Below are 56,337 nucleotides of genomic sequence, written 5' to 3'. Positions count from 1 at the left end.
CTTGATTGTACTGAAAATGTGCATTTGGAATGCTTTTTAAGCCACCCTGAGCGTCGATGATCCGCATAAACTGACGATAGGCGCCACCCCGCTGGAGGATGGCGGTAGCAAGCTCAAGACCTGCCTCAAAGCCGCAATCGCTGGCCATATCCAACAAATGAGCCGACAGCACCAGTGCACGTTCCCGTAAATCCATGGGCGCGTCTTGCTGATTTTGCAGCACCGCCAGCAGGTCTTTGGCTTCAAGTGCAGGCCCGATACCTCTTCCTACAGGTTTAGTGCCGTCAGTGATGATACAACGCACATTAATACCGCAGGCTCTGCCCACATTCTGAAATAAGCTGACCAGCCTTTGGGCATCATCGAGATTGCGAACTTTTGCTGTCGGACCTACTGGAATATCGATAAGTACATCGGTAGAGCCGATGGCAATTTTTTTAGATAAAACGGAGGCAATCAACTGACCTTCTCCATCCAAATCCAAAGCCCGCTCAATGCGGATCAGCAGATCATCCGCAGGGCTGAGATTGACCGCGCCCCCCCAAGTAAGGCAAGCGCCGGTTTGCTTTACCACCCGCTGAATATCTTCAAGGGCAAGTCGCACTCTGGTCAGCACCTCCATGGTATCTGCGGTGCCGGCGGGTGAGGTAATTGAGCGTGAAGAGCTCTTTGGCATGATGTAGCCGGCGGCACTGACGATGGATACGACTAATGGTGTGGTACGGTTGCCCGGAAGTCCGCCGATACAATGTTTATCGAAAACGCGCTTATGCTCCGGCCATTCAAGATGTTTACCGGCTTTTACCATGGCTTTGGTCAGGCCAATGATTTCTGCCTCGTTAAGACGTGAGCCTGCACATACACTTAAAAAACTGGCAATTTCTATATCAGCGTAGCGGTGTTGGCTGATATCCAGAATGATTTCTTCCAGCTCCTGCTCAGACAGCGCATTTCCAAAAACCTTTTTTCGCACACAAGACAAGGAGTCCACCACATCAGGGTGGGTAATTTCCACTTCCTCCAAGGGGGCTGGCGACAGTCGTTCCATCGCTATTCTGGAGAGACCCACCTGACCTTCAGCCAGAACATGCTTCTCCACAATGTTCAAGGTTGCCACTAATTCTTTTTTGCCGATGGTCAGCTTTACCCGGGAAGCAGCACTGAAACCCTCTGATTTACATACGTGGCAATCATCACGCATGTAAACCACCGGCTCCTGGTGGGTGTTTATGCCCATGTCCACCACTTTAAGGCGATTGGCTATTCGTTGTTCCATCTCTGTGGGATTCCATTTATTTTTGTATTAAAAGCCTAACACAGGCTCTTGGAAGTCTGTTGACGCCGATCATAAGCTTGTACCATTTTGGACTGTTCATGGATAGTATTGGCACTTAACATCAAGGAGAGCCGGTGGAAACCAATAATCCCAATGCCGAGAAGCAGCGTCGTTACCGCGAAAGGCAAAAGCTCAAAGGCAAGAAAGAGATCCGTGGCTATGCCAATGCCAAGGCTATGCAGTGTTATCAGGAACTGGCTGAAAAAAGTGGCTGGACCGACAGTGAACTGTTGAGTAACGCGTTACGAATTACCTATGCAGCATATCGCTGCGGACAGATAAAACTGCTGAATGAGTGGCTGAAAGAGCATAACCGCTAAACACGGCTATGCTCTTCTTGTCACTAAAAACTATAGGCTATCCTGGCATAGATAAAGCGACCGTCAATGCCGTAGGAGGAGAAGCCGGAATAGGGGAATATCTGGTTAAAGGTGCTGTTACCAATATTGCTTACAGTATCCTGCGGATACTGGTCAAACAGGTTATTGGCCCCCACTGCTATGCTAAGCTGCTCAGTTAGCTGATAGCCGACATCTAAATCGGTGATCCATTTTGCGGCCAATACTTCATCGGTGTCTGCGGTGCTTCCCGGATCTACTACTTCACCATAACGCGTAGCTCTTAGGGTAACAGACAGATCCTCCAAGCTGTATATTGCAGCCAGATTATACTTATTCTTGGGTGTGCCTTGCTCAAAGCGTTTAATTTCTCTGTCGGCAAAAACCTGATAACTGTCACCTAGTGACTGCAACTCAGGTGGATTCTCCTTGAGCTTGGTGACCTCAGTATCATTAAAGTTAAGCGCCATACTCAGGCTTATCTCTCCAAAATCATCCAGGTCCGCATCATAGGTGGCGACGACATCTATTCCTTGTGTCTCTGTGTCAATAGCGTTGGTAAAATAACGGGCGCTTTGTACATTAAGTTCTCCAGCCGCTTGCAATATGGCAACTACTGCCGGACCTTGAAGGTTCTCTGATAATACAATCCGGTCTTCAATCTCAATATGATAGGCGTCCAAGGTCAGGTTAAAAGCGTCCAACTCATAAACAAAGCCAAATGTGCCGTTTACCGACTCCTCTGCCTCTAAAGTTGTTGCACCTAAAGTAATTGCAGCAGGATCGTCTACAGGGAAATGACCAACTTCCCTTGGAATACCATTTTCAAATACTGTGGCAATGGATTTATAGCTGGTTTGCGCCAAAGATGGGGCACGAAAGCCGGTGCTAATGGCGCCTCTTAGGGCAAAATTGTCCGTTACCGCATATCGTGCCGCCAGCTTTGAGGTAAAAGTAGAGCCAAAGTCACTATAGTCCTCGTAACGCCCGGCAAGTGCCATGTTAAATACCGGACTCAGATTGGTATCAAATTCCACAAAAAGAGCTACATTATGGCGGCTTCTGTCCACTACACTTTCTGGTGAAAATCCTGAAAGTACTTGCGCACCCCCCGGGCCAACCGGATTACCATTTGCATCAAGCATGGTAATGTAGGAGGCCTCTTCTCCTTGGGTGATTTCGTAGTTTTCATGTCGATATTCGGCACCAAGGAAAACGAATACCTCTTCTTCAAATCCCCAATCTACTGCTGTATCGGCAGTAAAATTGGCCACTGTTTGAGCGTAGATCAGGCTACCATTTTCAAAGTCAGTGGGGCTTGATGCTCCCAAGGATGTATTAAGGCTGTCATGCACGCTAAAGGCAAAATCATTTTTGCCACGCACCACACTAAGATCCCAGTTCCAGTCGCTTGTTTCGCCTTTAAGGCCAAGAGTTAGCGAGTGATCTTGGACATCAGAGCCGATTTTAGGCAAGAAACCATCTGGATAAATAGAGGGCACATTGCGGCTGTCGTTGGCGCGCCGGTAAAAACCACCGGATAGGCCTTCCCGTTCGGCGTAGCTGCCAAAGGAATAAATCTTCAAATCATTGGCTAGATCCCAGCCGAAGTTATAAAAGAGTGCCATATCCTCAATGTCCGCTTTGCCGAAACGGTGGTTATAGCGATCAAAAGTGAGCTCACGGTCATCTAAGTCACCGTTTGCATCTCTGGCATAGTTTTCTCTGGGATCAAATCCAGAACGGTTGGTGGGTTGTCGATTTCTAGATTCAAAGGACAAGTTCAGGAACGCACGGTCACCTACTGCCAAACCATAGTTACCAGCAATGGTTGAGATCGCGCCATCATTGACTCTTCGGTCATCTCCAGTGGTAAAAACCAAGTTACCATTTGCATCAATGTCAATGTTGGTCAACTGAGGAACGCCTGCCATTTGGGAATCGTACTTACCATAGGTAGCGCTGAGATTACCGCCTTCGCCATCTTTTAATATGATATTTATTACCCCGGCGATAGCATCAGAGCCATATTGCGCCGCAGCACCGTCCCTGAGTATTTCAATCGACTTAATGGCGGAAGTGGGTATGTTATTCAAATCTACTGCGGAGGAGCCGCGTCCTACAGAACCATTCAGGTTAAGCAATGCCGAACTATGACGACGCTTTCCATTGATAAGTACCAAAGTGTGATCTGGTGCCAGACCTCGCAATACTGCAGGGCGGGCATGGTCGGTTCCGTCGGTAATTGTGGCCTGAGGATAGTTGAAGCTTGGTACCAATGTGCTTAACACCTGGCTCATTTCTAACTGCCCCGTGCTGACCATATCTTCCACCCTAATGATATCAATGGGGACAGTGCTTTCTGAGACAGTACGGTCATTCCGTCGTGAGCCTGTAACAATGATGCGTTCTGTAGATGCCTTATCGGCGTTAGATGTTTGAGATGTACTATCTGTTTGAGCCTCTGCTTGCATAGCTATCGCAGCAGACAAAATGGATAGGGGGAAAAGGTATAGAGTGTGACTTTTCATGATATTCCCTTTTTTAAGGCTGTCAGCAAACTAAAGCTAGTCGACAAATGGCGTATAAGGGAAATCGGAAGTCACAAACAAATATATTATGTGTTTGAAAAAAGCAGAATGAACAGGCTGTTAAAGATTTTTGCGTGGTTATGCGTAACTAGTTGGCGGGTTGCCTTTCCTCTTTTACCGATTCCTTTGTGGCGAAGGCGACCAGAGATTCCGATGCCTGCAACATTCGCCGTTGGAAATGCAACCTGCTGCTGAGAGTCTTAAGCAGGGGATCCAGTTGTCCTGAGGGCCACCTTTGAGTGACCGCCGCATGGATTACCTTATTGCGGATATTGGCGTACTCATTTTGTATGGTTAGCCAGTTTTCATCGACGGCAGCTTGATCATCACCAAATTGCAACTCGCTAAGCTTTTGTACCAGTGCCAGCCAGTCATCAAAGCCTTCAACGGGAGTGGGCAGTGTCATATCAAATCCCTGGGCTTCACGGTAGGTTTCCAGGGCTGCCTGTAATCGATGTAAGGCATTGAGACCATGCTCCAACTTGGCGCTTTGTGCCTTGGTCAGTTGGTTTTGACTGGCTAAAGTTATAAAGCGTTGCAAAGCACTGAGCCCTTCTGCAATCGGATCAAGATTGACAGGCTCTTTGGTCATAGGTAACGCCAGCAGCTTGGCTTGGAAGTGCTTAAGTTGCTGCTCCAGGGCTCGCAGCGCCAGGTCAGGCACGACCGCCAAGTTGCTGTCCACCAGCGGTTGCCCTTTGCTTTTAAACCACCCCATCAGCCATCTGGACAATTTGGGCTCAAAAGGCAACATCAACAACACGCCCAAAATATTAAAACCGGTATGAAAGATGGCCAGGAAAAGGGCCATATCATCAGGTTTAAGGTTCAGGTCACGTAACCAAAACAACAACACCAACAGTAGCAGCACGGCCACAACGGCAGTCATCAAGTTGAAAATCACATGGGCCGCCGCCAGGCGTTTGCCGTTATTGGTGGCACCTATAGCTGCAATCAATGCGGTAGTGGTGGTCCCCACGTTAGCACCGATTACTGCAGAGGAAGCGAGTTCAATGGTGGTCATGCCACTTGCTGAAGCGGTGAGGATGATGGCAATACCGGCGCTGGAAGACTGCGTCAGCACGGTCATCAGAAACCCCAGTGCCAGGCCTAAAAATAATGGAGATGCACCTATGTCCGGCAATTCACCTGAAGCGGGCGTTAGCCCCGCAAATGCGCCCTGTAATGAGCTAATGCCCATGAATAACAGGCCGAATCCGGCCAGCGCCATGCCTAATGATTGGGCCCTTAAGTTTGGAGCAAAGACCTTAAGTAAGGCGCCTATGCCAATCAAGGGCAGGGTAAAGGCAGAAATATCAAACTTAAAGCCAACCAATAATACCAGCCAGGCGGTGAGTGTGGTGCCGACATTGCTGCCAAATATCACCCATACCGACTGCGAGAACGTCATCAGACGGGCGTTAATAAAACCAATAGTGGCCACCGTAACGGCGCTTGAAGATTGCACCAGGCCGGTCACCATGAGACCCGCTAAGAAACCGCGAAGCCTGGTGCTTATCCATTTCCCCAAAAGATGTTCAAGGGCCTGACCACCAGCAATTTTAAGCCCCTCGGTCATCAGCCACATGCCAATCAGAAAGAGGCCTAATGCACCAAGAAAACTCATGGCCAGTTGAGTACTCAGCATGTTAGAACACCAAAGAATCGTGTTTGCTGGGAATTTCGACCCTTATCTGATGATCTTTGTAGAGTTTATCGGCAAGCATTTCTTGGGCTTCGGGCTCACCGTGGACCAACACAATCCGGGGTGTGGGCTTAAAACGGCTGGCCCAGCGCACCAGTCCTGATTGCCCGGCATGGGCCGAAAACCCACCCAATGTTTCAATTCTGGATTTCACTACAAATGGCTCACCAAACAATTTGATTCGCTTGGCGCCGTCAACCAGGCTTCTGCCGATGGTGCCCCTTGCCTGAAAGCCAACGAAAATCAGGGTGTTTCTATTATTCCAAATCCGTTGCTTAAAGTGGTGACAAATGCGTCCGCCATTACACATACCGCTACCAGCAATGATCAGGGCACCTTTGGTGATTTTGTTGATGGCGATAGAATCTTCCGGGGTGACCGCCAAAAACAGGTTTGGCAGGAAAGCCTCTAAAGGGGCTTTATGGTTGATGTCCAGATTCAAGGTGTCTTTCTCATCCAGTAATTCAATCCATTTGTCATACACATGGGTCACTTCAATGGCCATGGGACTGTCCAGAAATACCTGCCAGTTATCCAGTTTGCCCTGTTGATGCAGGCATCCGATGTAGTAGAGCAGTTCCTGAGTGCGGCCCACGGCAAAGGACGGGATCATTACATTGCCGCCCCGTTGCCAGGTTTCATGCAGGATTTGCTCTAGTTCTTTGAGCGTATCCATTTCTGTGCGGTGTTCCCGATCTCCATAAGTGCTCTCCATCACCAGAAGATCCGCGTGGGAGAGTGCCTCGGGATCGTTCATCAATACAGCATCGCGCTTGCCCAAATCGCCGGAAAATACCAGGCGTTTCGGATGGTCGCGCTCTTTGATATCGATCTGGACAATAGCAGAGCCGAGAATATGGCCGGCATCATAAAAGGTCAGTGTCCCGGTGCTTCCCAAGGTCTGTTTTTCTTCATAATCCAGGCCGACGCACTGTGAAAGCACTTGTGTCACGTCATTCATGTCATATTCTGCACGCAGTAGCTTATCTCCCCGACGGCGGCGCTTTACATTTTCCCGTTCAAGATCGCGAAGATATAGATTGGTCGAGTCTTTGAGCATGATCCGAAGAAGATCGGCGGTTGCGTGGGTGCAATAAATGGGGCCGTCATAGCCTTGATTAATGAGCCGCGGCAGCATACCGCTATGGTCAAGATGGGCATGGGAAAGCACCACGGCATCAATCTTCTTGGGATTAAAATCAAATTTTTCACGCTGCATCCTGTCGACGGTATCACCACCTTGGTGCATGCCGCATTCCATCAATATTTTGCCCAGTCCTTCGCTTTCCAACAGATAACAGCTGCCGGTGACTTCCTGCGCTGCACCGAAAAAGGTCATTGTAGCCATCTTGTTGTCCTTTAAAGACTTTTTTGATTCTTTGTAAAGCATTCTACTGGCAATTTAAGCTGCGCTTTGAGGTATTTGCCAGTCCTTTGACGTGGATCACTGTTCGCAAGCGGGGCAAAGTGCAAATGAATTTGCTCTTTCAAAATCCTGCGCGCTGCTAATCTGAACGGTAGGGAGGTGGCAATATGAATGCCCTGTTATTAGATATCAACGGCGTATTATTTGAAGATGACAAACCGCTGCCCGGAGCTGTTGAGGCAGTGGCGAGGCTACAACAAAGCGGAATGGTTCTCAGGTTCATCACCAATACCTCTCAGATCAGCAGCGGCGTATTGTTGCGACGGTTACACACCATGGGCTTTGAGATCCACGAACAGCAGCTATACAGTGCAGTGGATACCATTTTGGACTATCTGCAACAAGGCAGTTTGCGCGCGTTTTGCCTGGTCCATCCTAACCTTGATGAGCTTCTTACTCCCTATCAGGCTGGTCCTGAAGAGAACGTCGACGCGGTGATAGTGACAGATGCGGCTGAACGCTTTGATTATGCATGTTTGGACAGGGCATTTACTCATCTTATGGAGGGGGCAGAGCTAGTTGCTATTGGTGATAACCGCTATTTTCGTCGGCAGGGAAGGCTGCATCTGGATGCTGGTCCCTTTATTCATGCCCTTGAATACGCCGCTAACTGTAAGGCAAAAATGATGGGAAAACCGTCACCGGCATTTTTCCAGTCAGTACTGCAAAGTGCGGGGGTAAAGGCGCATGAGGCCATGATGTTTGGTGATGATGTTAATGCCGATATCAACGGTGCCATCAACGCCGGGCTTAAAGCCTGCCTAGTAAAAACGGGGAAATACCAAAAAGGGGACGAACAAGATTTGAGCAAAGGAGCTCTGGTTGCAAATAATTTGAGTGGAGCATTAAGGCTACTGAATATCTGAACCACTTTGCCGATAATAGAGGCAGCGGTCTTTTGCTTTTTATAAACATGCTAAGTCTGTGAATGTACTACACTTTCCAATATGGAAGAGTGCATTTTCCCGGTGCCAGGTCAAAAGCATTGTTAGTCTGGCCTGAACACTTGTCCTTGGTTATGTCCTATCCACCCCTAACGCTGAGTATCTATGAAAGCGCTGATATTGGGTATTTCGAAAACGTTTCGTCAAATTCTCCAACAGGCCTTGACGGAGATGGACGTTAAAACCGTTGAAGCTACCAGTGAACAAGAAGCCTGGCAGAAATTAAGCACTGGCTGGTTTGATTTTTTGATATTGGAGTCCCAGTTACAGGATACGTCAGCCTTGGAATTTTGCAGGCGATTTCGGGCGAAATCCTCCTATCGGCTCACGCCAGTATTATTGATGCTCGGCGAAAACTCCAAGATCCTGATGCATCAGGCGTTAAATGCGGGCATTACCGAAGTCTTCCAAAAATCAAAAATGGAGCGGATCCAGGATACGTTGGGCCGCTTTGTCAGGCGTTTACATAAAAAAGGCAAGGGCAGGGTATTGCTGGTGGAAGACAGCGCGACCACCGCCGCAGTGCTGACAGAACTGCTCACCCGCCTGCACTTGAGAGTGGATACTTTCGATAATGCCGAGGCCGCATTGCTTGCCATTGCTGAACAACCTTACGATCTGATTGTGTGCGATATTGTGCTTGCCGGAAAAGTGACTGGTTTAGGACTGGTTGAGGCCGTCAGGACCATGGAAGGGGAACAGTGCCGCACACCAATATTAGGTCTGTCCTCACTTAATGATACCTCTAGTAAGATTGAAATGCTTAAATTAGGGGCCAATGACTATGTGCCCAAGCCGATTATTGAAGAGGAATTTCAAATCCGGGTGAGCAATTTGATCAGCAATAAGCAGCTCTTAGAACAATTACAACAGCAACGTCAAGAAATTTGGGAATTCAGCGTGCGTGATCCCCTCACAGGGCTGTATAATCGCCACTATCTGTCGGAAGTGGCTGAACAGTTGATCAGCAATATGCATAGACGGCATGAACCATTGAGCTTGTTAGTGGTAGATGTAGATCACTTTAAAAGTATCAATGATACCCTCGGCCATGACACCGGCGATCTGGTGCTGGTGGCGGTGGGGGGAATGCTCTCTGGCGCTATCCGTCAGGAAGATGTTGCTGCGAGATTTGGGGGAGAAGAGTTTGTGATCATTTTGGCAAATTGCGCTGGTCAATACGCCAAGATCAGAGCCAACGCCATATTGGATGAGTTACGGTCACTCAACCCGCAAGGGGTGAAAGTAACGGCCAGTATCGGTATTGCGACCGCTATTCCTCCAAAACGTTTCAGCTTCACCGAATTATTCAAAGCTGCTGACCAGGCTTTATACCAGGCAAAGCATGGCGGCAGGGATCAGGTAGTACTTTCCCATCATGTCTAAGTTCCTTATTAAGCAGTTTGCCGGCACCTTGGCTGCGGTCAGTTTTGTGCTGTCTAAGACGGTGATCGCCGGGCTCTATCAATTGCCCACGCCGGACACTGATATTGTCGGCGAGGTCTACAAAGTCGTTGTCCAGGATAGCGAAACGCTGGTGGATATTGCCCAGCGCAATGGCTTAGGGTTTAACGAGATCCTGGCCGCCAACCCAGGTGTTGACCCTTGGTTACCGCGCAAAGGTTCAGAGATCGTTATCCCTGCACGCTTTATTTTACCCCCGGGTGAGCGTAAAGGCGTGGTTATCAACAAAGCCGAATATCGTTTGTACTACTTCCCGGAAGGCAAGGCAGAAGTGGTGACGTTTCCCATCGGTATTGGTAAACAGGGTTGGGATACTCCTACTGGCGTCACCAGCATTACCGCTAAACGGGAAAACCCAACGTGGACTCCGCCGCAATCTGTGCGCGCCGATCGTCTCAGCCGTGGCCAAACACTACCTGCTGTTGTGCCTCCTGGCCCTGACAATCCGCTCGGAAAGTTTGCCCTTAACCTGGCGATGTCAGGGTATTTAATTCACGGCACCAATAAGAACTTTGGTGTAGGAACAAAAATTAGCGCAGGCTGCATAAGACTCTATCCAGAAGATATCGCTCAGATGTATAATATGCTGCCTGTTGGCACTCCGGTCAGGATCATCGATGCCCCAGCCAAAAGTGGTTGGTTAGGTGATGAGCTTCTGCTGGAGGTTCACAGTTTTAATGAGCAAGTGGGGCAGGGGGAGAGTAATCTGACTCCGATTGTCAGCGCTATTGTAGATGCCAAGAAAGACCGCGAGCTGGTTATCGACTGGGATAAAGCCCTTGCATTGGGTAAAACTAGTCACGGAATGCCGGTTACCATCGCCAGGCCTGCAATGCCTAATTTGCGAATAATTGGACCAACACGTTGATCAATAAGGCAGTTTTGCCTATTTTATTGTTGAACCTAACTAAGGAGAAAACCCAAATGAACTTTCGCAACTTGACTGCCGCACTAGCTGTAATGGGCGTTGTAACTCTGAGTGGCTGTGCTAGCAGCGACCTGCAGAAGCAAGTAGACCAACTGCGTAGCGACGTAAACGCGCTGCAATCTCAGGCTTCTGGTGCCATGTCTAATGCCCAGTCAGCCCAGAAAACTGCTGACATGGCCATGAGCGAAGCTAAGAAAGCTCAGCAAATGTCCATGGACACTGAAGAGAAAACTAAGCGTATGATGGACAAGTGCTGCGGTAAATAAGCCCGGCCTGACCATCTGTCAGATTCAAAGAGCCGCAAATGCGGCTCTTTTTTTTGCCAAAACAAAATGTTGATTCGTATCAATAGAGATTTTCCTTACAAAGGCTAAAGTCATTTTCGTGACGACAACCAACTAGGGAAAATCATGAATATCGATAAAAAAGAGCTTAACGATCTGATGGAGCAACTCAAGCAACATCGGGATGAGTTAAATGTAAAGCTGCACCTCGGCAAGGCCGAACTCAAAGACGAATGGAAAGAGGTCGAGGCCAGATATGAGACAATGCAGAGTAAATATAAGGCGTTAAAGAAAGACACCGCCGAATCCTCAAAAGAGATCGGTGCCGCTTTGTCGCTGGTGGCCGATGAAATCGGCGAAGCCTATCAACGTTTGAAAAAGCGTTTACAGGACTAGCCCTGTACTTTCCCGACCAAGCCCGGCCAATTGCCGGGCTTGCTGTTTTATAAGGTGGTTCTCACCCAGGGCCATGCAAATGCAGTACAATGCAGGCAATTGATACAAAAAGGAAAGTTCAAGTGGCCTTGCACTGGTTTCCGGGGCACATGCATAAAGCCCTGAAAGAAATTAAAGAATCTTTACATCAGGTAGATATCCTGATTGAAGTACTGGATGCACGTATTCCTTATTCCAGTGAGAATCCTGAGATCGCCAGGATCCGCGGTGATAAGCCTTGCCTGAAAATCCTTAATAAGTTCGATTTGGCAGACCCTGACATTACAGCCCAGTGGCAAGCCCATTTAGAAGCAGAGCGGGGCGTGACCACCATCACCACCACTAGCGGCGATCCGGCTAACACTAAAAAGATCATGGAACTTGTTCGCAGCCTGTTCCCGCAAAGAGAGGGTTCGGTAAAGACTATCAATGCTATGATCACCGGCATTCCAAATGTGGGTAAATCCACCCTTATCAATATCCTTGCCGAGCGTATTATTGCCAAAACCGGCAATGAGCCGGCGGTCACCAAAACCCAGCAGCGCATCAACCTAGGAAGCGGCATAGTGTTGTACGACACCCCAGGGGTACTGTGGCCTAAGGTGGAAAACCCCCATTCCATGTACCGGCTGGCCGCCTCTGGTGCAGTCAAAAACACCGCGATGGAATATGACGATGTGGGTTTTTTTGCCGCCGATTACCTGATTAAGGCCTACCCACAGCGTATGCAAGAGCGCTTTAAACTCGATGAACTGCCCGAAACCGAACTGGAATTTTTAGAAGCGGCAGCCAAGAGTCGCGGCGCCATCATGGCCGGTGGCCGAGTCAATCTGCATAAGATCTGTGAAGTGCTGTTAAATGAGCTGCAATCAGGCAAGCTAGGCCGCATCAGCCTGGAAACCCCAGAGATGATTGCCCGGGAAAAAATCGAAATGGCCGAGGCCGCGGCCAAAAAAGCTGAAGATAAGGCCAAGCGCAAACAAAAATTTAAAGCCGGTTCGGCTACGCCGGATAGGCAGGATCGTAAGGAAAAACGTACCGATAAGCGTGAAGAGCAAAGCCGACGGATGAAGCAGGCGAATAAGCAGAAGTGAGGCATTGAGACGCATAAAAAAATGTAGCCAGAAAAAGTGGAGATATGCGTTCTGTTGTTTTGATTTGGTAGCAAACGTTTGGTATGTACCGACAAAGTAATGGAGCAACGGGAGCTACTTGAGGAAAAAATCTCAGCTTAATTGATTTTTGTGCCACAACCCCAAAAACTAAAACCCCTCCAGATCGGAGGGGCTCTTTCTATAACTTTAAACTATCAGGTTGTTTAAACGTTACGGCGTCTGGCAGCGAATGCCAGACCAAATAGTCCAAGACCAACAAGAGCCAAGCCAGATGGCTCAGGCACGGCAAAGGAAATGGAGCCGTCATGCTTGCCAGTCAATGTAAAAGTACCGTTTTTGTTGTTAACAATGGTTGTTTTTCTGGGATCGGTATTGAAATCAATGTCTGTCAAAATTTTGGTCATATTGTTGGCGTAGCTAGCAAAACTTCCACTTTTGAAGTTGAATACATCACCGGCTGCAACACCATTCACTTTCCCACTTCCGAATGAGGCGATTTCCCCTTGAATAGAGGGACCACCAAAACTATTCAAGGTGCTGTTCACGTCGACGGTAAAAAGCTTAATGAATTGTGCAGTAGTAGTTGTCGTTGCATCGTAGTAAAAAAAGCTGACAGTGCCGGCGTTATAACTTACCGGCAAGCCTTGCGAAACCCCACCCAACAGGTTACCTAGCAGTTTAAACTGAAATGTTATGCCCCATTGGCCATAGCCATTCTTACTTGGGCTGTTGGGGTCAAGCACATTCTGTTGTGCGCTGAATCCGCTTACTCTGTTGGTGCTAACCGAACTCACTTTGCCATTTACAAATCCACCAGTGGAGACAACGGCGTCACCGGCTGACAGGCCATTGTTGTCATTATCAAAAACGGTCGTTACAGACGAATATAGATATAGCAATTCATCGAGCCAACCGGTTGTGGTTTTCCCGGCGGCCTGAGCGTAACCATTATCTCCAAAATCCTTGCCTACATTGATGTAGAACTGATCAGCCACTGCTACTTGAGCGCCTGCAAGCAGGAAAGCTCCAAGAGCAAAAGACTTAAATCTCATGATTTACTCCAAAAATACGAACCATGGCAATAGCGCCTTCCTTATCATGCATTAGTTATGCCTTGAATATATCTCATTGAAATATATGAAAATAAATGATTTTTGGCGTAATAAAGCAGGGTGAAGAGTAAAATATGCTGACATCGCGTGTTAAATAACGTGATTTGGTGTTAATTATGTTGTCGGTATGGGGTCTGATTTGGGGCAGCTGACACAAACATTGAGCTATTTGGTCTATTTATCCGGGGATTCTATGGCTTATTAAAAAGGCGCTCCAAAATTGGACCGCCTCTTTGCATTTTCGCTGTCGCTGACAGCGTCTAACAACACTTTGCCTTACTTGGCTCTCTCGCTGGGCACTGGCTGTCCATACTTGGGCGAGCGGGGACCATACAAAAGGCCATTATGGCCTTCGGAGGAGAGCAGTCTGGCGCTGGTAATGGCAGCGATATCAAACCCTCTGTCTGCTACGGTTTCAACAATCTGATTCACCGCGGCTTCCACTAACATGCCGACCAAGCCGCCACCGTTGCTGCTGCGAGTCTCTGCCGATGAGGCCCTGGCTTTGTCCTGCCATAAGACGGTGCCACTGCGTAAATCCACCAAGGTTGCGGAAACGGTCACCACGGTTTCACTGGAAATTACTACATAGCTGGTTCCGTATTCTTCGATAGTCATATACAGCGCGGCGTCAGCACCAAAAATCTCATACAACTTGCTTACCGGTACCGTATGTACATCGTTAGCGACGGTTAACCCATTGTTTTTAAAGGTTTGATCAACCAACGCCACCGGGAATACGTAATAACCCGACTCTGCGATAGGGGCGCTTACTTGTGACATCAGACTATATGGGGCAATCACTTCCGCAGAATTGTTCACCGGAGGCAGCACCAGGATAGAGTGAGGATTTGCCTGTCTGAATGCCGAGTAATCGTGTCCCGCTGGCGGACTGATACAGCCACTGATCGTCATAACGGCGGCAAGCACTAAGAGTATTTTTTCCATGCGCATTTTAAGCTTCCTTCTTAGACTTCAACAGAAAATCGATATATTGGGCAGACTCAGGAAATAGCAATTTTTCCTGCTCCAGATGTTGTGTACCCAGATCAGCATTGCCTGTCTCAAAATACAGCATGCCAAGATGCGCATGAATGCCAGGGGCAACCGTTTTGCTATGTGCAGCTGCTTTTTGAATCACTTCCTGCAACATACTAATTTGCTCTTCAAGAGTGACATCTTCAGCTTTGAAGTAGTTGTAAACGGCTTTGTTGTATTGACCGTGATAATAGAGTGGCTCGGTGGTTTTACAGCCAGTAACAATCACGGCAATCAAGGCCGTTAATAGAAGCTTTTTCATTGATATTCCTTATCTCAGATTTTCCATGCACCGGATTCAATGCCGGTCACTAGTTTATTGACCACTTCACGAATGGCCAAATCCAATACTTTTCCATTGAGGGTGGCATCGTAACTTGCGGTGCTACCAAAACCGATGATTTCACGTTCAGACAAGCTGTACTCGCCCGCACCTTGTACGGAATACACCACTTCGGAGTTGGTCACATCGACTACGTTCAGGGTCACTTTGGCATAGGCAATTTGCGATTTTCCTTTACCCAAAATACCGAACAATTGCTTGTCACCAATGGCTTTGCGGCCAAATTCTGTCACATCGCCGGTGACCACAAATCTGGCCCCGCTGATGCTTTGCTGAGTGCCTGAACGCTGTGCTTCAGTGGCCAGCATCTGCATATTGTCTCTGTCCAGCACCACAAAACGATTGGTTTGTTGCAAGTGACTCATGATGGATGTTTTGGCCTGATTGCCCAAACGATCCTCGCCGGTTGAGAAAATACCGTTTTGAAAGCCAGAGCGGTTAACAAATTGGCCTACTGCCAGCTTGCTTTTCTCACCATTGTATTGGGTGTTGTAACTGGCCACCGTAGGGGTTTCAACCACTCTGGATTCAGTAGTAGCACAACCAGATAACGCGCTTGCAGCCACAACGGCAAGCAGGGCTGCGTTGGCGGCGGATAATTTTAATTTGATCACAATAACTCCTTTGTCATGAACCTGAACACTGAATTTGGGGGCCTGGAATTAGAATATGGAGCTTGGGTGGAGAGCCTTAAGAAGGATTTGAATCACATAAGTCCATTTTATTTGCTATCTCATTGGGCTGATACATGCCCTGATAGATAAATTCCTTGATGGTGCTGTTAGAAAAGCATCATGTTATCCCGCCAATGATGGTATCACCGATGCTCTGGCCATGAAATAAGCGCTCACAGGATGAGCAAAAAATAATTGGGTGGCTGGTATAAAGAGAAATGCCCGCGAACAGCAGGCATTACTCCGTTTCTTTATTATTGCTCGTTGTAGGCAAGCGCCAGCGCTTCAGCCACGCGAATGCCGTCGATACCGGCTGACCATATCCCTCCCGCATAACCAGCGCCTTCGCCGGCAGGGTAGAGGCCTTGGACATTGATGCTTTGGTAGTCTTTGCCCCGCTTAATGCAAATTGGAGAGGACGTCCGGGTTTCTACCCCGGTTAACAGACCATCGGCCTTGGCAAAGCCCCTGATTTGTTTGTTAAAAGCCGGGATCGCTTCGCGAATGGCTTCGGTAACAAAATCCGGTACCACTTTACTTAAGTCTGTCAGGGTCACACCTGGGGTATAAGAGGGTTTGACGTCGCCCAATTCGGTGCTGGGTTTACCTGCCAGAAAATCCCCAATTAGCTGGGCCGGGGCATGGTAGTTGTCGCCTCCAGCATGGTATGCGGCTTCTTCCAGGCGGCGCTGCAATTCGATACCCGCCAGCGGGTGGCCTGGGTAGTCCTTCTCTGGCTCGATACCCACCACAATGGCGCTATTGGCATTACGTTCATGGCGTGAATATTGGCTCATGCCATTGGTGACCACCCGACCTGGTTCCGAAGCGGCTGCTACTACCGTACCGCCGGGACACATACAAAAACTGTATACCGAACGGCCATTTTTACAGTGATGCACCAGCTTATAGTCGGCGGCGCCAAGAATGGGATTGCCTGCATTGTCACCAAAGCGGCATTTATCGATCATGCTTTGTTCATGCTCGATGCGAAAGCCCACGGAGAAAGGTTTAGCTTCGATATAGACACCTTGGTCATACAAGGCTTGAAAGGTATCACGGGCGCTGTGGCCAACTGCCAGGATCACTTGCTTACAAGGCAGGTACTCGCCGGTGGACAGATGCAGGCCCTTAAGTGTAAAGCCTTCACCTTGTTTATCCATATCCAAACGTTCTACCCGGGTGCTAAAACGGATCTCACCACCCAGATCAATGATCTGCTGACGCATTTTTTCCACCATGGCCACCAGTTTAAAGGTGCCTATATGGGGCTTGCTGACATACATGATCTCTTCTGGTGCCCCTGCATCCACAAACTCCTGCAGTACCTTACGGCCATAATGCTTGGGATCTTTGACCTGGCTATAAAGCTTGCCGTCAGAAAAGGTACCGGCACCACCTTCGCCAAACTGCACATTGGATTCAGGATTTAAAGGCTGCTTGCGCCAAAAACCAAAGGTGTCTTTGGTGCGCTCGCGTACGGCTTTCCCGCGTTCAAGGACAATAGGTTTAAAACCCATCTGCGCTAATATCAGGGCGGCGAAGATGCCGCAGGGACCTAAACCAACTACCACGGGACGATGCGGCAGTTCAGCAGGGGCCTGGGCGACAAATTTGTACTCCATATCCGGAGTAGGGCGCACATGGGGATCTTTAACGAACTTCGCCAATAACGTCGCTTCGTTGCTAACGTCCACATCCAGGGTATAAATCAGCTGAATATCTTTATTGTTGCGCGCGTCATAGCCCCGTCTGAACATATTGAAGGACAGCAACTGCTCCTTGCTGATCTTCAGCTTTGCCAGTATGGCCTGCTCCAGAGCTTGTTCATCGTGATTAAGGGGGAGTTTGATTTCCGTTAAGCGCAACATATACCGATCTCTTGAAAATGGCTGGACGGACTATCCGTCAAGGCGGCGCTATTCTAGTTCAGAGTGCGCAGAATGCACAGGAAAGCATGTCAAACTTGAGTTTTAATGCCGCTACTTTACACTTAGCGCCCCAAATGTATCCAAAGATAAATACCTGACAATGGCCTTTGTAGTTACCGACAATTGCATTAAGTGTAAATACACCGATTGTGTGGCGGTTTGCCCGGTAGACGCCTTTTTTGAAGGGCCGAACTTTTTGGCTATCGATCCGGTAATTTGTATCGACTGTGCCTTATGTGTGCCTGAATGTCCCGCCGATGCCATTGTGCAAGATGACAAACTGACCGATGCGCAAAAGCCCTTCCTGCAACTCAATGCCGAATTAGCCCAGCAATGGCCGAATATCACTGAAGTGATCGATCCTCCGGCTGATGCCGACCAATGGAATGGCGTACCGGATAAGTTACCGTTATTGGAACGCTAGATTTCACCACAGAGACACAGAGGTCATGGAGAGCAGTAGAGCTGATTTGAATAAAAATCCTCTGCGCTCTCTGTGTCTCTGTGGTTAAAAATTCTTATCCTTTAAAGCCTTTGGCGACGATATAGACTTCGCGAGAGCGGGGGCGGGAGGCGGATGGTTTACGTACCAGCACTTTTTCAAAAGAACTACGTACATCTTTGACATAGTCTTCATAGCCGACGCCCTGGAAAACCTTCGCCACAAAGCTTCCGCCCGGCTTTAGCACATTGCGGGCCATATCCAGCGCCAGTTCTACCAGATACATTGAGGCATATTGGTCGGTGGTTTTTACGCCACTGTGGTTTGGCGACATGTCGGAGATCACCACATCGGCCTGGGCATCGTCCAGGGCTTGCAGAATTTGTTCGTACACCGCTTCGTCGGTAAAATCACCCTGGATAAAGGTCACACCGGTGATGCCATCCATCGGCAGGATATCCGAAGCGATAACCCGTCCTGACTCGCCAACCATGGGGGCCACAATTTGAGACCACCCGCCGGGGGCAGAGCCCAGATCCATGACCGTGTGGCCAGGACGAATGAGTTTGTCTTTTTCATTGATTTCGAGAAGCTTATAACTGGCCCTGGAACGATATCCGTCAATTTGTGCCTTCTTTACATAAGGATCGTTGACGTGTTCATCCATCCATTGTTTGCTGGTTTTAGATCGGGCCATAAGTTCTGCTTCGGGTAACACCAAAAAGGGCGCATATTGTAGACTTGCCGCCCTTAATTGCAAAACCATTACGTAAGGGCAGGGTTCCTGCGTAAAGAGAGAATCAAACCACAGAGACAAGAGAGATTGGTAGGATAGGGGGAGATAACCGACACAATTTCTAGCCTTCTCTGTCATCTCCGTGACTCTGTGGTGAACTACTTTAGTTTTTGGGCCTAAGGCAAAATATTATGAATTTAAGCGATGTAAAAAAGCTGCATCAAAAAAAATACCGCAGCCAATTTGGCCATTATCTGGTGGAAGGTGAGCATCTCGTTTTGGAGCTGCAAAAAGCCATGAAAAAACAACAGGGGCTGGGTGAGATCACCTTGTATGTTACGGACAACTATCTCGATTGGGTAAAGAAGCTGGATATGGCCTATAGCCTGGTGCCAGTCAGTGAAAAGCAGATGGCCCTGCTCAGTGATACCAAATCTCCGCAAGGGATTATCGCCCTGGTACCTATGCCCAAAGCACTAAGAGATAAGCCAACTAAAGGCTCTAAGGAACGCTGTATTTATTTGTATGAAGTCCAGGATCCCGGCAACCTGGGTACCATTATCCGCACCTTAGCCTGGTTTGGCAGCTTTAGGTTATTGCTCAGTCCCAACAGTGTGGATCCTTTCAATCCCAAAGTGGTGCGTGCCAGTATGGGCGCCATTTTCCATCTGCCCATTGAACTGGATGTTGAGCTCATTGATTTAGAAAACCGTTTCGACCAATTTGCCTATCTGGATATGCAAGGCAGTCCTATCGGTGATCCCAAGTTCGGTGGCTATCAATGCTATCTGTTTGGCAATGAAGCCCGGGGCGTGCCAAGCGAAGCCTTAACTAGCTTTAATGCCCAAGCCTTTACCATCGAGGGTTGCGGCAATATCGACTCACTGAACCTGGCCAGTGCCGTTAACATCTGCGCTTATCAATTGTCGGTTTAGAGATAGAAAATGGCTGAGCTAAATCTTGAAGATGTATTAGCCATTGTGTTGAAAAACCCACCGGGCATAGATACCCAACAAGCCATGATTAATGCCGCGGAGACATTGATCGCAAATGGCATGAACAAAGAGCAAGCCATTGAGTTTGTATTTGGTCATGTGCTGTCTAACAACAAATCCAGTTAACAATCCCGAACGATCTTTCCACATCAATTGGTTGTGAGTGCGCTACGTAAAATCTTGGCCGGTATTGCTGGTTATTCGCTAGAGATTTTACGTAGCTGCGCCAAATAACCAGACCTGTAATTTTCGGATTATTCATCCATGTGAAGACATTTCGGGTAGCCCCTGGCTCCCCCAGTCTCAATATAGTCAAGTTCCCATAATGTATAATATGTTAAATAATGTTAATTCCCGAATATGGCTCTTTGTGTTTGTGGGTGTTTACACCATTTACTCCCCTTCTTGATGATCACTGTGGATCCAAGGTCCAGTTTTCTCCTCCAAGGCGTCGCTTAAAATGATGCTCCTACGTGAAAAGTTTGTGCCTTTTGGGGGGAATTCTACGCAGATTTCACGTAGCGAAATCCTTTGCTGATGGTGAGGATCTGTTTTAACAAGCAACTAAGACGTAGCCCCTTTATGCGCAGCTTTATGCTGCTCGCCTATACTGGTGTAGGTTTTCACCTCGGAGCGTCCAGATGGAACGTCGAGCTTTTCTTACCGGAACAGGATTAACCCTTGCCGCCAGCAGTTTAGGTTTATCTGCCCTGGCCGATGACAAACAAACCGATGCCTATAGCGGTGCAACCGCACTGGCGCCTGCAGATTGGACTGGACTACGAAAACAATTCTCGCTGACTCATGATTATGTGCATTTGGCCACCTTCTTATTGGCATCCCATCCAAAGCCTGTTGCCGATGCTATTGAAGCGCACAGACGCGCTTTTGACAGGAATCCAGCCGATTACTGGCATGAACACTTTATGACCATAGACGCAGAGATCTGTGCGTCTGCGGCTAAATATATGGGCGGTCAAGGTCATCAGATTGCGCTCACCGACAGTACCACGATGGGACTGGCTTTGGTTTATAGCGGACTGAAGTTGCAGCCCGAAGAAGAGATCCTGCAAACCGTGCATGATCACTACTCTACCGATTTGTCCCTTAAATTGCGGGCCGATCGTACCGGTGCCAAGGTAAAACGCATTGCCCTATATGACGATCCGGCCAGCGCCAACGTGGAAGAAATCGTTTCACGGCTTAAGGCTGGTATTCAGGAAAAAACCAAGGTAGTGGCGGTTACCTGGGTACATTCCTCTACTGGTGTTAAGCTGCCAGTTCGTGCCATGGCGGATGCGATCCAAGACATTAATGCCAAACGCAGTGCGCAGCAGCAGATCCTGTTTTGCGTAGACGGTGTTCATGGTTTTGGTATAGAAGATCAAGATATCAGTCAGCTTGGCTGCGACTTTTTTATTGCCGGCACGCATAAGTGGATCTTCGGTCCCCGTGGGACCGGCGTGATATGGGGCACAGATAAAGCCTGGCAGCAAAGCAACGCTGTGATCCCCAGTTTTAGCCAATCTTATGATGTATGGCTGGGCAATAGTACCCAAGAGCAGGTGCCCATAGGCGAACATATGACGCCGGGCGGCTTCCACTCTTTTGAGCATCGCTGGGCCCTGCCCCAGGCCTTTTATCTGCATCTGCAGCTTGGTAAAGCGCATGTACAACAACGGATTCATCAGCTTAACAGTCAAACCAAGGAAGGCCTGGCCAAGATGGCCCACGTTAAACTCTATACGCCTAAGTCAACATCGCTTTCCAGTGGCCTGGTTTGCTTTGATGTACAGGGAATGAAGGCCGATGAGGTCGTCAAAGCATTGCATCAAAAGGGCATCATTATGAGTGCTACGCCCTATCGCAACTCTTATGCCCGGTTTGCACCAAGCCTGATTAATAACGAGCAGGAAATCGACAAAGCCCTGGCCGCCATTGCGGCCCTGGCATAAGGAAAAGGTATGCCCCAGCAAGAATCGCCCGTTAAACGTCGTCGCCAACATGCCTTAAGGCGCGGCGTCACTTCACTGCCTATGGATTTTCACTATCTGTGCCGCGAGAAACCCGAGCGTATTGGCATTGTTGCCGAAGGTGACTCCTGGTTTGCCTACCCGCGTAAATGGATCGCCATGGGCGCCGATGTCAATGTGCTGCATCATATTGAAGAACGGGTAGAGAATACCGATAAGGTTAATTTGCTGCGTCTGGCCTGTAATGGCGATGAGGCGGTACAGATGTTATCTGGTCGGCAGAAGGAAACCTTGGTTGGAGTATTGGAAAAAAGCGCCGCCCATATTCAGTTGCTGCTTTTCTCCGGTGGTGGCAATGACATAGTTGGTAAGCGCGATATGCCTGCACTGCTCAACCGCTATCAAAATGGCTTTTCTGCTGAGCAATGTATCAATCGGACGCGCTTCGATATGACCTTGCAGGCGGTTATGCTGGCCTACCAACAACTCCTGGCTTTACGGCAGGATATTATCCCCCATGCCAGCATCATCACCCATACCTATGATATCGCCCAGCCGGTTGACCAAGGGGCCGAGTTTTTCTGGGGGTTGATAAAAACCAAACCCTGGATCTACCCCTACCTAGTGGAAAAACAGATCCCGCCTACCCTGCACCTGGATATCGTCAGGATCCTGCTTGGTACCTTTAAAGACAAGCTGATGCAGTTAGCCAAATCGCCGCAGGCTCAAGGTCAATTAAAAGTGGTGGATACCCAGGGTATCCTGCGCGCCAGCAACACGGATGACTGGCTGAATGAGATCCATCCCACCACTCAGGGGTTCAGGAAGATTACAAAGCCTATTTATCAGCAGATGCGTACCTTACAACCGACCTTACCGCCCTGGTAGCTATCATTATGCCTTATAAACAGATTTCAGACTTACCCCAGCAAGTTACCCAACATTTGCCCAAGCATGCACAGGAAATTTATCTGGCCGCTTTTAATAGCGCTTGGGATCAATATGCCAATAAAGAGGATCGGAAGGGCGACGATTCACGGGAAGAAGTTGCCCATAAAGTGGCCTGGGCCGCGGTCAAGCAGTCCTATGAAAAAGGACCCGCTGATACTTGGGTCAAAAAGTCTTAACAAATCAGTGACGTAGAATACTAAAGTCGAGGAAATGGGTAGAGCAGGAAATACAGGGATCGTAGTTGCGGATGACCTGCTCGCAGAAACGTTTAAGCTCATCATCACTGTGGCTTAAACCAAATCGTGCGACAGACTGACGCAGATCCTGCTCTATCCGCGCCTGGTTTTGACTGGTTGGAGGAATAATCGAGCATTTGACCACCCGGCCTTTTTCATCCAATTCATAATAATGGTAGATCATGCCGCGGGGGGCCTCGGTACAGCAACAGCATTGCCCTGCCCTTGGCTGCACCTTGACGCTGGCTTCTCCTTGCGGACAAGGCTGTGCCAATATTGTCTGAGCCTCCAGTAATGCCATATAAATTTCGACACATCTTGCCACGATACTGGTAAAGGGATTGGTATTGGGAAACTTCACCCCCAGCTCTTTTAACAGGGCTTTTATGGGCTTGGGCAACTTGGCCACATTGTTATTGAGCCTGGCCAGCGGCCCTACCAAATAGTCTTTACCTTCAAACAAGGAATACAACGCCGTGGAATGGCGTACCTGATGTTCGGCAAAATGAGCCTGATATTGCTCATGGCTTAGTCGGGTGCCATCGCTAACCACTATCTCGCCACCATTGATGGGATAATCCGATGTGTCCTTCAGGCTAACCCAAAGAAAATCATGGCTATAGTCAGGCAGCGGTAAGGCTGCAGCCCAACGCAACAGCACCTCGGCCAGGGGCAATGCCTGGTTTACTTTCAAAGCCGCCTGTTGCCAGCTCTCTGGCGAGGGAAAGCGGCCAAAACCGCCTACCTGTAAGCCAACCGGATGCACCGACCGCCCGCCCAGCAGAGTCATCAGGCTATTGCCTGCTTCTTGTATCTGCATTCCTCTTTTAAGCACATCAGGATGTGCTTTGGCCATGGCCAACGCGTGGTCAAAGCCCAGAAAATCAGGCGCTGCTAAAAAATGAATATGTAACGCGTGACTTTGAATCCATTCTCCTAAGTTCATTAATCGGCGTAATTGGGTTACCTTGGCCGATACCTTCACCTGAAACAGCTTTTCAATGGCGAGTATGCTGGTGAGCTGATATGCCATAGGACAGATGCCGCAGATTCTGGCATTCAAATCGGGAATGTCTTCATAAGATTTGCCTTCCAGAAACTTCTCAAACAATCGGGGTGGCTCGAAAATTTTCAGGTGCAAGCGCTCAATCTCATCGCCTCTGGCCACTAACTCCAGTGCCCCTTCGCCTTCCAGACGGGTAATAAAAGGCACATTGACATTGATGCGCCTGCTTTTCATTGTTTGTCCTCTTCTGAAAGCTTGGGATCCAGAGCCTGCCAGTGATGGTACTGTTCGTTAAAATCCGGGGATTGACTGTGAATGCTGGCAAAACGCTGGGCGATTTGCGCCGGCATCAGGCCGAGACCGGCGAAGCGCTTACCCAGGCTCTTGCCATTAGGTTGCTCGGAGGGACCGAAACAGCCGTAGCAGGCCCGCCCAAAAGCAGGACATAAGGCGCCGCAGGCGGTACGCGTAACCGGTCCAAGGCAGGGAGCCTGGCGTGTAACCATCACACAGACCTGTTGGCGACGCTTACATTCCATACAAAGTTTTTCTTTATTATCAATGGGTAAGGTGCCAAATCTGAGCTGACGAATAAGATTGTTAAGTTGTTCGATGGTAATAGGACAGCCCCACAGCTCAAAATCCACCTTGGCATGCGCTTTGATGGGCGTACTGTTGGCCAAGGTGTCAATAAATTCGGGTTTTGCGTAGATGGCTTGTTTCCAGGCGCGTTCATCCTGCATATTGCGAAGGGCCTGCACCCCACCACTGGTGGCACAGGCACCAATGCTGACCAACAGTTTACTGTTGCTTCTGGCGTGCTGCAGTCTTTGTAGATCTTCTGGGGTGGTGACGCTGCCTTCTATCAACGCCAGGTCCACACTGGCATCGGGCTCGTATAAGCCACCTTCTATAAAATGCACAATGTCTATATCTTCAAGCAAGTCCAACAACTGCGCGCCTTGATTGAGGATCGCTAACTGGCAGCCTGAACAGGACGTCAGCTTATGAATGGCAACACGTAGTTTGGCCATCAGACCCCCCTCAAGCCAAACCATTGCTTGATTTGCGGGTAATGAAACACCGGCCCGTCTTTACACACAAAGTAAGGACCTAACTGGCAGTGACCACAGCTACCCACGCCACATTGGAAATTGCGCTCCAAGGTCATATAGATGGCCTCTTCCGGGACATTGAGGTCGGCCAGGTATTTCAGGGAAGAGACCATCATCATTTCCGGCCCGCACATCATCACCGTGCAGTGTTTGGGATTAAATTCTGCCAATTCCAACAACCCGGTGACCAATCCCAGGCGCCAGCGCTGTTTACGCTGGGTTTCACGGCTGGCCGCCAGCAGTACCTGGCAGTCTTTTACCTCACGCCATTTATCATATTGTTGCTGCCAGAGCAGGTCCTGATGGTGTTTGACGCCCTGCAGAATAATAATGCGCCCGTATTTGTCTTTGTTGCGCACCGCGTAATGGATGGCTGCCACCACCGGCGCACAACCCAGGCCTGCGGTAATAAAGACCAGATCCCTTCCCTCCAGTTGTTCCAACGGCCAGCCATGGCCAAAGGGACCGCGCAAACCAATCTGACTGCCCTCGGCCAAGTCGCTTAAGGGGCGGGTGACATGACCCACGGCGCGAATGGTGTGCATAAGGTGCCCATCCCGCCAGCCCATAATCGATATGGGTACTTCACCCACACCAAACAGATAAAGCATATTGAATTGGCCAAAGTGAAATACAAAAGGCCGCTCGCGACCCAGGGCCAGGTGTAAGGTACAAATATCCGGGGTTTCCTGTTCCTTTTTGACCAAGATGGCGCTCATGGGCAGCATATAATTCATGGCTTATCTCCCAGACACAGAGCTCTGGCTTCTTCCACCAGGTCGATAGCTACCGGACACCAGGCAATGCAGCGACCACAGCCCACACAGCCGCTGCGGCCATATTGAAGTTGCCAGTTGGCAAGCTTATGCAGCACCCATTGACGGTAACGCTGACTAATTTCGTTACGTATAACCTTGCCGACAATATAACTATGCTGTTCGCTAAAGCAGGAATCCCAGAGCCTGACCTGGCTGGACGCTTGTCCTTTAATATCGCTGTGACTTTCTTGTTTGGAGCAAAAACAGGTAGGACACACTGAGGTGCAATTGCCGCAGGCCAGGCAGCGTTCTGCAATATCCTGCCAGCGTTGATCATCCAGCTTGTCCACCAGTGTCATTAAGGTCTTCTCATCGGGCATTTGCCGCTCTTGCTGCTGTACCGCCCGCTGGTGCTGACGAGTAGCAACCGCGCGTTTTGCGCCGCTGGCCGCTTCCAGGCCCAGTTTGTCGGCAATCCGTTGGCCTTTATCGCTACCCACATTGATAAGATATCCGCGATCCAGTTCATCCAGACAAAGATCAAAGCCTGACTCGGCACTCGGCCCATCGCCTGTGGAGACACAAAAACAGGTACTGGCGCTGCGACTGCAATTGACCGCAACAATAAAAAGTTGTTGGCGTTTGGCTTGATAACTGGGATCAGGGTACGGTCCCTCAGCAAAATGTTTGTCCTGAAGCGCCAACGCAGCCAAATCACAAGCGCGAAGCCCGATAAAGGCCAAGGGCCGGATGGCTGGAAAGCTTTGCCTGAATATCAGGCCATCGTCGGTGTGTTCGGCGCGCCATAGCTCTTGCTCCGGCGCAAACAAAAAGGGCTTCAGCCCTTGTGGCCCGGTGTTAAAGGCAAAAGCCCGTTTATGTCTGGCCTTTTTTAACTGGTAACGCCCGGGGGCACTGTCTTCTTCTATGCCATAGGGCAACTCGGTGGCATCCGCTAATTCTTCAAATACGATGGCATCGTCTTTGACTTTAGGGCCGATGACCCCGTAACCCTCAGCCCTGAGGCAATCTATCAGCAGCTGTAGCTGCTGTTTAGGCAAGAAGTGCTGTGTCACGTTGCCTCCGAGTCGTCAGCCAATTAAGCCAGGTCCCGATGCCCTCACCGCTTTTGGCTGAAAGTTGAATAAGCTCCCCCCTGGGATTGAGGCGCTTTAGCTCCGTTTTAAAGCGATCTACGTCAAAATCCACATAAGGGAGTAGATCCACTTTGTTTAAAACAATGAGATCACATTGGCTGAACATATGCGGGTATTTTTGTGGCTTATCCTCACCGTCGGTGACCGCCATCATCGCCACGCGCGCGTGCTCGCCAATATCAAAAAGGGCCGGACACACCAAATTACCGACATTTTCAATGATCAACAGGCTGTTATCTTTCGGGCAAAGTGCCGCTAATCCCTCTTCAATCATCTCGGCATCTAAATGACAGCCGCTGCCGGTGTTGATTTGCACCGCCCGCCCCCCGCTTTGGGCAATGCGTATGGCATCGTTATCGGTTTGCTGATCGCCCTCCAAAATGGCCAGGTCGGCAAACACGCCGCGCTCACAAGTGGATTGCAATAATTGGGTTTTGCCCGCCCCTGGTGTTCCCATCAGGTTGATACATAAGATCCCGCGCTCATTGAGCCATTGCCGGTTTTGTTCCGCTTGCTTGTCATTCGCTGCCAACAGGGGAACATGTAACGCCAGATGCGCCGGTTTTTCCCCGACATCCAAAGGCGCTGCGCCTTTCAACGGGCTTACACCATATTTGCCACCACCACAGCCACAATCTCTACACATCTTGAAACTCGATTTGTTTTAACATCAGTTCTTGTCCCTTGTTCAATTGGTAATCATAGCTGCCACAGGGGCAGGCCTCGCCATAACGGTTAATGGCGAAATGCCGGCGACACTGATGACATACCGCTTGTGCCGCCTTGTTTTCGATAACCAATTCACATTCATCAAGCTCAGCCTCTGCCTTTACCAAATCAAAGCAAAACGCCAGACGTTCACCGTCCACACAGCTTAGTGCTCCTACTTCCAGCACCACCCGGCTGATGGGCTTGTGCCGATAGGGCATCAGGTTTTCCAACAGGGCTCGCACCAAAGATAGCTCATGCATCAGCAAATCCTCGGCAGTTGCAGGCCGTAAGGCCAATCAAGCAGACGTTTTCCACCGTAGCTTGTGTGCAATGTGACGCCCGGACTTGCATTGGTAACGGTGCCAATAACGGCAGCGGATGTACCGTAAGGATGTTGTTTCAGGGATTGAAGCACCGCTTCTGCCGCATGCTCGGCAACCACCAGTACCACCATGCCTTCGTTAGCCATAAACCAGGGTTCCAGGCCCATCAGTTCACAAATCCCGTGAGTCGGAGCCCTGATTGGCAGCCTGTCCTCCTCTACCAAAAGATGGGTGTGGCTGGCCTTGGCAATATCATGCAGGACGCAGCCCAATCCGCCGCGGGTAGCATCGCGCATGGCTTTGATACCTTGGTGGTTGCCAAGCAGTGATTGGATAAGTCCGTTAAGTGGTGCGCAATCGCTGTGCATGTCACCGACCATGCCAAGCTCTTCTCTTGCCAGCATCACCGCCGCGCCATGATCGCCGATACTGCCGCTAACTAAGATCCTGTCGCCGGGTTTGGCATGGCAAAGACCCAGATTCAGATGGGACGGGATCACGCCAATACCGCTGGTATTGATATAAACACCATCTGCCATGCCCCTGCCCACTACTTTAGTATCGCCAGTTTGAATGGTGACGCCCGCTTCTTTAGCGGTATCTCCCATGGAATAAACAATGCGTTGAAGCACCGAGATCGGCAGCCCCTCTTCGAGGATGAAAGCCGCACTGAGTACTTTGGGAATGGCGCCGCCCACTGCTAAATCGTTTACCGTGCCGCAGACCGCCAGCTTGCCAATATCGCCGCCGGGAAAAAATAAGGGCGTGACCACAAAACTGTCAGTGGTAAAAGCCAAACGATCACCGTTTGGGGTAAACTCTTCCAAGGTTATTCTGGCCTGATCTTCCTTGTCCGCGATGGCGGTATCGCCAAAGGCGCTTAAGAAAAGGCAATCAATCAATTCTGCCATGGCCCGTCCACCGGCACCGTGGGCCAGGGTGATGCAATCTTCAGCCATGGATCCCCGTCTCCTTATCAGGAAGATACTGATAATAGGCGGCGCAGGCCCCCTCACTGGACACCATTAACGCACCCAGGGGATGCTCGGGCTTGCAATGCTTTGCAAACAGCGGACATTGATTAGGCTTGCGTTGGCCCTTAAGCACTTGTTGGCAATAGCAGGGCTCTTGTTGGATACCGGGCTCGGCGCTTGGAGAAAAATGTTTGGACGCATCAAATGCGCTAAAATCGGGTTTAATACGCACGCCAGAATTCTCTACCCATCCCAGCCCTCGCCATTGGCAATCTTCGCCATAATCAAATACAGAATCCATGGCCGCTAATGCGGTAAGATTTCCTCTGTGATTGACGACCCTGGCATAGGCATTTTCTGTTTCGCAGCGCCCTTCTTTTAGTTGTATAAGCAGTTGGTACAGCGCCAGTAAAAAATCTACCGGCTCAAACCCGGCGACAACCAGCGGTTTGTGGTGCACTTTGGCGACGGGCTGATAGGCATCTGTACCAATTACCATGCTCACATGACCGGGACCGATAAAACCGTCTAGTTGGATATCTCCCCCCGCCAGCAATGCCTCTAAGGTGGGCATCAGACGAATATGATGGCAAAGCACTGAAAAATTGTTTATTCCCTGTGCTTTAGCAGTGGTCAATGTCAGGGCTGTACTTGGCATGGTGGTATCAAAGCCAATCGCCAAAAACACCACCTGCTTATGTGGATTTTTAGTGGCAATGGTCAGGGCATCGAGTGGCGAATAGACCACGCGAATATCGGCCCCATGCGCTTTTGCCTGCAACAAACTTTGCGATGTACCCGGCACACGCATGGGATCGCCGAAAGTGGTGAGGATCGTGTCTGCTTTTGCGCTGATGGCGATAGCTTCATCTATAACCTTTACCGGCAACACGCAGACCGGACAGCCTGGGCCATGAATAAACTCAATGGAATGCGGCAGTAATTGGGCAAAGCCATAGCGAAAAATGGCATGGGTGTGGCCACCGCAGACTTCCATGATCTGTATGGGTCGGCCAAATGCAGCGGCCAACTCATCAGCGAGCGGCGCGATCTTTTGTATAAGCGCCTGCACTCTGGCGGCATCTCGAAATTCACGCATCGTCCGCCTCCTCCTGCATGCTGGCTAGAAGTGCCAGGTCGTCCAGAGCCTGGGCTTCATCGATGACGGCCATGGCAAACCCCACATGTACGATCACCCATGTCCCTATTAAGCTCTTCAGATCCAAGCCCTGAGACTGTATTAGCGCGAGGCTGAACTGGCGTTGGATCCCGCCGCTTTGGCCAATGGCAAGGGCCTGCTCAGGATCCACAATTTCAACAATTTGCGCCGGCACCCCTAAACACATGATCCGGCCTCCCAATTAGCCAGGGCCACTGCCGCCTGCCCAAGCGCTAATCCGCCGTCATTGGGCGGTACCTTTTCATGCAGCAATACCGCAAATCCCTGGCACTCCAACACTGCTTTAAGGGCACTAACCAGCAGGTCGTTTTGCATCACGCCCCCGCTTAAGGCCACGGTATCGAAGGACGCTTCCTGATTGATCTGTTTGCAAAGTTTTACTAATGCGGCCACCAGACTCTGATGAAAGTCTGCGGCAATCTGTGCACAAGACTTTTTCGTCAGATCGACAAGCAGTAACGGCCAGATTGGCGCTGGATTAAGCTCCCAGAGGGAGTCCATCTTGATCATTTTGAAGGGGTAACTGGGCGTCGCCGAATCAGCAGCCAGCGCAAGGGTTTCCAGGGCCATAGCTGCCTGCCCTTCAAAGCTTTGGCGATAAGGCGCCACGTCTAACAAGCAGGCTACGGCATCAAATAATCTGCCAGCCGAGCTACTTTGCATAAACTGCCCCTGGTGCCTTAGCAGCAGGTTGGCACTGTGGTTGTCGATGCCCAGTTTTTGCAGCAACTCCTCTGCAAGGGGCCAACAGCCTGCTTGCTTGAGTCTGGTGATAAGGCAGCGCCAAGGCTCAACATTGGCTTTGTCGTTGCCCAATAATGGTGACGGGGCCAAGCGTCCCAAGCGTTTTACGCTCTGATAATTGCCAAGCAGAAACTCGCCGCCCCACAGGCTGCCATCTTCGCCATAACCCAGCCCGTCCAATACGATCCCCAGGGCTTGTTTGCCTTGCCACTGATTTTCTGCCAAGCAGGCTGCCATGTGGGCATGGTGATGCTGCACTTGGAAAAGTGGCAGATTGAGTGTTTGTGCTAGTCGCTTACCCAATTGATGGGACTGATAATCCGGATGACTATCGACGACAATCAATTCGGCTTGTTGTTGTGTCAAGGCTTGCAGCGTTGCAATATCTGCTGTTGCCGCTTCCAGGGCCTGTGGATGCGTCAAATTGCCATGATGAGCACTTAAAACCATTCGCTGATTGGCGCTTTGAGCCATCACATTTTTAAGATCGCCACCAAGGGCCAACACCGATTTTTGGCTGTGTAGATTTGGCGGCAAAGATAATGCCTCTGGTACAAATCCCCTGGCTCGTCGAAGCACCATGGGTTTATTGGCAATCATACTAACCAGGGAGTCGTCCTGGGCATGGACAATGGCGCGATTATGCAAGACAAAGCCGTCAGCCAAGGGGAAAAGATGCGCAAGTGCCTCTTCATTTTGATAGCAAAGGGGCGCGCCGCTGATATTGCCCGATGTCATCACCAAACCATGGGGAAACCCCTGGCTGAGCAATACATGCAAAGGCGAATAAGCCAGCATCACCCCTAACTTTGCCTGATTAGGTGCAATATTTTCAGCAAAGGCCATTTTGGCGTGGTGCTTATGCAATAACACAATGGGCGCGCTTGGCGCCGCTAAACAGTCCATGGACTGACTATCAAGGCAAAACGCCTGGTTTACCGCCGCCACAGAGTGAAACATCAATGCCAGCGGCTTATCCGGACGTCGCTTTTGTAAGCGCAGGCGAGCGATGGAATGCTCGTTTTCGGCGTCACAGCAAAGATGAAAGCCGCCGATTCCCTTGATTGCCAGGATCTTGCCTGCTTTCAACCAACCTTGAGCCTGCTTGATCAGCGCCTGACTGTGCCCGACTATCGGCTGGCCTTGTTGGTCGACCAACCAAACAGAGGGACCACAGTGTGGACAGGCCAGGGTTTGCGCATGGAAACGACGATCATCGGAATCCAGATAAAGGGCTTCACATTCCTGGCAAAAAGGAAAGGCAGCCATACTGGTTCGCTCCTTATCCCAGGGCAGACTGTCCACAATACTAAAACGTGGGCCACAGGCGGTGCAGCTGACAAAGGGATATTGATAAAAGCGGCTGAGCGAGTTTTGCAGATCCTCTTTGCACTGCTCACATATAGCCCGATCCTCCAGCGGCAAGGCACCTCTGCCCTGCTCCAGACTTTTATCCAGTCGAAAACCTTCCTGGGCGTTGGCCCATATCGTTGCAATATGGATAGTGTCGATATGTCCGGGAGAAGGTAATTGCTGTGATAAGTGTTGGGAAAAAAGCTGCACGCTGTCGCTGTCACCTTGTAACAGGATCTCGGCACCTTCCAGGGTGTTGCGCACATAACCTCTGAGCCCCATTTTTTGGGCTAATCGACAGACAAAGGGACGAAAACCAACGCCTTGTATCCGTCCTGTCACCAGCAAACGGGTAGAAGCAATCTGTTTAGTGGTTGCGGTTTGGCCCATCTGTATTTCCTAGGATCTTGCCGCGCAATGGCTTTTCACCACCTTGCATGCAATATGCGGGCAAGACCTTAACCCTTTAACGCCGTGATCCCCATCGGCTTAGCTTGCGCCAACAAAATGCCCGGTATATTGCGCCAGATCAGCTTCCAGGCTTTCCAGCAACTTTTCACACAACTCAGGTATGGCACGTTGCGCTTCGGGGCTGAGCTTATTGCTGTAATTGGAGAAGTCTTTGGCGGTGATGGCAAACAGATCGATACGAGGTAAGGGCTGGATCAACGACGGTAACATGGAAAGTAAGGCATCCAGGCGGCCACCATGCACCAAAGGTTGGTCTTCATGCAGTTCATACAGATCCAGATTTTGTTTGACCACTATCTTGCCGGGGCGTTTGGGATCCAGTAACGCATCCACCAGTATCACCCTGTCACAATGGCTAAACAGGGGGACCAATGCCACGCCGCCCACACCTGCATCAATCAGACCAATGTGATGCGGCCAGCACATATGACAGAGTTCTTCGAAGACCCGGCTACCAATACCGTCGTCACCATGGAGCTTGTTGCCTAAGCAGAGAATACGGATCTGAGATTTTTTCATCTTGTCCCTATGTCTTGTTGTCACGATGAAGGAGAGTGCCTATATGTAAAGATAGGCTAAAAATACAAAAAACACTGTTTTTACAGATAGTTGATAGTCGATAAGCGATAAGAGCGGGGTTTCGTGTGTTTTTTATCCGCTATTGTCATTGATCTTGGTTAAATTACGGCCAAGGCAGCCCCGTTAAACTTGCCGACAAAAAGCACAGGATAAAACTATGCCAGGCCTTAGTAGCCAAGAGGCACAAGCACGACTCGCTAAGTACGGTGAAAATCGCTTGCCAGAGCCCAAGGAAACCAGCGCTTTGGTGATTTTCATACGCCAGTTCAAAAGTCCCTTTATTTATGTTTTGTTTGCGGCAGCCGTGGTGTCCTGGTTTTTGGGGCAACAGGTAAATAGCTACTTTATCCTGGCGGTGCTGCTATTGAATGCTGTCATTGGCACGGTACAAGAATATTCTGCAGCGCGGGCCGCCAAGGCTTTGAAAAAGATGGTGCCATCCTTTGCGTCGGTCTACCGCGATGGTGACGTTATCCGCATCGAAACGCATTTACTGGTGCCGGGCGATCTGGTGCAACTGGTCTCTGGTGATAAAGTGCCCGCCGACATTCAGCTAAAGGAGAGCCGAAATCTTAGTGCCGATGAATCCCTGCTTACCGGTGAATCGCTACCACAAAGTAAGTCTGCAGACGCACAGGTAAGTTCAGAGGCGCCACTAAGTGAGCGCAGTGACAGTTTGTTTGCCGGTACTCTGATCAGTCAGGGACGGGGAAAAGGTGAAGTGGTCGCCACCGGCTTCAATACCCAATTAGGCAAGATAGTAAAACAAGTAGCCGGCGGTACGCAGGTTAAGCCGCCGTTGATGCAACGAATTGAATCTTTTACCCGTAAAATATCGGTCGCTATTTTATTGATCATTGCCCTGCTTTTTGTGATTACCGTGCTAAGGGGAGACGATCTTTCCGAGGTATTTTTGATGGGCGTCGCCCTGGCGGTATCCGCCATCCCTGAGGGCCTTCCTGCCGCCATCACTGTGGCCTTGGCCATCGGCATGGGACGCATGGCCAAAAAAGGCGTGATTGTCCGAAAACTGCTGGCGGTAGAAGCCTTAGGCTCCTGTACTTTTATTGCTTCTGATAAAACCGGCACCCTGACCATGAACGAAATGACTATCACAGAAGTGGATCTTAGTGATGGTCATCGTTATCGGGTGACAGGAGAGGGGCTGGACCTGCATGGTGAAGTGGAAAATGAGAGCGCGCGCACAAACGGTGATTTGTTGCATGAATTAGCCCTTTGCGCGGCGCTTGCCAATGAAGCCACACTCAGATGCGAAGATGGGCAATGGTTTGGCGAGGGCGATAAAGTTGATCAGGCCTTTTTGGTGTTAGCCGCCAAGCTTGGATATGAACCTGGTGAACTGACGAAAGTGTATCCACAGCAAGGTTTAATCCCCTACGAATCTGAGCATGCCTATTGCGCCAGCATCAACATCATTGGCCAGCAGCATAAGGTGTGTATTAAAGGCAGTGTGGAAAGGCTGTTACCTATGTGCAGCCTGGACGGATTGGGGCGTGAGCTTGACAAAGAACAGATTCACCAACAAACCAGCCACATGGCCAGTCGCGGTTTACGTGTACTGGCAGTGGCGGGTAAAGCGTTGGAATTGGAATCCATCGAGTTGACTGATGCGTTGCACCATATGCGCTTCTTGGGTTTGGTAGGGATAAAAGATCCTATACGCCCTGGGGTAATTGAGGCCATTGCCGAATGCAAAACTGCGCATCTGGAGATTGCCATGGTCACTGGCGATCACCCCGATACTGCCTTGGCTGTTGCCAGGGAGTTACAGTTTGAACCTTACCCGCAACACGCCGTTATTGGTCAGCAAATAAAGGAGAAAGAGGCGGATTCGGTTGGCTTTGATGCCTTGGTAGACAAAGGCCGCGTATATGCCCGGGTAGAGCCACAGCAAAAATTGCAATTGGTTCAGGCTTGGCAGCGCCAAGGCCATTTTGTGGCGGTGACCGGCGATGGGGTCAATGACGCCCCTGCCCTGCGCCACGCCCATGTAGGGGTTGCTATGGGCCAGCGGGGTACCGATGTAGCCAGGGAAAGTGCCGATTTAATTATCACTGATGATAATTTTGCCAGTCTGGTGGAAGGGATCCGTCAAGGGCGAATCGTTTACAACAATATCCGTAAAGTGGTGTTTTTGTTAATTAGCACGGGGGCTGCCGAAATCGTGCTTTTTATCCTCTCCGTCTTGATGGGGCTGCCCCTTCCCTTGTTGCCGGTGCAATTGCTATGGCTGAACCTGGTGACCAATGGTTTGCAAGATGTGGCGCTGGCCTTTGAGCCCGCCGAGGGTGATGAGCTTCGGCGTGCGCCCAGAAAACCCAAAGAGCCAGTATTTGATCGCTTGATGATAGAGCGAGTGCTAATCAATGCCCTGGCCATGGGCTGTATCGCCTTTGCAATCTTTTATCTTGCCCTGGAGCAGGGCATGAGCGTGGAATCTGCACGAAACACCACCTTATTGCTGATGGTGCTGTTTGAAAATATCCATGTATTTAACAGCCGCTCGGAAACCCGTTCCATTTTTAAGCACCGCTTCTTCAGTAATCCCTTCCTGCTCTTCGGCATGCTGGCCGCCCAGGGGCTGCATATTGGCGCTATGCACAGCACATTTTTGGGTGGCATTTTGCAGATTGAACCGGTTGCGCTAACGCTGTGGGCCCAGTTACTGGGATTAGCCTGCACGTTATTGCTGGTGGATGAGATCCACAAGGTAGTCATTCACCGAAGACAAAAAGCCCATGCGGTTTGATAAAAGGGCGCTGGAAAACATCTTCTCTGATCTTGCCCCTTTACCAGGTAATCACCCTACCGTTTTCTAGTGCGTCACCACTTTTGACGGAATTGGTAACTACAAAGACATGTTCAATCGATACATGAAAATACTGAGAAAGCGCCAAGGCCAGTCCCTGCTGCAGCTTCTCCTTGCTGCCTGTCGACCAAAGTGTAGGGAGATATAAGGTGGCGAAAACGGCATATTGTTTGCCATAAGAGGCATCACAAACGCTGCAGATGATAGTCATTTCGTTAGGTTCTGTATGCGTCGCCTCTGCCCAAAGGGAAACGGGATCTTGTTCTTTATTAATTGCCCTCATCAGGGATTTTTCTGCTACAACCAAGGCGACAGGCATGAGGCTTTCCCTATCCAGAAGCAATGATTTCCAGTCTAGTGCAAGACTGGAAGTTCGCCGAATTCATTTAAGAAACAAGCAAGCTATCCTGTTATCACTGCTCTAGTTACGCCCCCGATTTTGCTTTTTGGCATAGTAAACAGCAAACAGGCTGATCAGCAGAAAGACAACTTCCAGTATTATTTGAGATGGCCGAATAACGCTGGCCACATCTGCCAGCACGAATCCACGGAACATGATCACCATCACAACTCCAAGGGATATCGCATAGACGCAGAATGCCCAAGAGTTGCGTAATAGAAGAAGTATTGCTCCCAACAATCTGGTAAAAGCGGCGACAAAAGTAATAGCGATCACCCAAACCGGTATGTTGGATATATATTCTGCATATTCAGCTTTAATCCGCCTTTGCGAAACCAATTCGGCCCAGTGTTCCGGCGTAGATAATGCAAAGGTGAAGATAACCAGGAATGCATACGCCATACCCCAAAGAAGCAGAAATCCCGAAATCAGCCAATGTGAGGCGATATTCCTCATTTCTCCCTCCTTTATGCAGAGCTACCCCAGTCGTTGGCAACATGTCGCTCTCTTATCAAGATATGGCCGGCACCTATCAGATAACAAAAGGAATGCCTTTATTGCGAAGCCTCTTCCTTTTTCACCATGGCCAGCAACGAGTCTTTAAGCTGCAGGCGACGCAGTTTTCGCTGCTCGAGATAATCATCGGCCCTGGCCTCTTCACCGGATTCGATGCGATACACCTCATGATCCAACTCATCATACTCGTCAAACAGCTTGGCAAAGTGAGCATTATGCATTTTCAGGTGACGGATGGTGTGATGATGATCGGGAAATTCGTTGAGCAGGCTGTGTCTTTCAAGTGCCATGGTCTTATTCCTGTTATTTAGGTTACTGAGCAAGTGAGTTCAGTATCTAAAAGTAGCACCTCGGCGATATTGATCTGGGTCAGATTTTAAATTGTCTTGTTATAAATTCCATCATAGCGGCGCTTAAACGAATCGGCACATCCCAAGCCCCAGGATATCGCCATCACGCTCGGTAAAAGCGAATTTCTGATAGAAAGGCTCTTTTCCTTTTGCCGCAAAAAGGCCGACGGTAGCGCCGCTTACGCAGTGCTTATTAAGGTAGTGATTGATCTTAGCCATAATCTGCGATCCTAAACCAGCACCCTGATAGTGCGGATGGACAATCACATCCTGGATATAAAAATACATGGCCCCATCGCCAACCACACGGCCGGTACCTACCAATCTTTCTTCGGCATATACCGAGACCCAATACAATGAGGCCTGCATACTTTGCTCCAGCACCTCAAGCGTCGGACTTGTCCAGCCCACAGCGCTGCGAAGGTCACTGAATTGGCTTGGTTCAGGAGCGATTTCCACCAGACAAAAAGACGACCTTGATTGGTTTTTTTCCTGATTTCCTTGAGACATCTAAAGGCATTCCTATGCGTTGTTTATGTAAGCGTGTTGAGGGCGCTTTAGAAAAGCAAAAACTTCACACCAATTAAAATCAAAATACAGCCACCTAGTATTTCTGCCCTGCTTTCCAGCCAGGTGCCGCTGCGTCTGCCAACCAACACCCCGGCCCAACTCAGAACAAAGGTGGTTGCACCAATAATGCCGCAGGCAACAAAGGGATTCACTTCAATTAGCGTCAGGGTAAATCCGGCTGCCATGGCATCGATGCTGGTGGCGATGGCGAGGATCAGCATCACCCGATGGGTGATTTGAGAGATATCTTCTTCAATGCCCTCACTGATGGCCTCATAAATCATCTTGCCGCCAATCAGCAGCAGCAACACAAAGGCAATCCAGCGGGCATACTCTTCAACCCAACCGAGCAGGCCAATGCCGCCGACAAATCCGATCATCGGCATGGCAGCCTGAAAAACGCCAAAATAGATGGCGGCATAAAGGGCAAGTTTGCCTTCTTTATGTCCCTGTTTTGAACCCAGGCCCACCGATACTGCAAAGGCATCCATACTAAGGGCAATCGCAAGAATAATGACATCGATCATGGTTAGAAATGTAGCTATCTGAATTAATTGATTAAATTGAAAGGTGCCGAAGGTGACGCTTATTGATTTTTGTTTGTTTTTGGCAACTCTGTGAGTGCCATCTGCTGATCTACCAGACCCCAGCTATATTGACCTGAAACACTAGACACGCCGCCCACATAAGCGGCATTGCTAAGTTCTGCACTCAAACGCACGAAATAGCTTTTATTGGCCTGCAAATCGACCGAGATTTGCAAAGGACTGGCCCGCCAGTTTGACAGAAGTCCCCCTTCTTTCACCGCGAGCAGAGTCTTACCCGGGACTAAGTCCAGTACCTGATAACCACCATTGCTAAGGTTAAAGCTGTCTTTGCCATTGATTTGAACGGTGGGGGCCGCCGCTCCATCCAACATGGCCCACGGTCTGTAGATATAGACTTTTGCCTTGTTGGTTTCAGGTATTTCCAGTTGCGTGAATTGGGGACCGGTGGCACTGCAAGCTGAAAGCGTCATCACAGACAACAACAGAATGACTCTCATCAACATAGATTTTTCTCACGATAGAAGGTTGCACGCTTAAGGATGCAGATGTGTTTCAGGGGTGACTATATTGCGGTTTTTGCAGGAAAAGAGATAGGACATTTTGTTGTCATCATGTTGATTTACCACTTTGTCGCATACCGAGATATTTCGCCAACTCAAAAAGCAGTTATCCTCAGGCCATTAATTGCTAATTGAGTGCGTTTTCCTATGCGTCCTCATTGCCTGGAGTGTTCCCAATACAACAGATGCCTTCTTGCTAAGAAGCCAAAATAAGCTTTTCAGCGACTTACTAAGTAGTTAATTAGTCACTCTATCAACGCTGGATGGGCAAATGTTCGATGATTGCAGGATTCCTTTATGCTCATTGATATTATTGGAAAAATAAGCTTTTAAAAATGCAATATTAAATCAATAATGCAGTTTTAAATGTTGGGGTTACCCATGGCCACCACCCTTCCCTTACAGCTTTATCAGCTACAGGATTTGCTTAAAGGGGCAGAGCGTCGGCACTACCTTTGTGTGCAGCATCAGGAAGGATGGACGTTACGTGTACGGGTAACCTATAGCGATGGTAAAAGTGCGCTGGCGTTGTTGCATACGCAAAAGGGTGTGGTGCGAAAGTTTAAGACCCTGGATGCGCTGTTAGCCCTGGTGCATCAGAATCTGGGAGACAGCAATCCGATGATTGAGTTTTCGATGAGGTGACACAGGGTGAGCAAAAACTTTCAATTGGTGATTCGTCAGGGACAATCTATTAAACGCCAGTCATTTAAAACCGCAAGCGGTGCCCTTCGAGCAAAAAACCGACTTTTATCTGAAACGACACAGCCGATTATTATCAACTACTATGCACCTGGTGAGGCACCTGAGACTTTCACAGAGCAAGATGTGCCCATTTCTTGTCATGATAAGAAAACAGATTTTTATTCCACTACGGCGTGGAGAAATTTGCGAACAGATGCTTTAGCTCGACTGCCTAAAAGTGTGTTCTTTGTGGTGCGACAGAGGAACAACATGGTGTAAGGCTTCATGTAGATCATATAAAGCCTCGCTCGACCCATCCCGAATTAGCCTTAGATATCGATAACCTGCAAATACTCTGTGAGGAGTGTAATCTGGGCAAAGGCAACCGATACACTGATAAGTGGTAGCGGGCCTTTACCCCACTTTTAATATCATCCCCCAGGTTTTTTCACCCAACCGGCACACCAGCCGTTACTGGACACCAATTTGCCCTGGAATAAAGCGCAGGGACGCCACTCGTCGCCCTCGTTGCCACTGATGTGCATACAATTGTCGCAGTTAGCTCCCTCTGTTGTGGATTCATGCACATATTTAAGGGCCTTGGCGGTGGGGTTATCCAAATCCACCTTTTCCTGGGCGCTGGCGCTTAACGTAAACCCACCTGCCGTCAGGCCAATAATGGCCCCGCCGGATAATTTTAGGAAATCTCTTCTCTTTATATTGCTCATGCCTTTACCTCATATTTTTAATTGGTAAAAAGAACGATTGTCATTTAAATATCCTTATTAACGACTCAGGCCCGCGAAACTGCGGGCCTGGCTGACTTATTGTTATAGCCGTTTGATTGGCATATGGATCGAAATGTGTACATATTTTAACCCGTCATGGTGTTACTATCGCTTGAGCTTTACCATCATCGAGCATCACCAAGGAAGGATCCTGAAATGACATATCCACAGACTCACGCTCGTCACCCGGTAAATTGGGGCATCCTGGGTACAGGACGCATTGCCTCGACCTTTGCCCGGGATATCGGCTTTGTCGAAAATAGTCGTCTGCTCGCTGTTGCCTCGCGAGAAACCGAAAAAGCCGAAGATTTTGCCGATGAATATGGCATAGAACAGGCGCTGACTGGATACAACAGTCTGCTCAATCAGGCCAACATAGACGCTGTCTATGTGGCCACCCCTCACAATATGCATTATGACAACGTTAAGGCCGCTCTCTTGGCCAATAAGCATGTGCTATGTGAAAAGCCGATGACCATCAGCCCTGAGCAAACCGCCGAATTGGTGGCCCTGGCCATGGAAAAGCAGCGGTTTCTGATGGAAGGCATGTGGACTTTCTTTTTACCGGCCATAGAAAAGGCCAAAGAGTGGATAGATCGTGGCCTGATTGGGCCAATTCAAAGCATCAAGGCGGAGATGGGTTTTGCCATTCCCTTTGATGCAAATAGCCGCCTCTATTCGCCTGCCCTGGCCGGTGGTTGTCTTCTGGATATAGGCATTTATCCCCTCGCCCTGAATTTGCTGTTTAATAATGGCGCACCCTTGGCTATGGATGTGGTGGCAGGCCACGCGCCCAATGGCGTGGAAGACGATTTATCAATGGTCCTGCACTATAAAGACAAAGAAGTGCAGTTAGCGGCCTCTTTTGAGCATCGGCTGAGTAATCAGGCTGTGATTGAGGGCGAGCGAGGGCGCGTCGTGATCCCCAATTTCTGGAAAGCGGAACAATCTACCCTTTACCGCGAAGACGCGCCGGTTGAACATTTTGTGGATGATCGTGCCGGCTCCGGCTTGGAATTTGAAATTGGTGCCGCCGCCAAGGCCATACTGGCCGGGCAGCTGGAATCCCCCGTCATGCCCTGGCATAACAGCTTAACGTTGGCCAAACAGATGGCTTCCATTCAGGAAAAAATAACGTAAGCTGAGAAATAATCGGTGCCGTTAAAGCAGAGTGTTTAGCAATGATAGTGGCGATGAAATGTCTGATGTGGCGCGCTGTTGCCGTCATTTCCTTATTGCTTGGCCTGCTTGGAATTGTGTTACCTGGTCTGCCAACGGTCGTTTTCTTGCTAATCAGTGCTTGGGCGGCCGGCAAAGGCTGGTCAGACTTGGAGCGCTGGTTACTCAGTCACCCCCGTTACGGCACACCAATCTCTCAATGGCGCACCTATGGCGCTGTTCCCAGAAGAGCGAAATGGGCGGCAAGCGTAATGATGTCCATATCCATCCTGCTGCTGTGGCTCTCTCTTACACTTGTAATAGTCAAAGCGCTGCTTAGCTTGTTGCTGCTAACCATCGCGACCTGGTTATGGCTGCGACCGGAGCCGCCACAAAACACCCCAATATTTGATATGGATTAATATCTTGCACCACTGAGTTCGTTATCCTTTCTGCCAACTGTCGACCATTTCCATCCCCTGTGGGTCAAGCATTAGGTAGAAAATTTTTGATGAACAGGTTCTTAACCCAGTATTTCAGTACCAATCATCAGCGCCTGGAATTGTTTTTCATAGCCTACCGGCGCCATCTAAAGAGCGATCGTGACTTTGCCTTGGCGTTATTTAACAAATTTAAGCGCGGTATGGTGCAGCAAATGCATTGGGAAGAGCAGTTCCTGATCCCGGCGTTGTCAGAAGCCGGCCCCCACAATGGGCGTTTTGCGGCAGACAAAGCCAAGCAAGAGCATCAGCAGATCCGCGCACAGGTAGAAAAGATTGTCGCGTTGCAACAGCAGGGCCTGGATAGCCATCAGGAAGATCAGGTGCTGGAATTTATGCTCTCGGATCATTTTGAAAATGATGAGTTTAACTTCTACCCGGTCTGTGACCGTCTTTTTGATACAGATACCCGCATTAAGTTATTGATGGCCATGGACAATGATTCAGCAGCCCTTTGTGGTTAAGTACTTGGCTGTGATTTGCAGCGGCAGCTTTCCCTTTGGTGCGGTAAATATCTTTTTTCCACTAAAAAGAACCTGCTAAGGGTGTTTTCTATACTGATTGAAGTAACGCGTTACCTTTTATCTCTTTGTATTTATTGATTTTTCTAGAATTCTTTATCGTTTCAGCATTTTTCGAACTTCATTATCCATCAAGCCATAACTCCCCGGCCCTTAGCGAATTGGTCAGTCTTTAATGGCTGGTTGTGACGACTAATGCGGACATAAATGTTGTTTTATTGAGCAAATTGCTTTGTAATCCTCATAACAAAGGCTTTTCATGCACTTTCAATAAGAATAACAATATCTATGCACGCCAAGAACTTTGATCAAAACAAACAGGTGGAAACGGTCAAGCAGTTGATCCGGGAAAACCACTATAAGAACTACGATTATGTGCTGCAATTGTGTGTGGCCAAGGGCATCAAGGTCAATCGTCCGGCCCTGGACAATTTTGCCAAGCGTTTAGCGCGTATGGACAAGGGTGAGCCGCAAACCACCACGTTGCGATACAATGATTTTGACCTCTCCACCTCATCCCCCTCTTCAAATGTGCTGAACTTCCCGCAGGTCAGCAGTCGCGCCGATGCGATGCGCCGCCAGCAGGAAATAGCTTACGAATTGGGCTCTTTGAAAATTAAAGAGCACGAGTTACTGCAAGAGTTACAGGCCCTGAAAGTAAAGTTTGGCTGCTAGCCTGGGTTGGTTCGAATAGATAACGTTTTGATTTGCTGGGCTAAAACAGATTATTCTAGGGGCGCGCAGCTAATCAACGAGATCTCACACCATGGAATTTATCTGGGTCCTGTTTGCCTTCATTTGCGGACTGGGTGTCAAAATACTCAAGTTGCCACCGCTTATCGGTTTTCTTGCCGCTGGATTTTTCCTCAATTATGTAGGCATCAAGCCTGCTGAAAGCCTCGACGCCTTAGCCGACTTGGGTATCACCCTATTGCTGTTCACTATTGGGCTTAAGCTCAATATCAAAGATTTACTCAAGCGTGAAGTTTGGCTGGGTACCGGCGCACATATGCTGGCCTGGACCGCTTTTATCTGCTTCTTAGTGATTGCTCTGGGCAGTTTGTCATTGGCCTATTTTGCCGCTTTGGATTGGCAGGTGGCAGCCATGCTCGGGTTTGCCTTAAGTTTTTCCAGTACCGTGTGTATCGTCAAGTTGCTTGAAGAAGCCGGTGAAATGAAAACCCGCCACGGCAAGGTGGCCATCGGTGTGCTGGTTATGCAGGATATTCTGGCGGTGCTGTTCTTGGTGATGGCCACTGGCAAGGTCCCGTCTATCTTTGCCTTGGGCCTCTTTGGACTGCTGCTGATTAAGCCGCTGATAAAACATTTGGTGCAGCAATCCGGTCACGGTGAATTGTTGCCGCTAACCGGCTTTTTTCTCGCCCTGGGCGGCTATGAGTTATTTGAACTGGTTGGCATTAAGGGCGACTTAGGCGCATTGGTAATGGGGTTGCTATTGAGTAATCATGCCAAGGCCGCCGAACTTAATAAGGCGCTACTTAGCTTTAAAGACTTGTTTCTTATTGGCTTTTTCCTCTCTATCGGCTTTACTGCCTTGCCCACGCTGGAAATGATTGGTCTCGCGCTACTGCTTTGCCTGCTGTTACCCATCAAGTTCCTGATGTTTTTCTTTGTATTTACCGGCCTGCGCTTGCGTGGACGTACCGCTTATCTGGCCGGTCTGGCGCTGTCCAACTTTAGTGAGTTTGGTCTGATTGTGGTAGCGCTTTGCGTGGACAACAGTTGGTTACCCAAAGAATGGCTGGTGATATTGGCGCTGGCCGTGTCATTCTCCTTTGTCTTTACCAGTGTGTTATATCGCTACGCCCACCAGGGCTACAGCAAGTATCAACGCAAGATTAAACATTTTGAGAGCCGTCAGCGTTTACCTGAAGATGTTTATTTGCAACCGTTGGAAGCCAGAGTATTGGTCGTTGGCTTGGGCCGAGTCGGCAAAGGTGCCTTCCTGGCCCTTGCGGACGTACTCGGGGAGAAAGTATGGGGAATGGATGCAGATCGTGACCGTATCGAACGCCAGAAAAAACAAGGTATGCAGGTCATGCTCGGTGACGCTGAGGATGCTGACCTGTGGGACAATATGGATCTGTCAGCCATGGAGCTTATTCTGCTGGCTTTGCCCTCTGTCGAAGACATCCGACATATCCATGATCAGTTGCGCAATGCTGGCTATAAAGGACAACTGGCCGCCATTGCCCGCTATGAAGATGAACGTCAGGAACTGCTGGAACACGGTATTGACCATGTATTTAACTTCTACACCGAAGCAGGTACCGGTTTCGCTGAGGAAAGTTTACTGCTGATTAACGGGTAGTCGTAAACAGAAAATCACGCTCTAAGATTTGCCCGGATGGCGCGTGTAATTCCAATTGCACGCGCCACAGCATCTGCGGCTCGCTGCAACTGCCTAAAAAACTGATGGCCGTCCATTCTGAGAAATTATCTTCACGCTTTTGTGGCTGACTTTGCACCAGTAAGGGAATGCGCCCCATGTACATGTTTTCACCAACAATGTGCCCCTTGGCCAGCCGAAAGCCCGAAGGCAGGCGCAGATGGAACTGAATTTCTTCTTCTACCGGAACCGGTTGAGGCGTAAGCCAGATCGCAGTTTCCTCCTCAGCCAAGTCCAGTTCACAAGCCTGTCCACTGAGGTTGCACAACGTGCTTTCTGTGAGTCTGTCTTCAGTCGTTTGGCGGGCGTCCCACAACCACCAGGCCAGCACCATGAGTGCGCCGACGGCAGGCCAATACAAAAATGATTTTTCTACGCGCAACGGCTTGACTCCGTTGGATTTTAAGGCGCGCCAGTGTGAATCATTGACGAGGATCAATCAAGGGCCATTCAGGCTATCTTTTCAGAGGCAAAAACCTTATTATTCGCGCCCGAAAGCCCCGTTAATTAAGCACTTTTTCTAAAGTCTTTAGTTGGCGGAATTTGGTTTTTTACCGTATTTTTACGGGCAACCAAAAGAAATAACAAGCAGCGGAAGATCCATGACAATGAGTGAAACCAGCCGATCACATCCGGATTATAACTATAAAGTAGTGCGACAGTTCGCCGTCATGACGGTGATTTGGGGAATTGTCGGCATGGCCGTCGGTGTGTTGATAGCCTCTCAGCTAATCTGGCCTGAGATGAACTTCAATACCCCTTGGTTAACCTATTCACGTTTGCGACCCTTGCATACCAACGCGGTGATTTTTGCCTTCGGTGGTTGTGCACTGTTCGCCACTTCTTATTATGTGGTGCAACGTACGTCGCAAGTGCGGTTGTTCAGTGACAAGCTGGCAGCCTTTACCTTCTGGGGCTGGCAGGCCGTTATTTTATCCGCTGCCATCACGCTGCCGCTGGGCATCACCTCTTCCAAAGAATATGCGGAACTGGAATGGCCTATCGACATCCTGATTACCCTGGTGTGGGTGGCGTACCTGATTAACTTCTTCGGTACCATGATCATCCGCAAGGTCAGCCACATATACGTGGCCAACTGGTTCTTCGGCGCCTTTATTCTGACGGTTGCGGTGCTGCACATTGCCAACAGCATGGCCATTCCGGTGTCCTTCTTTAAGTCGTACAGCCTGTATGCCGGTGCCGTGGATGCCATGGTGCAGTGGTGGTATGGCCACAACGCCGTAGGCTTCTTCCTGACCGCCGGTTTCCTGGGCATGATGTATTACTTCGTGCCTAAGCAAGCAGGTCGTCCGGTGTATTCCTACCGCTTGTCCGTGATCCACTTCTGGGCGCTGATTTCGCTATACATTTGGGCCGGTCCTCACCACCTGCATTACACTGCCCTGCCCGACTGGACTCAGTCTCTGGGAATGGTGATGTCTGTGATCCTGTTCGTACCTTCCTGGGGCGGCATGATCAACGGTATTATGACCCTGTCTGGTGCCTGGCATAAGCTGCGTACTGACCCCGTTCTGCGCTTCCTGATTGTGTCTCTGTCCTTCTACGGCATGTCTACCTTCGAAGGGCCGATGATGGCCATCAAGACCGTTAACGCCCTGTCTCACTATACAGACTGGACCGTTGGTCACGTGCACTCAGGCGCATTGGGTTGGGTAGCCATGGTGTCTATCGGCTCCATCTATCACCTGATCCCGATTCTGTTTGGTCAGGCACGTATGTACAGCACCAAGCTGGTTAACGTACATTTCTGGCTGGCTACCATCGGCGTAGTGCTGTACATCGTTGCTATGTGGATCTCCGGCGTTATGCAGGGTCTGATGTGGCGTGCAGTGAACACCGACGGTACCTTGACCTACAGCTTCGTTGAAAGTCTGCAGGCGTCTTATCCCTTCTACTTTGTGCGCTTCATCGGTGGTGTCTTCGTTGTCACCGGTATGCTGATCATGGCTTACAACTGCTACCGCACCATCCGTGCGCCTAAGGGCAGCCTTGCAGCCGAAGTTCAACCAGCCTAAGGGACGAAGTAGATGAAGAACGTACATGAAATAGTCGAAAAAAATACCGGCCTGATGGCGATCCTGATTCTGGTAGTCATCAGCTTTGGGGCCTTGGTGGAGATTGCGCCACTGATGTTCCAACGCCAGACCACTGAGCCCGTGGAAGGTTTGAAACCCTACACCGCGTTACAGTTGGAAGGTCGTGACATCTACATCCGTGAAGGTTGTGTTGGCTGTCATAGCCAGATGATCCGCCCTTTCCGCTCTGAAACTGAACGCTATGGTCACTACTCAGTGGCCGGTGAAAGCGTGTGGGAGCACCCCTTCCTGTGGGGCTCTAAGCGCACCGGTCCTGATCTGGCTCGCGTTGGCGGTCGTTATAGTGATGAATGGCACAGGGTTCACTTGATCAATCCTCGTGATGTGGTGCCAGAGTCCAATATGCCCGGCTTCCCCTGGTTGGAGGAAAACACCCTTGATGGAGAGTTAACCGCCAAGAAGATGGAAGTGTTTCGTGGTTTCGGCGTGCCTTACACCGATGAAGACATAGCGGGCGCTCAGGCCGCTGTGGAAGGCAAAACCGAGATGCAGGCCCTGATTGCTTATCTGCAGTCTTTGGGTACGGCACTGAAGTAATGGACGCAGTTACCATCAACGTTGTCTGGACCTTGGCAATATTCGTTAGCTTTATTGCCATCGTTCTGTGGGCCTACAGCAAACGCCGGAAGAAAGACTTCGATGAAGCGGCCAATCTGGTGTTCGACGATGAAAAAACTGTAGTGTCCGAGACAGAAAAAGATAAGCGGGAGTCATCAAGCAATGAGTAGCTTTTGGAGTATTTGGATCTCGGTAATTACTCTGGGATCAATTTTGGGCTGTTTCCTTCTTCTTCGCTGGTGTTTAAAAAACATGACCGGTGTCGAGGAAGGTGACGATATGCATCATGAATTTGACGGCATCGTCGAAATCAACAATCCCCTGCCTCGCTGGTGGACCATCATGTTCTACGCGACCATCGTGTGGGGCTTGATTTACCTGGCCTTTTATCCTGGCTTGGGTAACTGGCAGGGATTGCTGGGCTGGAAGAGCTCCATTCAAGACATGCGTAGTCTTGAAGAGGGCAAAGTAGCGCGAGAGCAAGCCAAAGAAGACGGTATGCTGTTGCAATACGATAGAGAAGTGCAGCAAGCCAATGATCGATTCGGTCCTATCTTCGAAGCTTACGCCCAGCGTTCGATTGAAGATTTGGCCACCGATCCGGAAGCACTGAAAGTGGGTCAGCGCCTGTTCCTGCAAAACTGCTCTCAGTGTCATGGCTCCGATGCCCGTGGTCAGCGCGGCTTCCCCAATCTGACAGACAATGACTGGTTGTATGGCGGCTCCCCAGAAGCCATCAAACACTCCTTGTTATATGGCCGTCAAGGCGCCATGCCAGGCTGGAAAGACAGCTTGGGTGAGCAAGGCGTGAAAGAAGTGGTTGCCTATGCCCTGTCATTAAGCGGTCGTCAGGTTGACAGCTCTTTAGCCAGTGCCGGTGAAGCCAAATGGGCCATGTGTGCCGCCTGTCACGGACAAGACGGCACCGGAAACTACGCCATGGGCGCGCCTAACCTGACCGACACCACCTGGTTGTATGGTGGTACTGAGCAGGCGGTTATGGAGACTGTGCTTAATGGTCGTAACGGTGTGATGCCTGCCTGGAAAGATATTCTGGGTGAGAACAAAATCCATCTGGTTACTGCTTACGTCTACAGTCTGTCGAAACAGAACTAAAAACGAAAAAAAAGCCTCGCTAGCCGAGGCTTTTCTTTATCTGGCAATGGGCAAATTGATACAATATAACCCTAACAGACACCCTCTTTATTTGTTCGCTTCGGCGACCATTAACCTAGTGAAGTTTTGATGAGCGCGATAACTCCCTGGTATAAGCAATTCTGGCCTTGGTTCCTGATTTCCATTCCTCTTATTTCCATAGTGCTGAGTTTTACCATGTTGCACCTGGCGACCAGCGGACAGGACAGTATGGTGATAGATGACTATTACAAAGAAGGTAAGGCCATTAATATGCGCCTGCAGGAAATTGAACATGCCAAGTCCCTTGGCATAGATGCCCGTCTGCTAATCGACGAGCAGTCTGTGCGTTTATGGTTTGAAAACGGCAAGCCTACCAATGGCGCCGCCCTGACCCTGATTTTCCATCATCCCACCCTGGCAGAAAAAGACTTTACTCTGATGCTGACCCAGGACGCTAACGGCCGTTACAGCGCGCCTTTGCCGCAATCTATCGACGGCAAATGGAAGCTGACCCTGGTCCCTTTTGATAAGTCGTGGAAAGTGCAGCAGGACATCGGCCTGCCACAAATAGCGCCTATTGTTGTAAAACCCTGAGCATCAGCATGATTTGTTATCACTGCCATCAAGAGGTGACTGAGCCCGGTCGCTTTGTCGTTACCGTATTGGGTGAAGCGCGGCAGATGTGCTGCCCTGGTTGTCAGGCGGTGGCAGAAGCTATCGTCGCCAATGGCCTGGTGGACTACTACAAGTTCCGTACTGAGCCGGCCAATAAGGCCGATCCCCTGGCCGATGAGGCGTTGGCCAAACTCAGTCTCTATGATGAGCCCGAGTTACAGGAAGAATTTGTTGCCAATCGTGGTGCCGAAAAACAAATTCAATTGAGTATTGACGGCATCAGCTGTTCGGCCTGTGCCTGGTTGATTGAAAAGAAACTCAACAAAATTCAAGGTGTCCGCCAAATTTCGGTCAATGCAGCGGCAAGGCGCGCCGTCGTGACCTGGCAGGATGAGGTGCTGTCGTTAAGCGATATTCTGCGTGCCATTGAGCGCTTGGGTTACCATGCGCAGCCCTTTAAGGCCGAACAGCAGGAGTCAGCCTTTAAGCAAACCAACTTTGCCTATCTGAAACGCATGGGCCTGGCAGGGCTTTTGGGCATGCAGGTGATGATGATCGCCATTCCTTTGTATTTGGATGTGTTTGGTAACCTCGATGCCGATACTAAGTGGTACCTGCATTGGGTCAGCCTGATCCTCTCGACGCCCGTCGTGCTCTACTCCGGCGCCGGTTTTTACAGCAGCGCCTGGCGTGCCCTTCGTGCTGGCAGCATGAATATGGATGTACCTATCACTGCTGCCGTGTGGTCTTTGTATGTGGCCAGCGTGCAGGCCACCTTAAGCGGTCAGGGAGAGATTTATTTCGAATCGGTCTGCATGTTTATATTTCTGCTGCTGATTGGCCGTTATCTGGAACACCGCTCGCGTTTTAAAGCCGCGCAAATCTCGGCCAATATGGCCAAATATGTGCCGTTGACCGCTACCCTGCTGGACAATGATGAGCCCAGAAACTGCCTGGCCAAGTCGGTGAAGGTGGGACAGCTATTGCTGGTGCGTCCAGGGGAAACTATCCCGGTAGACGGTAAAATCCTCTCTGGGCAAGGGTATGTGGATGAATCCATGCTCACCGGTGAGTTTGAGCCGGTGCTAAAGCAAAGCGGCATGGACGTGTTTGGTGGCACCTTAAATCAAAGCGGCGCGTTGAAAATTGAAGTCACCCGTCCGCTGGCCGATGCCCTGGTCAGCCAGATTTTGCGCCTGCAGGACGAAGCCCTGGCCAGTAAGCCGGCCATTTCCCAACTGACCGACCGTATTGCCAGTCATTTTGTCGCCGTGGTATTGCTGATATCCGCTCTCACCTATGGCTATTGGCACTATGTGGGCAGTGCGGATGCATTCTGGATCATGGTCTCTGTATTGGTGGCTACCTGCCCCTGTGCCTTGGGCTTAGCCACGCCCTCGGCGCTGACCTGTGCCATGGCCAAACTCAACCGCGAAGGGATCCTGTTAAAAAGAGCGGATCTGCTCGAAGCACTGAACAAGGTCACCACCGTGGCGTTCGATAAAACCGGCACCCTGACCGAGGGTAAGTTCAGCATGGTGCGTATGGTTAATCTGAGTCAACGTGCGGATGATGAAGTGCTTGGTCTGGTGGCGGGCATAGAGAGCCATTCGGAGCACCCTATCGCCAGGGCCTTTGATGACTTTTCGCCTGCCAAGGTTGATGAAGTCAGCGTCCAGCCGGGATTTGGCCTGACGGCCAGGTCTGCCGGCAAAGAATATAAATTGGGCTCAGCCAGCCATATTGGCGGACAACTGACAGATTCTGTGCAGGGCTGTAATGTTTTTCTTGGTGATGAGGATGGTTTGATCGCCGCGTTTGAACTGACCGATAAGGTAAGAAGCGATGCCAAGGCGGTGCTCGACGCCCTGTCTCCCCGCGCGCTGGCGCTTATCAGCGGCGATAGTCAGGAAAATGTGGCACGCATAGGCACAAAGCTGGGGATTGCCAGCCAATATGCCCAATGTGCGCCGAAGCAAAAACTCGATGTTATCCAGACTATGCAGGCCCAGGGCAAGAAAGTGATGATGGTAGGAGATGGTATCAATGACAGTCCGGTGATGGCCGGCGCCGATATCTCACTGGCCGTCGGCGGGGCAACGGATTTGGCCCGAAACGCGGCCGACATCATTTTGATCAATGATAAGCTCATTGCCCTACCGGCCCTGTTTGATATGGCTAAACGCACTGAGCGCAAGATCATCCAGAATATTGGCTGGGCACTTGGCTATAACGTGACGGTATTGCCCCTGGCGGTTGCCGGCTACCTGACACCTTGGATGGGGGCCATCGGCATGTCCTTAAGCTCCATTTTGGTGGTAGCCAACTCAGTGCGCTTACTCAGGAAAGCGCAGGCTAAGGTGCCTCAGGAGGCTGTTGCATGAGTATCATCTATGTGTTGATCCCTATTGCCATATTGCTGGTGTGTCTGGCGCTGGCCATGTTTTTCTGGGCGGTAAAATCCGGTCAGTTTGAAGATCTGGAACGTAAAGGCTCCGATATCCTGTTCGATGATGACAAACCTGAACAACAGGACAGCAAAAAGGATGGCGATGAGCGCTGAATTGACCTGGTTGTCGGCCCTGTTACTGGGCTTGGCGGGCAGTGTTCATTGTGTGGCCATGTGTGGCGGCATTGTCGGCGCCCTGACCTTTGCCATTCCAGCAGGAAAATCCCCAACGCCCTATATGCTTGCCTATCATGGCGGACGTATCGCCAGTTATGCTACGGCCGGCGCTATCACCGGTGGATTGGGGCAGATGGTGTCCCATCGGGTAGCAGATGGATTGCTGTGGCTTAATCTGTTAAGCGGCGTGTTTCTGATTCTGCTTGGGCTGTATGTGGGAAACTGGTGGCGTTTGTTGTCTTCTTTGGAGAAAGCCGGCAGCTACCTGTGGAAACCCATTTCTCCTTTATCCAAACGCTTTATCCCCTTTCGCCATCCTGTTTACGCCTTACCCTATGGTGTGATTTGGGGCTGGCTGCCTTGTGGCTTGGTCTATTCTACCCTGACCTGGAGTCTGGCCAGCGGCTCTGCCTCTCAAGGTGCCTTGGTGATGGCCTTGTTTGGGCTGGGCACCCTGCCCTCGCTGATTATTGTCGGTAGTTTTGGTCAGCAGCTGAAATCCTGGTTAAATCACCCCCGTACCAGACAAGTGATTGCAGTATTACTTTGTCTGTCTGGGCTCGGCGTGTTGATAAAAGCCTTACTGCACTAGTACCAATTGCTAATGGCGTTCGCGCCTGACAAATGCTAATTTGTAGCCTTAGTTGCCGGTACGGATTACCGGCTGGGATCCTCGAGATAGATAGCCATGAACCAACATCGCGAATGCACCATCAGTTGTCAAAACTGCAGTATTAGTCAGTTATGCCTTCCCTTTAGCCTGAACGAGCGGGAATTGGGTAAGTTAGACGATATTATCCAGCGTAAACGCCCCTTCCAGAAAAACGAGCGCTTGTTCCAGTCCGGAGACAAACTCAGCAGCCTCTATGCAGTGCGATCTGGTTCGTTTAAAAGTTTTACCCTGGCCCCCGATGGTGAAGAGCAGATTATCGCCTTCCACTTACCCGGAGACATTATTGGTTTCGATGCGGTAAGCACGCAGGAGCATAAAAGCTTTGCACAGGCATTGGAAACGTCCATGGTCTGTGAGATCCCCTTTAACACCTTGGAAACCTTGTCGGGTGACCTACCACGCTTACGCAGCCAAGTGATGCGTATGATGAGCAGCGAGATCCTCGAAGATCAAGAAATGTTTCTGCTGCTGAACAAGCGCACCGCGCACCAGCGACTGGCTTATTTTCTGACCAGCTTGGCTTCCCGTTATCAGCAACGTGGATTTTCTGCCACACAGTTTCGTCTGAGTATGACCCGTGCAGAGATCGGTAATTACCTCGGCCTGACGGTAGAAACCATCAGCCGTCTGTTAACCCGTTTTCAGAAGCAGGAATTGATCAAAGTAGAGGGTAAATTTATCACCCTGCTACAGCCACAAGTACTGAAAGATGGGCAGGAAACCGCGGCACTATTGGGTTAGTGCCGGTATTAAGGACTAAATTAACCATCCGGTTGATCCAAAACAAAGCGAATATTGGCTAAAATTTCAATCAGCACATAGACTTAGCCGAAAGAGCTTTTACTATAGTTGGGGGAATTCCATGGTCAAATATAAGAAGTTACTCGCCGTCATTGATGCCTCAGGCGAACAGCAGAAGGCGTTAAACCGAGCGCTGCTGATGGCGAAGAAAACCGGTGCCAGTGTTACCGCATTTCTGTCGATTTATGATTTCTCCTATGAAATGACCACCATGCTATCGGTGGATGAACGCGAAACCATGCGCCAGGCGGTGGTTGATGATCGTACCGAATGGCTGACGGAGCTTATTGCCAAGCAGGTAAAAGACAAGACAGTGGCCGTGGATGTGAAGGTGGTTTGGCATAACCGCCCTTTCGAAGCCATTATCCATGAGTCTATCGAAGGCGGTTATGATCTCATCATCAAAGGCACCCATGAGCATGACAGCCTTAAGTATGTGATTTTCACTCCGACAGACTGGCACTTGATGCGCAAAGCCGCGGTCCCGGTGCTGTTAGTCAAAGAGCATGAATGGCCCGTAGGCGGCAATATCGTTGCTGCGGTGAATGTAGGCACGCAGGATGAAGAGCATCGCTCTTTGAACGAGCGCATCACCCAACTTGCATTAAATTTTGCGCAAACCCTGCAAGGCCAGGTGAATCTGGTCAACTCCTATCCAGGCACCCCGGTGAATATCGCCATTGAAATCCCTGAGTTTGATCCTTCCAGCTTTAATGAATCGGTACGCAAACATCATGAAGAGGCCATGTGTACCTTTGCCGATGCCCATGGCATTGCCCGTGAGCATTGTCATGTGCGAGAGGGCCTGCCTGAAGACGCCATTCCCGCCATTTCCAAAAAACTGGATGCGGAATTGGTGGTGATCGGCACGGTTGGTCGCCAGGGACTCTCCGCTGCCCTGATCGGTAATACTGCCGAGCATGTGATTGATTCTCTGGATTGTGATGTGCTGGCTGTCAAACCTGAAGGCTTTGTGAGCCCATTACAAAAATAAGCATTAGCAGCGGCGTAAGGCGACAGAAGAAATGCCTTACGCTACTTCACTCGATAAGCCAACGCCCTCTGTCACCCTTTGTACATCCCCTGTATAATCCTGCCCCTGAAATTTTCCCTTTCGATCCGGTAACAGCATGACCCTTTTAGACGAATTGTCCGCCAAACAGAAATACGGCTTCAATAAGCTGCAAAAGCGCCTGCGTCGCTGCGTGGGTAAAGCCATTGAAGACTTCAATATGATTGAAGAAGGCGACAGAGTTATGGTGTGCCTTTCTGGCGGCAAAGACAGCTACACCCTGCTGGATATTCTGCGCTATTTGCAGCGTATAGCGCCCATTAAGTTCGAGTTGGTGGCGGTTAACCTGGATCAGAAGCAACCCGGCTTTCCTGCCCATGTACTGCCTGAGTATCTTCAATCCATTGGCGTTGAGCACAAGATTGTGACCGAAGATACCTACAGCATCGTTAAAGAAAAAATTCCTGAGGGTAAAACCACCTGTTCATTGTGTTCACGTTTACGCCGCGGCATTTTGTATCGCACTGCCACCGAGTTGGGCGCGACCAAGATTGCCCTGGGGCATCATCGCGACGATATGCTGGAAACCCTGTTTCTGAATATGTTTTACGGCGGCAAGCTCAAAGCCATGCCACCCAAGCTGGTCAGTGATGACGGCAAACAGATGGTGATAAGGCCTCTCGCCTATTGTGCCGAAAAAGATATCGAGCGCTATTCCGGCATGATGGAGTTCCCGATTATTCCTTGTAACCTTTGTGGTTCGCAGGAAAACCTGCAGCGCAAGGTGATCAAACAAATGTTGCAGCAGTGGGATAAACAACATCCTGGCCGCATCGAAAACATGGCCAGGGCACTGCAGAATGTCACCCCCTCACACTTAGCCGATCCCAATCTGTTTGACTTTAAGTCCCTACAGACTCAGGACCAGCCCTTTGCCGGCGGCGATATCGGCTTCGATGCCCCGGTGATTGAGGTGCCACCCAAGTCAGATTTGGACGAAGAAGAAGAGCGCCTGACGGTGGTTAATCTTAGCTAATGCGCGGGTCAGCCGTATGCTTTTTGCAACGGCTGATTTTGTTTGTTTTGCAACTCTTTCAGGAACTCTGGAGCCAGGTCTGATCCATTAGGCCACACGACTGTTTCCAGTTCAGGGTCGACAGCAACTTTGGCGAAGAGGGATTTGTCCTTGAGAGGTTCGAACACCGGACCTACTAGCTTATCTTCTAAATTCACTTCGCCGGCAGTGCCATCATCAAATGCCACCCAAAGTCTGAAATCAGCGACATACTTAGCAGATTTGATATGTAACATAGCGTCTACTCCAGTGGGGCAATGTAATCTAAAGGTTGACCTGAGCGGGCCTTCTGCCAATTGGCATCCAGCTCTTCACTGTGAAGGGATATCCACTCTTTCGCAAAGCTCACCGCTCTGGAGGATAACTCCCCTTCGAGTACGTTACCCTCGAAGTCGAAAAGTGATCCATACCAACAAGACTGGACACCTCGTTAAGCGATAGAATCGCAATCGAGGTGAAGCATGACAAAAGAATCCAGATCCCGTAAACGCCACGGCGAAGAGTTTAAAGCAGAAGCCCT

General features: G+C 49.9%; 62 protein-coding genes and 1 pseudogene (1 of these 63 only partly in view). 32 read left to right on the top strand and 31 right to left on the bottom strand.

The window, feature by feature from the left end:
• A protein-coding gene (locus P2G88_RS18335) for a thymidine phosphorylase family protein (RefSeq protein ID WP_275798702.1) crosses the window boundary here: on the bottom strand, positions 1-1,276 show its 5' portion. Its footprint begins 239 nt before the window's first position; only the first 1,276 of its 1,515 coding nucleotides appear in the window; the start codon lies at positions 1,274-1,276; its stop codon lies beyond the left edge, outside the window.
• 134 nt (positions 1,277-1,410) lie between these two features.
• Between P2G88_RS18335 and P2G88_RS18330 the strand changes: the two genes are divergently transcribed.
• Positions 1,411-1,656 carry a hypothetical protein gene (locus P2G88_RS18330; protein ID WP_275798700.1) on the top strand — a complete coding sequence of 82 codons (246 nt, stop codon included), beginning with the start codon at positions 1,411-1,413 and terminating at the stop codon, positions 1,654-1,656.
• Positions 1,657-1,679: 23 nt separating this feature from the next.
• Here the strand turns inward: P2G88_RS18330 and P2G88_RS18325 are convergent, their stop codons facing one another.
• From P2G88_RS18325 to P2G88_RS18315, 3 genes are all read right to left on the bottom strand, one after another.
• On the bottom strand, positions 1,680-4,148 hold the full coding sequence (locus P2G88_RS18325; protein WP_275798712.1) for a TonB-dependent receptor: 2,469 nt from the start codon (positions 4,146-4,148) through the stop codon (positions 1,680-1,682).
• Positions 4,149-4,353: 205 nt separating this feature from the next.
• Positions 4,354-5,913: a Na/Pi symporter gene (locus tag P2G88_RS18320; protein ID WP_275798698.1), complete on the bottom strand. Its 1,560-nt coding sequence runs from the start codon at positions 5,911-5,913 to the stop codon at positions 4,354-4,356.
• A gap of 1 nt (position 5,914) precedes the next feature.
• The gene (locus P2G88_RS18315) at positions 5,915-7,318 is read right to left on the bottom strand and encodes an MBL fold metallo-hydrolase (protein ID WP_275798696.1); all 1,404 of its coding nucleotides are present in this window, start codon (positions 7,316-7,318) and stop codon (positions 5,915-5,917) included.
• Positions 7,319-7,503: 185 nt separating this feature from the next.
• Here P2G88_RS18315 and P2G88_RS18310 point away from each other — a divergent pair, with 185 nt between their 5' ends.
• The 6 genes from P2G88_RS18310 to ylqF all read left to right on the top strand — a co-directional run bounded on the left by P2G88_RS18310 (position 7,504) and on the right by ylqF (position 12,545).
• Positions 7,504-8,262, top strand: coding sequence for a TIGR01458 family HAD-type hydrolase (locus tag P2G88_RS18310; RefSeq protein ID WP_275798694.1), 759 nt, complete (start codon positions 7,504-7,506; stop codon positions 8,260-8,262).
• 183 nt (positions 8,263-8,445) lie between these two features.
• Positions 8,446-9,726, top strand: coding sequence for a diguanylate cyclase (locus tag P2G88_RS18305; protein ID WP_275798692.1), 1,281 nt, complete (start codon positions 8,446-8,448; stop codon positions 9,724-9,726).
• Complete coding sequence (locus P2G88_RS18300) at positions 9,719-10,672, top strand: L,D-transpeptidase family protein (protein ID WP_275798691.1); 954 nt, start codon at positions 9,719-9,721, stop codon at positions 10,670-10,672. Before P2G88_RS18305 ends, P2G88_RS18300 begins: the two co-directional genes overlap by 8 nt.
• A gap of 56 nt (positions 10,673-10,728) precedes the next feature.
• Positions 10,729-10,998: an Lpp/OprI family alanine-zipper lipoprotein gene (locus tag P2G88_RS18295; RefSeq protein ID WP_275798689.1), complete on the top strand. Its 270-nt coding sequence runs from the start codon at positions 10,729-10,731 to the stop codon at positions 10,996-10,998.
• Positions 10,999-11,142: 144 nt separating this feature from the next.
• Positions 11,143-11,412: a hypothetical protein gene (locus tag P2G88_RS18290; RefSeq protein ID WP_275798686.1), complete on the top strand. Its 270-nt coding sequence runs from the start codon at positions 11,143-11,145 to the stop codon at positions 11,410-11,412.
• Between the two features lie 122 nt (positions 11,413-11,534).
• Positions 11,535-12,545: a ribosome biogenesis GTPase YlqF gene (gene ylqF / locus P2G88_RS18285; RefSeq protein WP_275798684.1), complete on the top strand. Its 1,011-nt coding sequence runs from the start codon at positions 11,535-11,537 to the stop codon at positions 12,543-12,545.
• 224 nt (positions 12,546-12,769) lie between these two features.
• Here the strand turns inward: ylqF and P2G88_RS18280 are convergent, their stop codons facing one another.
• The 5 genes from P2G88_RS18280 to P2G88_RS18260 form a co-directional block, all read right to left on the bottom strand.
• On the bottom strand, positions 12,770-13,618 hold the full coding sequence (locus tag P2G88_RS18280; protein ID WP_275798681.1) for a PEP-CTERM sorting domain-containing protein: 849 nt from the start codon (positions 13,616-13,618) through the stop codon (positions 12,770-12,772).
• A gap of 336 nt (positions 13,619-13,954) precedes the next feature.
• Positions 13,955-14,632 carry a DUF799 domain-containing protein gene (locus P2G88_RS18275; protein WP_275798679.1) on the bottom strand — a complete coding sequence of 226 codons (678 nt, stop codon included), beginning with the start codon at positions 14,630-14,632 and terminating at the stop codon, positions 13,955-13,957.
• Position 14,633: 1 nt separating this feature from the next.
• Complete coding sequence (locus tag P2G88_RS18270; protein WP_275798677.1) at positions 14,634-14,978, bottom strand: DUF4810 domain-containing protein; 345 nt, start codon at positions 14,976-14,978, stop codon at positions 14,634-14,636.
• Between the two features lie 14 nt (positions 14,979-14,992).
• A complete protein-coding gene (locus P2G88_RS18265; protein ID WP_275798710.1) occupies positions 14,993-15,637 on the bottom strand; it encodes a CsgG/HfaB family protein in 645 nt (214 codons plus the stop codon).
• A gap of 350 nt (positions 15,638-15,987) precedes the next feature.
• Entirely contained in the window at positions 15,988-17,604 is a 1,617-nt protein-coding gene (locus P2G88_RS18260) for an NAD(P)/FAD-dependent oxidoreductase (RefSeq protein ID WP_275798675.1), read from the bottom strand.
• 160 nt (positions 17,605-17,764) lie between these two features.
• Here P2G88_RS18260 and fdxA point away from each other — a divergent pair, with 160 nt between their 5' ends.
• Positions 17,765-18,088 (top strand): ferredoxin FdxA, encoded by a 324-nt coding sequence (gene fdxA / locus P2G88_RS18255; RefSeq protein ID WP_275798673.1) that lies wholly within the window; start codon positions 17,765-17,767, stop codon positions 18,086-18,088.
• A gap of 94 nt (positions 18,089-18,182) precedes the next feature.
• Here the strand turns inward: fdxA and rlmE are convergent, their stop codons facing one another.
• Positions 18,183-18,803 (bottom strand): 23S rRNA (uridine(2552)-2'-O)-methyltransferase RlmE, encoded by a 621-nt coding sequence (gene rlmE / locus P2G88_RS18250; protein WP_275798671.1) that lies wholly within the window; start codon positions 18,801-18,803, stop codon positions 18,183-18,185.
• Between the two features lie 230 nt (positions 18,804-19,033).
• Here rlmE and P2G88_RS18245 point away from each other — a divergent pair, with 230 nt between their 5' ends.
• The 5 genes from P2G88_RS18245 to chaB all read left to right on the top strand — a co-directional run bounded on the left by P2G88_RS18245 (position 19,034) and on the right by chaB (position 22,937).
• Positions 19,034-19,777 (top strand): RNA methyltransferase, encoded by a 744-nt coding sequence (locus P2G88_RS18245; RefSeq protein ID WP_275798669.1) that lies wholly within the window; start codon positions 19,034-19,036, stop codon positions 19,775-19,777.
• Between the two features lie 9 nt (positions 19,778-19,786).
• On the top strand, positions 19,787-19,963 hold the full coding sequence (locus P2G88_RS18240; RefSeq protein WP_275798668.1) for a hypothetical protein: 177 nt from the start codon (positions 19,787-19,789) through the stop codon (positions 19,961-19,963).
• Between the two features lie 515 nt (positions 19,964-20,478).
• A complete protein-coding gene (locus P2G88_RS18235) occupies positions 20,479-21,792 on the top strand; it encodes an aminotransferase class V-fold PLP-dependent enzyme (RefSeq protein ID WP_275798666.1) in 1,314 nt (437 codons plus the stop codon).
• Between the two features lie 9 nt (positions 21,793-21,801).
• Entirely contained in the window at positions 21,802-22,698 is an 897-nt protein-coding gene (locus tag P2G88_RS18230) for a hypothetical protein (protein ID WP_275798664.1), read from the top strand.
• Positions 22,699-22,706: 8 nt separating this feature from the next.
• Positions 22,707-22,937 (top strand): putative cation transport regulator ChaB, encoded by a 231-nt coding sequence (chaB, locus tag P2G88_RS18225; protein WP_275798662.1) that lies wholly within the window; start codon positions 22,707-22,709, stop codon positions 22,935-22,937.
• Positions 22,938-22,941: 4 nt separating this feature from the next.
• On the opposite strand, the gene P2G88_RS18220 is transcribed toward chaB, so the two are convergent.
• From P2G88_RS18220 to P2G88_RS18170, 11 genes are all read right to left on the bottom strand, one after another.
• Positions 22,942-24,237: a Ni/Fe hydrogenase subunit alpha gene (locus P2G88_RS18220; protein ID WP_275798660.1), complete on the bottom strand. Its 1,296-nt coding sequence runs from the start codon at positions 24,235-24,237 to the stop codon at positions 22,942-22,944.
• Complete coding sequence (locus P2G88_RS18215; protein ID WP_275798658.1) at positions 24,234-25,037, bottom strand: hypothetical protein; 804 nt, start codon at positions 25,035-25,037, stop codon at positions 24,234-24,236. The genes P2G88_RS18220 and P2G88_RS18215 overlap by 4 nt, the downstream gene beginning before the upstream one ends.
• Positions 25,037-25,855, bottom strand: coding sequence for an FAD/NAD(P)-binding protein (locus P2G88_RS18210; RefSeq protein ID WP_275798656.1), 819 nt, complete (start codon positions 25,853-25,855; stop codon positions 25,037-25,039). The genes P2G88_RS18215 and P2G88_RS18210 overlap by 1 nt, the downstream gene beginning before the upstream one ends.
• Positions 25,852-26,952 (bottom strand): 4Fe-4S dicluster domain-containing protein, encoded by a 1,101-nt coding sequence (locus P2G88_RS18205; RefSeq protein WP_275798653.1) that lies wholly within the window; start codon positions 26,950-26,952, stop codon positions 25,852-25,854. Before P2G88_RS18205 ends, P2G88_RS18210 begins: the two co-directional genes overlap by 4 nt.
• Positions 26,930-27,679: a hydrogenase nickel incorporation protein HypB gene (gene hypB / locus P2G88_RS18200; protein WP_275798651.1), complete on the bottom strand. Its 750-nt coding sequence runs from the start codon at positions 27,677-27,679 to the stop codon at positions 26,930-26,932. Before hypB ends, P2G88_RS18205 begins: the two co-directional genes overlap by 23 nt.
• Positions 27,672-28,004, bottom strand: coding sequence for a hydrogenase maturation nickel metallochaperone HypA (locus P2G88_RS18195; protein WP_275798649.1), 333 nt, complete (start codon positions 28,002-28,004; stop codon positions 27,672-27,674). The genes hypB and P2G88_RS18195 overlap by 8 nt, the downstream gene beginning before the upstream one ends.
• Positions 28,004-29,026, bottom strand: coding sequence for a hydrogenase expression/formation protein HypE (gene hypE / locus P2G88_RS18190; protein WP_275798647.1), 1,023 nt, complete (start codon positions 29,024-29,026; stop codon positions 28,004-28,006). Before hypE ends, P2G88_RS18195 begins: the two co-directional genes overlap by 1 nt.
• Positions 29,019-30,140 carry a hydrogenase formation protein HypD gene (gene hypD, locus P2G88_RS18185; RefSeq protein WP_275798645.1) on the bottom strand — a complete coding sequence of 374 codons (1,122 nt, stop codon included), beginning with the start codon at positions 30,138-30,140 and terminating at the stop codon, positions 29,019-29,021. Before hypD ends, hypE begins: the two co-directional genes overlap by 8 nt.
• The gene (gene hypC, locus P2G88_RS18180) at positions 30,133-30,387 is read right to left on the bottom strand and encodes a HypC/HybG/HupF family hydrogenase formation chaperone (protein ID WP_275798643.1); all 255 of its coding nucleotides are present in this window, start codon (positions 30,385-30,387) and stop codon (positions 30,133-30,135) included. The genes hypD and hypC overlap by 8 nt, the downstream gene beginning before the upstream one ends.
• Positions 30,378-32,708, bottom strand: coding sequence for a carbamoyltransferase HypF (hypF, locus tag P2G88_RS18175; RefSeq protein WP_275798641.1), 2,331 nt, complete (start codon positions 32,706-32,708; stop codon positions 30,378-30,380). The genes hypC and hypF overlap by 10 nt, the downstream gene beginning before the upstream one ends.
• A 99-nt stretch (positions 32,709-32,807) precedes the next feature.
• Positions 32,808-33,308 (bottom strand): hydrogenase maturation protease, encoded by a 501-nt coding sequence (locus P2G88_RS18170; RefSeq protein WP_275798639.1) that lies wholly within the window; start codon positions 33,306-33,308, stop codon positions 32,808-32,810.
• 217 nt (positions 33,309-33,525) lie between these two features.
• Between P2G88_RS18170 and P2G88_RS18165 the strand changes: the two genes are divergently transcribed.
• Entirely contained in the window at positions 33,526-36,138 is a 2,613-nt protein-coding gene (locus P2G88_RS18165) for an HAD-IC family P-type ATPase (RefSeq protein WP_275798638.1), read from the top strand.
• Positions 36,139-36,178: 40 nt separating this feature from the next.
• Here P2G88_RS18165 and P2G88_RS18160 read toward each other — a convergent pair whose 3' ends face one another.
• The 6 genes from P2G88_RS18160 to P2G88_RS18135 all read right to left on the bottom strand — a co-directional run bounded on the left by P2G88_RS18160 (position 36,179) and on the right by P2G88_RS18135 (position 39,085).
• On the bottom strand, positions 36,179-36,517 hold the full coding sequence (locus tag P2G88_RS18160) for a hypothetical protein (protein WP_275798637.1): 339 nt from the start codon (positions 36,515-36,517) through the stop codon (positions 36,179-36,181).
• A 102-nt stretch (positions 36,518-36,619) separates the two neighbouring features.
• A complete protein-coding gene (locus P2G88_RS18155; protein WP_275798636.1) occupies positions 36,620-37,054 on the bottom strand; it encodes a hypothetical protein in 435 nt (144 codons plus the stop codon).
• A gap of 98 nt (positions 37,055-37,152) precedes the next feature.
• Positions 37,153-37,404, bottom strand: a complete 252-nt coding sequence (locus tag P2G88_RS18150; protein ID WP_275798635.1) for a DUF465 domain-containing protein — start codon at positions 37,402-37,404, stop codon at positions 37,153-37,155.
• Between the two features lie 123 nt (positions 37,405-37,527).
• Positions 37,528-37,974, bottom strand: a complete 447-nt coding sequence (locus P2G88_RS18145; protein WP_275798633.1) for a GNAT family N-acetyltransferase — start codon at positions 37,972-37,974, stop codon at positions 37,528-37,530.
• A 47-nt stretch (positions 37,975-38,021) separates the two neighbouring features.
• Positions 38,022-38,561 carry a manganese efflux pump MntP family protein gene (locus P2G88_RS18140; protein WP_275798631.1) on the bottom strand — a complete coding sequence of 180 codons (540 nt, stop codon included), beginning with the start codon at positions 38,559-38,561 and terminating at the stop codon, positions 38,022-38,024.
• A 59-nt stretch (positions 38,562-38,620) separates the two neighbouring features.
• Positions 38,621-39,085: a DUF2846 domain-containing protein gene (locus tag P2G88_RS18135; RefSeq protein ID WP_275798629.1), complete on the bottom strand. Its 465-nt coding sequence runs from the start codon at positions 39,083-39,085 to the stop codon at positions 38,621-38,623.
• Positions 39,086-39,523: 438 nt separating this feature from the next.
• Here P2G88_RS18135 and P2G88_RS18130 point away from each other — a divergent pair, with 438 nt between their 5' ends.
• A complete protein-coding gene (locus P2G88_RS18130) occupies positions 39,524-39,787 on the top strand; it encodes a hypothetical protein (protein ID WP_275798627.1) in 264 nt (87 codons plus the stop codon).
• A gap of 6 nt (positions 39,788-39,793) precedes the next feature.
• The gene (locus P2G88_RS18125; protein ID WP_275798625.1) at positions 39,794-40,105 is read left to right on the top strand and encodes a hypothetical protein; all 312 of its coding nucleotides are present in this window, start codon (positions 39,794-39,796) and stop codon (positions 40,103-40,105) included.
• Positions 40,106-40,257: 152 nt separating this feature from the next.
• Here the strand turns inward: P2G88_RS18125 and P2G88_RS18120 are convergent, their stop codons facing one another.
• Positions 40,258-40,554, bottom strand: a complete 297-nt coding sequence (locus tag P2G88_RS18120; protein ID WP_275798623.1) for a high-potential iron-sulfur protein — start codon at positions 40,552-40,554, stop codon at positions 40,258-40,260.
• Positions 40,555-40,770: 216 nt separating this feature from the next.
• Between P2G88_RS18120 and P2G88_RS18115 the strand changes: the two genes are divergently transcribed.
• From P2G88_RS18115 to P2G88_RS18095, 5 genes are all read left to right on the top strand, one after another.
• Complete coding sequence (locus P2G88_RS18115; RefSeq protein WP_275798621.1) at positions 40,771-41,754, top strand: Gfo/Idh/MocA family oxidoreductase; 984 nt, start codon at positions 40,771-40,773, stop codon at positions 41,752-41,754.
• Between the two features lie 53 nt (positions 41,755-41,807).
• On the top strand, positions 41,808-42,194 hold the full coding sequence (locus tag P2G88_RS18110) for a YbaN family protein (protein ID WP_275798619.1): 387 nt from the start codon (positions 41,808-41,810) through the stop codon (positions 42,192-42,194).
• A gap of 89 nt (positions 42,195-42,283) precedes the next feature.
• On the top strand, positions 42,284-42,736 hold the full coding sequence (locus P2G88_RS18105; RefSeq protein ID WP_275798617.1) for a hemerythrin domain-containing protein: 453 nt from the start codon (positions 42,284-42,286) through the stop codon (positions 42,734-42,736).
• A gap of 345 nt (positions 42,737-43,081) precedes the next feature.
• Positions 43,082-43,468: a hypothetical protein gene (locus P2G88_RS18100; protein ID WP_275798615.1), complete on the top strand. Its 387-nt coding sequence runs from the start codon at positions 43,082-43,084 to the stop codon at positions 43,466-43,468.
• Positions 43,469-43,559: 91 nt separating this feature from the next.
• Positions 43,560-45,125 carry a cation:proton antiporter gene (locus P2G88_RS18095; protein ID WP_275798613.1) on the top strand — a complete coding sequence of 522 codons (1,566 nt, stop codon included), beginning with the start codon at positions 43,560-43,562 and terminating at the stop codon, positions 45,123-45,125.
• Here the strand turns inward: P2G88_RS18095 and P2G88_RS18090 are convergent.
• Positions 45,115-45,585 carry a hypothetical protein gene (locus tag P2G88_RS18090; RefSeq protein WP_275798611.1) on the bottom strand — a complete coding sequence of 157 codons (471 nt, stop codon included), beginning with the start codon at positions 45,583-45,585 and terminating at the stop codon, positions 45,115-45,117. The genes P2G88_RS18095 and P2G88_RS18090 overlap by 11 nt on opposite strands.
• Positions 45,586-45,811: 226 nt before the next feature.
• Between P2G88_RS18090 and ccoN the strand changes: the two genes are divergently transcribed.
• From ccoN to ttcA, 11 genes are all read left to right on the top strand, one after another.
• Positions 45,812-47,239, top strand: coding sequence for a cytochrome-c oxidase, cbb3-type subunit I (ccoN, locus tag P2G88_RS18085; protein ID WP_275798609.1), 1,428 nt, complete (start codon positions 45,812-45,814; stop codon positions 47,237-47,239).
• A gap of 12 nt (positions 47,240-47,251) precedes the next feature.
• Entirely contained in the window at positions 47,252-47,857 is a 606-nt protein-coding gene (gene ccoO, locus P2G88_RS18080) for a cytochrome-c oxidase, cbb3-type subunit II (protein WP_275798607.1), read from the top strand.
• Positions 47,857-48,048 (top strand): cbb3-type cytochrome c oxidase subunit 3, encoded by a 192-nt coding sequence (locus tag P2G88_RS18075; RefSeq protein WP_275798604.1) that lies wholly within the window; start codon positions 47,857-47,859, stop codon positions 48,046-48,048. The genes ccoO and P2G88_RS18075 overlap by 1 nt, the downstream gene beginning before the upstream one ends.
• Positions 48,041-48,994, top strand: a complete 954-nt coding sequence (ccoP, locus tag P2G88_RS18070; protein WP_275798602.1) for a cytochrome-c oxidase, cbb3-type subunit III — start codon at positions 48,041-48,043, stop codon at positions 48,992-48,994. Before P2G88_RS18075 ends, ccoP begins: the two co-directional genes overlap by 8 nt.
• Before the next feature lie 129 nt (positions 48,995-49,123).
• Positions 49,124-49,609 (top strand): FixH family protein, encoded by a 486-nt coding sequence (locus P2G88_RS18065; protein ID WP_275798600.1) that lies wholly within the window; start codon positions 49,124-49,126, stop codon positions 49,607-49,609.
• A gap of 8 nt (positions 49,610-49,617) precedes the next feature.
• On the top strand, positions 49,618-52,014 hold the full coding sequence (locus P2G88_RS18060; protein WP_275798598.1) for a heavy metal translocating P-type ATPase: 2,397 nt from the start codon (positions 49,618-49,620) through the stop codon (positions 52,012-52,014).
• Entirely contained in the window at positions 52,011-52,193 is a 183-nt protein-coding gene (gene ccoS, locus P2G88_RS18055) for a cbb3-type cytochrome oxidase assembly protein CcoS (protein WP_275798596.1), read from the top strand. The genes P2G88_RS18060 and ccoS overlap by 4 nt, the downstream gene beginning before the upstream one ends.
• Entirely contained in the window at positions 52,183-52,848 is a 666-nt protein-coding gene (locus tag P2G88_RS18050; protein ID WP_275798594.1) for a sulfite exporter TauE/SafE family protein, read from the top strand. Before ccoS ends, P2G88_RS18050 begins: the two co-directional genes overlap by 11 nt.
• 96 nt (positions 52,849-52,944) lie before the next feature.
• On the top strand, positions 52,945-53,670 hold the full coding sequence (gene fnr, locus P2G88_RS18045) for a fumarate/nitrate reduction transcriptional regulator Fnr (RefSeq protein WP_275798592.1): 726 nt from the start codon (positions 52,945-52,947) through the stop codon (positions 53,668-53,670).
• 121 nt (positions 53,671-53,791) lie between these two features.
• Positions 53,792-54,724, top strand: a complete 933-nt coding sequence (uspE, locus tag P2G88_RS18040) for a universal stress protein UspE (protein WP_275798590.1) — start codon at positions 53,792-53,794, stop codon at positions 54,722-54,724.
• Positions 54,725-54,860: 136 nt separating this feature from the next.
• Complete coding sequence (gene ttcA / locus P2G88_RS18035) at positions 54,861-55,778, top strand: tRNA 2-thiocytidine(32) synthetase TtcA (protein WP_275798588.1); 918 nt, start codon at positions 54,861-54,863, stop codon at positions 55,776-55,778.
• 8 nt (positions 55,779-55,786) lie between these two features.
• Here ttcA and P2G88_RS18030 read toward each other — a convergent pair whose 3' ends face one another.
• Positions 55,787-56,053 carry a DUF2442 domain-containing protein gene (locus P2G88_RS18030; RefSeq protein WP_275798585.1) on the bottom strand — a complete coding sequence of 89 codons (267 nt, stop codon included), beginning with the start codon at positions 56,051-56,053 and terminating at the stop codon, positions 55,787-55,789.
• 5 nt (positions 56,054-56,058) lie between these two features.
• Positions 56,059-56,205, bottom strand: a pseudogene (locus P2G88_RS18025) (DUF4160 domain-containing protein); the annotation flags it as partial.
• Positions 56,206-56,337: the final 132 nt, after the last annotated feature.

This window comes from Aliiglaciecola sp. CAU 1673, assembly GCF_029223185.1.
Lineage (GTDB): Bacteria > Pseudomonadota > Gammaproteobacteria > Enterobacterales > Alteromonadaceae > Bowmanella.
This window is presented reverse-complemented; position numbering and strand designations above follow the sequence as displayed.

Coding starts and splice junctions, on each gene's coding strand:
- P2G88_RS18145 (WP_275798633.1), bottom strand. CDS start 37,974: ATGTCTCAAGGAAATCAGGAAAAAAACCAATCAAGGTCGTCTTTTTGT.
- hypD (WP_275798645.1), bottom strand. CDS start 30,140: ATGCGTGAATTTCGAGATGCCGCCAGAGTGCAGGCGCTTATACAAAAG.
- P2G88_RS18315 (WP_275798696.1), bottom strand. CDS start 7,318: ATGGCTACAATGACCTTTTTCGGTGCAGCGCAGGAAGTCACCGGCAGC.
- hypB (WP_275798651.1), bottom strand. CDS start 27,679: ATGTGTAGAGATTGTGGCTGTGGTGGTGGCAAATATGGTGTAAGCCCG.
- P2G88_RS18060 (WP_275798598.1), top strand. CDS start 49,618: ATGATTTGTTATCACTGCCATCAAGAGGTGACTGAGCCCGGTCGCTTT.
- P2G88_RS18270 (WP_275798677.1), bottom strand. CDS start 14,978: ATGAAAAAGCTTCTATTAACGGCCTTGATTGCCGTGATTGTTACTGGC.
- P2G88_RS18220 (WP_275798660.1), bottom strand. CDS start 24,237: ATGAAAAGCAGGCGCATCAATGTCAATGTGCCTTTTATTACCCGTCTG.
- P2G88_RS18305 (WP_275798692.1), top strand. CDS start 8,446: ATGAAAGCGCTGATATTGGGTATTTCGAAAACGTTTCGTCAAATTCTC.
- fnr (WP_275798592.1), top strand. CDS start 52,945: ATGAACCAACATCGCGAATGCACCATCAGTTGTCAAAACTGCAGTATT.
- P2G88_RS18230 (WP_275798664.1), top strand. CDS start 21,802: ATGCCCCAGCAAGAATCGCCCGTTAAACGTCGTCGCCAACATGCCTTA.
- P2G88_RS18280 (WP_275798681.1), bottom strand. CDS start 13,618: ATGAGATTTAAGTCTTTTGCTCTTGGAGCTTTCCTGCTTGCAGGCGCT.
- P2G88_RS18150 (WP_275798635.1), bottom strand. CDS start 37,404: ATGGCACTTGAAAGACACAGCCTGCTCAACGAATTTCCCGATCATCAT.
- P2G88_RS18110 (WP_275798619.1), top strand. CDS start 41,808: ATGAAATGTCTGATGTGGCGCGCTGTTGCCGTCATTTCCTTATTGCTT.
- P2G88_RS18295 (WP_275798689.1), top strand. CDS start 10,729: ATGAACTTTCGCAACTTGACTGCCGCACTAGCTGTAATGGGCGTTGTA.
- hypE (WP_275798647.1), bottom strand. CDS start 29,026: ATGGCTGAAGATTGCATCACCCTGGCCCACGGTGCCGGTGGACGGGCC.
- P2G88_RS18215 (WP_275798658.1), bottom strand. CDS start 25,037: ATGGCCAAACTACGTGTTGCCATTCATAAGCTGACGTCCTGTTCAGGC.
- P2G88_RS18275 (WP_275798679.1), bottom strand. CDS start 14,632: ATGCGCATGGAAAAAATACTCTTAGTGCTTGCCGCCGTTATGACGATC.
- P2G88_RS18260 (WP_275798675.1), bottom strand. CDS start 17,604: ATGTTGCGCTTAACGGAAATCAAACTCCCCCTTAATCACGATGAACAA.
- P2G88_RS18165 (WP_275798638.1), top strand. CDS start 33,526: ATGCCAGGCCTTAGTAGCCAAGAGGCACAAGCACGACTCGCTAAGTAC.
- P2G88_RS18130 (WP_275798627.1), top strand. CDS start 39,524: ATGGCCACCACCCTTCCCTTACAGCTTTATCAGCTACAGGATTTGCTT.
- fdxA (WP_275798673.1), top strand. CDS start 17,765: ATGGCCTTTGTAGTTACCGACAATTGCATTAAGTGTAAATACACCGAT.
- ccoP (WP_275798602.1), top strand. CDS start 48,041: ATGAGTAGCTTTTGGAGTATTTGGATCTCGGTAATTACTCTGGGATCA.
- P2G88_RS18195 (WP_275798649.1), bottom strand. CDS start 28,004: ATGCATGAGCTATCTTTGGTGCGAGCCCTGTTGGAAAACCTGATGCCC.
- rlmE (WP_275798671.1), bottom strand. CDS start 18,803: ATGGCCCGATCTAAAACCAGCAAACAATGGATGGATGAACACGTCAAC.
- P2G88_RS18065 (WP_275798600.1), top strand. CDS start 49,124: ATGAGCGCGATAACTCCCTGGTATAAGCAATTCTGGCCTTGGTTCCTG.
- ttcA (WP_275798588.1), top strand. CDS start 54,861: ATGACCCTTTTAGACGAATTGTCCGCCAAACAGAAATACGGCTTCAAT.
- P2G88_RS18105 (WP_275798617.1), top strand. CDS start 42,284: ATGAACAGGTTCTTAACCCAGTATTTCAGTACCAATCATCAGCGCCTG.
- hypF (WP_275798641.1), bottom strand. CDS start 32,708: ATGGGCCAAACCGCAACCACTAAACAGATTGCTTCTACCCGTTTGCTG.
- P2G88_RS18140 (WP_275798631.1), bottom strand. CDS start 38,561: ATGATCGATGTCATTATTCTTGCGATTGCCCTTAGTATGGATGCCTTT.
- ccoN (WP_275798609.1), top strand. CDS start 45,812: ATGAGTGAAACCAGCCGATCACATCCGGATTATAACTATAAAGTAGTG.
- P2G88_RS18095 (WP_275798613.1), top strand. CDS start 43,560: ATGGAATTTATCTGGGTCCTGTTTGCCTTCATTTGCGGACTGGGTGTC.
- P2G88_RS18245 (WP_275798669.1), top strand. CDS start 19,034: ATGAATTTAAGCGATGTAAAAAAGCTGCATCAAAAAAAATACCGCAGC.
- P2G88_RS18320 (WP_275798698.1), bottom strand. CDS start 5,913: ATGCTGAGTACTCAACTGGCCATGAGTTTTCTTGGTGCATTAGGCCTC.
- P2G88_RS18120 (WP_275798623.1), bottom strand. CDS start 40,554: ATGAGCAATATAAAGAGAAGAGATTTCCTAAAATTATCCGGCGGGGCC.
- P2G88_RS18300 (WP_275798691.1), top strand. CDS start 9,719: ATGTCTAAGTTCCTTATTAAGCAGTTTGCCGGCACCTTGGCTGCGGTC.
- P2G88_RS18115 (WP_275798621.1), top strand. CDS start 40,771: ATGACATATCCACAGACTCACGCTCGTCACCCGGTAAATTGGGGCATC.
- P2G88_RS18155 (WP_275798636.1), bottom strand. CDS start 37,054: ATGAGGAATATCGCCTCACATTGGCTGATTTCGGGATTTCTGCTTCTT.
- P2G88_RS18135 (WP_275798629.1), bottom strand. CDS start 39,085: ATGTTGATGAGAGTCATTCTGTTGTTGTCTGTGATGACGCTTTCAGCT.
- P2G88_RS18210 (WP_275798656.1), bottom strand. CDS start 25,855: ATGAATTATATGCTGCCCATGAGCGCCATCTTGGTCAAAAAGGAACAG.
- P2G88_RS18030 (WP_275798585.1), bottom strand. CDS start 56,053: ATGTTACATATCAAATCTGCTAAGTATGTCGCTGATTTCAGACTTTGG.
- ccoS (WP_275798596.1), top strand. CDS start 52,011: ATGAGTATCATCTATGTGTTGATCCCTATTGCCATATTGCTGGTGTGT.
- P2G88_RS18290 (WP_275798686.1), top strand. CDS start 11,143: ATGAATATCGATAAAAAAGAGCTTAACGATCTGATGGAGCAACTCAAG.
- P2G88_RS18075 (WP_275798604.1), top strand. CDS start 47,857: ATGGACGCAGTTACCATCAACGTTGTCTGGACCTTGGCAATATTCGTT.
- P2G88_RS18050 (WP_275798594.1), top strand. CDS start 52,183: ATGAGCGCTGAATTGACCTGGTTGTCGGCCCTGTTACTGGGCTTGGCG.
- P2G88_RS18325 (WP_275798712.1), bottom strand. CDS start 4,148: ATGCAAGCAGAGGCTCAAACAGATAGTACATCTCAAACATCTAACGCC.
- P2G88_RS18240 (WP_275798668.1), top strand. CDS start 19,787: ATGGCTGAGCTAAATCTTGAAGATGTATTAGCCATTGTGTTGAAAAAC.
- P2G88_RS18235 (WP_275798666.1), top strand. CDS start 20,479: ATGGAACGTCGAGCTTTTCTTACCGGAACAGGATTAACCCTTGCCGCC.
- P2G88_RS18100 (WP_275798615.1), top strand. CDS start 43,082: ATGCACGCCAAGAACTTTGATCAAAACAAACAGGTGGAAACGGTCAAG.
- chaB (WP_275798662.1), top strand. CDS start 22,707: ATGCCTTATAAACAGATTTCAGACTTACCCCAGCAAGTTACCCAACAT.
- hypC (WP_275798643.1), bottom strand. CDS start 30,387: ATGTGTTTAGGGGTGCCGGCGCAAATTGTTGAAATTGTGGATCCTGAG.
- P2G88_RS18160 (WP_275798637.1), bottom strand. CDS start 36,517: ATGCCTGTCGCCTTGGTTGTAGCAGAAAAATCCCTGATGAGGGCAATT.
- ccoO (WP_275798607.1), top strand. CDS start 47,252: ATGAAGAACGTACATGAAATAGTCGAAAAAAATACCGGCCTGATGGCG.
- P2G88_RS18310 (WP_275798694.1), top strand. CDS start 7,504: ATGAATGCCCTGTTATTAGATATCAACGGCGTATTATTTGAAGATGAC.
- uspE (WP_275798590.1), top strand. CDS start 53,792: ATGGTCAAATATAAGAAGTTACTCGCCGTCATTGATGCCTCAGGCGAA.
- P2G88_RS18170 (WP_275798639.1), bottom strand. CDS start 33,308: ATGAAAAAATCTCAGATCCGTATTCTCTGCTTAGGCAACAAGCTCCAT.